This is a genomic window from Actinomycetospora sp. TBRC 11914 (assembly GCF_012933465.1).
GTDB lineage: Bacteria > Actinomycetota > Actinomycetes > Mycobacteriales > Pseudonocardiaceae > Actinomycetospora.
The window spans coordinates 1-57,671 of the sequence record NZ_JABBND010000016.1; the positions used below are offsets into that span (position 1 = coordinate 1).

Sequence of the window (57,671 nt, forward strand, 5' to 3'; positions counted from 1 at the left end):
CCGAGCTGGCCGCGCTGCTCGCCCGCCTCGGTGAGCTCGCCGACAGCGTCGATGCGGTGCCGGATCCGGTACGGATCGATCGGATCGCGCTGCTCGAACAGACCCGGGCGGCGCTGGCCGCCGCGCAGCACACCGAGATGGTCGCCTTCGCCGGTTCCCAGGTCGCCGCGCATGAGGCCGAGATCGCCGCGGGCCGGCTGGACCCGCGCAAGCTCGGCACCGGGATCGCCGACCAGATCGCGCTGGCCGCGCACGTGTCGCCGTGGCAGGGATCGCGGCGGCTGAGCATCGCCCGCGCCCTGGCCACCGACCTCCCCCAGACCCGGCGGCTGCTGGCCTCGGGGCGGATCAGCGAGGCGCTGGCCGAGAAGGTGGTCTCCGAGACCAGCCACCTCGACGCCGACGCCCGGCGACTGGTCGACAAGCAGCTCGCCGACGCCGGCCTGGACGAACAAGGGCTGCGCGAGGCCGAGGCAACGGTGAAAAGGACCGCCTACGAGGTGGACCGGGCCGGCTACACCCACCGCGGCCGCACCGCCCGGAAAGACCGCCGGGTCACGCTGCGCCCCGCCCCCGACACCATGGCAGTGCTCTCCGGGTTGCTGCCGGTCGAACAAGGCGTCGCCTGCCTGGCCGCGCTACGCCGCCACGCCGACTCGCTGGTCGCCACCGGCGACACCGACGGTCGCAGCCGCGACCAGGTCATGGCCGACACCCTCGTCGAACGCCTCACCGGACAAGCCCACGCCGAGGATGTGGACGTCGAGGTCGGGATCGTGCTGCCGCTCGACGCGCTGCTCGACCCCGACAGCGCCACCCCCGGCGAGCTGGTCGGGCACGGGCCCCTGCCGGCCGGGATCGTGCGCGACCTGCTGCGCGCCACCGGCGGGAAAAGGTGGTGGCGGCGGCTGTTCGCCCACCCCGCCCACGGCGGCCTGCTCGGCGGTGACCCCCAGAAGCGGCGCTTCGACGGGTTCCTCGCCCGGCTGATCGACCTCCGCGACGGCGGCCGCTGCCGCGACCCCTACTGCGACGCCCCGATACGGCACCACGACCACATCGTCCAGTCCCGCGCCGGCGGCCCCGCCAGCCTCGCCAACGGCCGCGGGGTCTGCGCCCGCGGCAACTACGTCCGCGAGATGCCCGGCTGGGACGTCGAGACCGTCCACGACGGGCACGGCGAGCACCCCCACACCGTGCGCACCACCACCCCGACCGGCCACACCTACACCAGCCGAGCCGGACCCTGAGAGATCGATCCCCGCGAGTACGCTCGCTGCCGTGCCTGCGAGCGGGACACGGATCGCGCTGATCGACTCCGGCCTCGGCATGCTGCCGACCGCGGGCTGGCTGCGGTACCTGCGCCCCGACGTGCACCTCGACCTGTTCATGGACCCCGCCGGGATGCCGTGGGGGGCCCGGGCGGGCGAGTGGATCGTCGACCGCGTGCTCGGCGCGGCCCGCCTGGCCATCGCCCGGGGCGCGGACGCGGTCGTCGTCCCCTGCAACACCGCGAGCGTCACCGCGCTGGTGCCGCTCCGGGCGGAGCTGGAGCCGGACCGACCCGTCGTCGGGACCGTGCCCGCGGTCAAGCCGGCCGCATCCGGCGGCGAGCCCTTCGGCATCTGGGCCACCGAGCGCACCAGCGCGAGCGCGTACCAGGCCGACCTCGTCGCGCTCTTCGCGACGCCGGGCCAGGCGACCGCGGTGCCCTGCCCCGGCCTCGCCGACGCCGTCGAGGCCGCGGACGCCGGGGCCGTCGCCGCGGCGGTCGGGGTCGGGGCGTCGCGTACTCCGGCCGACGCCCGCGGGATCGTGCTCGGCTGCACCCACTACCCGCTGGTCTCCGACGCCATCGCCGCCGCCCTCCCCGGCGTGCGGCTCTACGACAGCTCCCGCGCGGTGGCGGGCCAGGCGCTGCGGCGGCTCGGCCTCGACCCGGCCCCCGACGCCGACCCGGCCGGGCTCTCGGTCCTGCTCTCCGGGGACGAGGGGGACCTGCCGGCGACGGCCCGCGCGTACCCGGTCGGAGCGGCGCTCGCGACCGCCGGTCCGGTCGACGTCGCGCTGCTGCCGCCTCCCGTCCGTGACGACGCCCTGGCGGAGGCGGGCTCGTCCGTCCCCGGACTGTGAGGTCGTCGGCGACCGCTGGTGCAGACCTCCGTCGGAGGTCTTGGATTCGATCCATGACCGAGGGTTCGACCGCCACCGCCCCGTCGGACGACCACGCCGTGCGCACGGAGACCGAGGAGCGCCTCGTCGCGCGCTACACCGAGCACGGCGTCGCTCCCGACACGGTGCGCGGCGCGGTCAGGGAGGCGTGGGACCGGTTGGCCGGGGCCCGCGTCCGGACCTTCGTCCCGATCCTCGTCGAGCGCTCGGTGCGCCTGCGGCTCTCCGGCGCCTGAGACCACGCCCGGCGTTCATCGCCGGCTCCGTACGCTCGGGTGGGTGAGGCCTCCCCGCCGGGTGTCCCGGGTGCTCGTCGCCGCGGTCCTGCTCGTGGCGGCCCTGCTGCTCGCCGCGTGCGCCACCACCGGCGGCACCGGCCGCTCTCCCGGGGGCGCCTCCTCCGGCCCGACCGGCGACGGCGTGCTGTGGCGGTCGGGCTCCGCGGCCGCCACGCTGCTCGATACCTACCGCGACACGCCCTGGAACACCGAGGACGCCGACGACCCGAGAGTGGTCGACAGTCCGGACGTGCCGGGCCGCTCCGCCGTCGCGTACACCGTCCCCTCCGGGGGCACCCGCTCGGAGCTCGAGCCGGCCTACCGCAGCTTCCGCGAGGGCGACGAGTACTGGTTCGGGCTCGCGCTGTACCTCCCGGAGGACTTCCCCACCGACACCTCGGACTGGCAGGTCGTCGCGCAGTGGAAGAACTCGGGCGAGGGCAGCCCGCCGCTCTCGATCCAGGTCCACGACGGCCGGTTCGTGCTCGAGGGCGGGGACGGCATCGGGGAGCACTGGCAGACCGACCTCGGGTCGGCGAAGGCCGGAGCACGCACCGACCTCGTCCTGCGCGTCCACTTCTCGTCCGACCCCGACTCCGGCGCCGTCGACGTCGAGCAGGACGGGCACCAGGTGCTCTCGGACTACCACCCGCGCAGCGGCACCCTCTACCCGGACGACAAGTCGTACCTCAAGACCGGGCTGTACCGGTCCTCGGACATCGACCAGGACGGCACCGTGTACTACGACGACGTGGTCATCGCCTCCGACCGCGACGCCGCCGCCTCGCTCGCCAGCGCCTCCTGACGAGGCGTCAGCGGGTCAGGAACGCTTCGACCGCCAGCCAGATCCCGAAGGCGAAGAACAGCACGGCGGCACCGATCCGGACGGCCCGCTCCGGGAGACTGCGGCCGAGCAGGCGGCCCGCGAGGATCGCGAGCCCGTCGGCGACCACCATCCCGACCGTCGAACCGGCCCACACACCGACGACGCCGCCCCAGCCGTGGTACTGCGTGGCGAGGGTGATCGTCGCGAGCATCGTCTTGTCGCCCAGCTCGGCCAGGAAGAAGGCGACCGACGCGGCGAGGACCGCCGAGCTGCCCGTGCGCTGCGCCTTCTCCTGCTCGGCGGCGGTGAGGTCGTCCCCGCGCAGGGTCCACAGCCCGAACCCGAGGAACGCCACGGCCGCCGCGAGGCTGATCCAGAAGGTGGGGAGGGCGGCGCCGAGCAGGTAGCCGACCCCGACCGACACCGCGTGCACCACGGCCGTGGCGATCGAGATCCCGAGGAGGACCGGCAGCGCGCGGAAGCGCGTCGCGAAGGTCAGGGCCATCAGCTGGCTCTTGTCCCCGAGCTCCGCGACGAAGATGACGCCGAAGCTGACGGCCAGTGCGACCAGGAAGACGCCCACGAAGGTCCCTTCGCTCCCGCGGGCCGGCCGGTGAGGGCGGACGCCTCCCGGTGCGGCCCGCAAATGCTGCGGATCGGCACCGAAGGTCTCGCCCGCCACCGAACACCTCGGGTGGCCGCCGCGACCGGAGCACCACCCGGTCACCGGGCGGCGATCAGTGTGTCGACCGCGGCGTTGGGAGCTACTCCCCTTCGCTCTGGATCGACCGTAGCACGGGCGCCACCGGCCCCCGGCGCGGCGTGGATCACGTCGCTGCGCCGCTCGCCGAGCCGTCACGGCGTGTCCCCGCGACGACATGCCGCCACCCTCTCGGGCGATCTCGCCCCGGGCACCGGTCACCGAGCGGCCACGATCGGGCTACCCGTTGCGCTGGCGACGTGAGCCAGCACACGCCATGATCTGCCGCCACCGCCTCGATCGGAGCAATCGTTCGTCGGTCGGCGGCCGAACGGGGTACCTCGTGCCCTCGCACGACGGAGTGGACGCCCGAGAGGAGGCGTGATGCCGGGACCGACGACGCGTCCGGCGGCACGCACCGCCGCACCCACCACACCTCCCGCGCCCCCCGCGCCTGACGCCCCACCCGCGCCGGCCGGGCCCACCGAGGTCGGCGCCCACGGCCACGTCCCCGACGGCCCGCCCGCCGGACCGATCGCGATCGACGTGCGCACGCGGGTGTTCACCTGGATCACCGACCGCATGGGCGCCATCGCGATCAGCCGGATGAGCGCCGAGGACCTCGCCCGCGCGCGCAGCCGGCGGCTCTCCCACAACGTGGTGACCTCGCGGGTCTTCGGCCCGATGCCCGGGAACGTGTCGCTCACCGACCTGCGCATCGCCACCGACGGCGGCCCGCTGACGCTGCGCCTCTACCGGCCGCACCCCCCGCTGCCGGGCGCCCGCACGGACGACGACCGGCTCCCGATCGTGCTCAACTTCCACGGCGGCGGCGGGTCGCTCGGCAACCTGGACCAGTCCGACTGGCTCTGCGCCCACGTGGCGTCCCGGGTGGGCGCCCTCGTCGTCTCCGTGGACTACCGCCTCGCCCCGGAGCACCCGTACCCCGCCGCCCGCGACGACGGGTACGCCGCGCTGTGCTGGGCGGTGCGCCACGCCGACGCCCTCGGGGGCCGCGCCGACCGGGTCGCCGTCATGGGCGACAGCGCCGGCGGCAACCTCGCGGCGGTGCTCTGCCTGCTCGCGCGGGAGGGCGGGCCGGCCATCGACGCCCAGGTGCTGCTCTACCCCGTCGTCGACCTCGGGCTCGCCGCGCCGTCGACGACGGCGTACGAGCGGGGCCCCCTGCTCACCCGTGCCGACATGGACGTCTTCCGCGCGAACTACCTCGGCGCGGACGGCGACCCGAGCGACCCGTTCTGCTCCCCGCTGCTCGCTCCCGACCACCGCGACCTGCCTCCGGCACTGGTGATCACCGCCGGGGTCGACCCGCTGCACGACGACGGGGTGGCCTACGCCGGGCGCCTCCGCGACGCGGGTGTCCCGACGCGGCACTCCGACCACGCCCGGGCCGTGCACGGCTTCATCTGCTTCCCCGGCATGTGCCGGGCCGCCGGCGAGGCGCTCGAGGAGATCTGCGACGAGCTCTCGACGCGCCTCGCCTGACGGCCCGCCGCCTCAGGCCGACATGACCTCAGGCCGACATGAAGAGCCCGCCGTTGACCGAGTACACCTGCCCGGTGATATAGCCGGAGTCCGGGTCGGCGAGGAACTCGACGACCCGCGCCACCTCGTCCGGCTGGCCCAGCCGGCCGACCGGGACCTGGCCGACGATCTTCTCGAGCGCCGACTCCGGCACGCCCGCGACCATGTCGGTCTCGATGTAGCCCGGCGCCACGCAGTTCGCGGTGATGCCCTTCTTGGCCCCCTCCATCGCCAGCGACATCGTGAGCCCGAACAGGCCCGACTTCGTCGCCGCGTAGTTCGCCTGCCCGGCGTTGCCGCGCTCGCCGATCACCGAGGAGATCGAGACGATGCGCCCGCTCTGGCGCTCGCGCATGTGGTTGAACACCAGGTGGGACATGTAGAAGGTGCCGGAGAGGTTGACCTGGATGACCTTGTCCCAGTCCTCGACCTCCATCTTGTGGAGCATCTTGTCGGCGGTGATCCCCGCGTTGTTGACCAGGATGTCGATGCGCCCGTGCTGGTCGTAGACCTCCTGGACCACGCGCTCGCAGTCCTCGCGGCTGCCGATGTTGCCCTGGTGGATCGTCATGCCCGGGTACTTCTCGGCGAGCTCGGCGGCGCTGTCGCGACCGTTGGCGTACCCGACGGCGACCTTCGCGCCCCGGTTCGCGAGCCGCTCCGAGATCGCCTTCCCGATCCCGCGGGCCCCGCCCGTCACCACCGCCACCTGTCCGGTCATGTCCGCCATCGCCGGCCTCCCGTCGCTGTCGTGCGTCCGCTGGTCCACGGCTCTCCGTGCCGGTCCAGCGTGCCCACCGGTGGCAGGCATCACACCACTTCCGGCGACCTGCGACTCATCCGTGACGGAATCCGTCCAGATGGAGGGGCGCACGTCCCCGACGGGGCCACCCTCGTTGCGAACGATGCCAAGCAGACCTAGCGTTCGTCTCGCAGCCGGCGACGTCGCCGGGGCCCGGTCCCGGGCTCCCGGGCCCCGCAGCGCCGGGCTGCGCGAGGAGGGACCCATGACGGCCGAGGCACCCGCGCCCCACGCCGAGCAGGACGAGCACGACCCCGCAGGCACCCCCGAGGCGCCGAGCCTGGACCCGGTCGACCCCGCGGCCTACCTGCGCTCGTTCCGCGGCGAGACGCTGCGGAAGGCGGCGACCGCGCTCGCCGAGGGCGGCGCCTACGTCACCACCCGGGCACTCGCGCAGGCCGCGACCCCGCACCGCACCGTGTGGGACGCGACCCGCTGGTGGCGCCACGTCCTCGGGCGGCGCCGCCCGTCGTGGTCGACCGAGCACCGGGTGGTCTGGGAGACCCCGATCGCGCGGCTGCGCGACTTCACCGCCGGCGCCACCGACGACGTGGTGCCGACCCTCGTGCTGCCGCCCCAGGCGGGGCACGACTCGTGCATCGTCGACTTCGGGCCCACCCAGTCGCAGATGCAGGTCATCCGGGCCGCGGGCCTGACGCGGGCCCTCACCCTCGACTGGGTCGGCGCCACGCAGGCCACGAAGGGCACGACGGTCGAGGACTACGTGGCCGTGGTCGACCGCGCCGTCGACACCGCCCTCGAGGGCACCGCCCACACCACCGTCAACCTCGTCGGGGACTGCCAGGGCGGCTGGCTCTCGGCGATCTACGCGGCGCTGCACCCGGAGCGTGTCAACACGCTGACCCTTGCCGGGGCGCCCATCGACTTCCACGCCGGCGACACCGCCATCGGGGCGTCGTCGCGGGTGACCTCGCGCCGCTACGGGACCGTGCCCTACCGGGCCATGGTCGCCATGGGCCGGGGCAACATGCCCGGGCAGTTCGTGCTCAACGGCTTCATCGCGATGAGCCCGGACGCCGAGATCGCCAAGCACGTCGACCTGCTGCGCCACCTCGACGACCCGGCCGCCATCGCGCGCTACCAGGCGTTCGAGGACTGGTTCAAGCACACCCAGAACGTGCCGGGCACCTTCTACCTGTGGCTGGTCGAGCACCTCTTCGCCGGCAACGAGCTCATCACCGGTGACCTCGAGGTCGGTGGCCGCCGGGTGGACCTCGGCGCCCTGGAGTGCCCGCTCTTCCTGCTCGGCGGGGCGACCGACCACATCACGCCGCCGGTCCAGGTCTTCCGGGCCGCGGACGCCGTGTCGACCCCGGCGGAGCAGGTGTGGACCCGCACCGCGCCGGGCGGCCACCTCGGGCTGTTCATGGGCAACCAGGCCCTCCGCGAGGAGTGGCCGCCGATCATGGCCGAGGTCGCGCGCTTCTCCGGGGTCGCCGCGCAGGACGCCGCCTGACACCGGGACGGCCGGGTCTTCTGAACCGATCCGCGTGACCCGCACTGCAGGACGGGTGCTGGCGCGAACCCTTCGGTGGGCACCCTCACACGGGTAGGTTCGGGAGTCCGGCGTCCCCGGGACGCGCGGCGGGATCCAGCCGCGGCCCGCCCACATCGAGCACGGCCCGCCGTCGTGCCACGTTCGAGTCACGATCGCCCAGGAGGTCCACATGCCCGGCTCCGTCATCGTCTCCGGCGCCCGCACGCCGATCGGCAAGCTCTCCGGGGCCTATGCCGACCTCTCCGCGCAGCAGCTCGGGAGCACCGCGATCACGAAGGCCCTGGAGCAGGCCGGCATCTCCGGCGACCAGGTCGAGTACCTGATCATGGGCCAGGTCATCCAGGCCGGCGCCGGCCAGAACCCGGCCCGCAAGGCGGGTACCGACGCCGGCATCCCGATGTCGACGCCCTCGTTCACACTCAACAAGGTCTGCCTGTCCGGGCTCGACGCGATCGCGCTCGCCGACCAGATGATCCAGGCCGGCGACTACGACATCGTCGTCGCGGGCGGCATGGAGTCCATGACGGCGGCGCCCTACCTGCTGCCGAAGGCCCGCCGCGGCTACAAGTACGGCGGCGGCCAGATCATCGACGCCACCGAGCACGACGCCCTCACCGACGTCTACGACCACGAGTCCATGGGCGCCTCCACCGAGCGCTACTCCAAGGCGATCGGCCTGACCCGCCAGGCGATGGACGAGTTCGCCGCCCTCTCGCACCAGCGCGCCGCGGACGCGGCCAAGAACGGCCGGTTCGACGCCGAGCTCGCGCCGGTGTCCGTGCCGCAGCGCAAGGGCGACCCCGTCGTCGTCACCGAGGACGAGGGCGTCCGCGGCGACACCACCGCCGAGGGCCTCGGCAAGCTCCGCCCGGCGTTCGACAAGGACGGTGCCATCACCGCGGGCACGGCGTCGCAGATCTCCGACGGCGCCGCGGCCACCGTGGTGATGTCGGAGAAGAAGGCGAAGGAGCTGGGCCTCGAGGTGCTCGCCCGCATCGGGAACCACGGCTGGGTGGCCGGCCCCGACAACTCGCTGCTCTCGCAGCCGTCGCGGTCGATCCTCAAGGCGCTCGAGCGGGAGGGCCTCGACGCCAAGCAGCTCGACCTCATCGAGATCAACGAGGCGTTCGCGGCGGTCGCGCTGCAGTCGATGAACGAGCTCGGCGTCGACTCCGACCTCGTCAACGTCGACGGCGGCGCCATCTCGCTGGGCCACCCGGTCGGCGCGTCCGGCGCCCGCATCGCGATCCACCTGGCCCACGAGCTCAAGCGCCGCGGCGGCGGCGTCGGCGCGGCCGGCCTCTGCGGCGGCGGCGGCCAGGGCTCGGCACTGATCCTGCACGTCTGAGCGTCAGCGGTGTCGCACCGCAGACACTGAACGTCCGGAAAGCCACACCGTCACACGGGCGGCCATCCCCTCGGGGTGGCCGCCCGTGGGCGTTCCGGGGTCCGGATCTCGCGGCCGCTGGGTTGCGTAGTGGCGTGGGACACGTGGAATCCTGCGCATGGGCGCACGGAACACGACACGTACGGGAGGGCGAAGATGCCACAGGAAGTCCGGGGCGTGGTGTCCCGGGAGAAGGGCAAGCCGGTCACCGTCGAGACGATCGTGATCCCCGACCCGGGGCCGGGCGAGGCCGTGGTCGACATCCAGGCCTGCGGGGTCTGCCACACCGATCTGCACTACCGCGAGGGCAACATCGAGGACGCCTACCCCTTCCTGCTCGGCCACGAGGCCGCGGGGAAGGTCGAGGCGCTCGGTGAGGGGGTCGAGGGCCTCGAGGTCGGCGACTTCGTGATCCTCAACTGGCGCGCCGTCTGCGGGGTGTGTCGCGCCTGTCGCAAGGGCAAGCACCACCTCTGCTTCGACACGCACAACGCCGCACAGCCCATGACGCTCAAGGAGACCGGCGAGGAGCTCAAGCCGGCCCTGGGCATCGGCGCGTTCGCCGAGAAGACGCTCGTCCACTCCGGGCAGTGCACCAAGGTGAACCCCGACGTCGACCCGGCCGAGGCCGGGCTCATCGGCTGCGGCGTCATGGCGGGCACCGGCGCCGCGATCAACACCGGCAAGGTGGCGCGCGGCGAGACGGTCGCGGTGATCGGCTGCGGCGGCGTCGGTGACGCCGCCATCGCCGGCGCGGCCCTGGCCGGCGCGACGACGATCATCGCCGTCGACACCGAGGACCGGAAGCTGGAGTGGGCCAAGGGCTTCGGCGCCACCCACGGGATCAACGCCAAGAACACCGACCCGGTCCAGGGCATCCGCGACCTCACCGACGGCTTCGGCGCCGACGTCGTCATCGACGCCGTCGGCATCCCGGCCACCTGGAAGCAGGCCTTCGAGGCCCGCGACCTCGCCGGCCGCCTCGTGCTGGTGGGCGTGCCCTCGCCGGACATGAAGCTCGAGGCCGACTTCCAGCCGTTCTTCTCCCACGGCGGGTCGCTGTCCTCGTCCTGGTACGGCGACTGCCTGCCCAGCCGCGACTTCCCGATGCTCGTGGACCTCGCGCTGCAGGGACGGTTCCCGCTCGACAAGTTCGTCACCGAGCGGATCGCCCTCGACGGCGTCGAGCAGGCCTTCGACAAGATGCACCAGGGCGACGTCCTGCGTTCGGTGGTGGTCTTCTGATGGCGGACGACGGTCCGATCGAGAACGTCGTCACGTCGGGCAAGTTCGAGCTCGACGGCGGGTCGTGGGACGTCGACAACAACGTCTGGCTCCTCGGGGACTCCGACGAGGTCGTCGTCATCGACGCGGCGCACGACGCGCAGGCGATCCGCAAGGCCGTGGGTGACCGCAACGTCACCGCGATCCTGTGCACGCACTCGCACAACGACCACGTCAACGCGGCGCCCGCGCTCTCGGACGCCCTCGACGCGCCGATCCTGCTGCACCCCGACGACCGCGTGGTCTGGGACCTCACCCACTCCGACCGGGAGCCGGACGGGCAGCTCGAGGACGGCGAGACGTTCACCATCGCCGGGATCGACCTCACGCTGATCCACACCCCGGGCCACTCGCCGGGGTCGGTGTGCTTCTACGCGCCGGACCTCGGCACGGTCTTCACCGGCGACACGCTGTTCAACGGCGGGCCGGGGGCGACCGGGCGGTCGTACTCCGACTACGGCGTCATCCTCGACTCGATCGCGGCGAAGCTGTTCACGCTGCCCGACGAGACGGTGGTGCGGACCGGGCACGGCGACGGCACCAAGATCGGCGACGAGGCCCCGCACCTCGAGGAGTGGAAGGCGGCCAAGGAGTAGACGAGGCCCGCCCGGACCAGGACTTCCCGGCCGACCCGTACCCCGGGATCGCGCCGGGGTGGTCCTTCGTCCACGACGACGCGACCGCCCGCCGGCTGACCCCCGACCCGGGGGCGGCCGGCGGCTGGCGTGTCGGGGGCAGGGCGCACGAGGGCAGGGCGCTCGACGCCTGGCTCGCCGCGCGGGGCGCACCGCCGCTGGCCCGGCGCGTGCCGGTGCTCGCCTTCGGCTCCAACCGGTGCCCGTCGAAGATCACCTGGCTGCGCCGCGAGCTCGGGCTGGCCGGTCCCGTGGTGGTGCTGCGGGCCGCGGTGAGCGGGGTCGCGGCGGTCTGGGCCGCGGGCCGGCGGGCCCGGGACGGCGCGCGGCCGGCGACGCTCGCGGTCGTGCCCCCCGACGAGCCGCCCGAGGTCCACGGGGTGTGGCTCGCGACCCCGGAGCAGGTGGCGGTCCTCGACGTCTGCGAGGGCCGCGGCCGGCGCTACGCCCTGGCCCGGGTGCACGCCGCGCGGGTCCGCGGCACCGACGACGGCGTCGCGCTCGACCCGGTGCTCGCCTACTGGCCGGCCGACGCGATCCGCGCGCCGCTGCTCGTCGACGGCGCTCCCGTCCGCTGCCGGGACGTGGCGCAGGAGCGGGCGATCACGCTCGAGGGGGTGCCGGGCGACGTCGCCGACGGCGCCGCCACGGTGATCCCGTCCGGGAGCCCGGATCCCCGCGCGTGGCCGGCGCGCGTGTTCGTCTACGGCACCCTGCAGCCCGGGGCCTCCGCGTGGTGGCGGCTCGCCCCGGCCGCCCGGGAGACGTGGCCGGCCGTCGCGGCGGGACGGGTGCACGACACCGGGCGCGGCTACCCGGCGCTCGTCCGCGACGCCGGCGTGGGCGACGCCCTCGCGCCGGGCCACGTCGTCGAGCTCGCCGACCCGGTCGCCGCGCTCCCCGCGCTCGACGCCTACGAGGGGCCGGGCTACCGGCGCGAGCGCGTCGCCGTGTACCGGGCCGCGAACGCGGCCGACCGCTCGGCGGCCGCCCCGGCGACGGCGGCGTCGGGATCGTCGTCAGAGGCCGAGCTCTGCTGGGCGTGGATCTGGGACGGCCCGGCCGGCGACTGGCCCGTCGTCCACGGGTCGTGGCGGGGCTGACGCGCCACCTCCACCAGCGCGTGCCGCGGTCCCGTCGCCGACGCCGCCGCCGACACCGTGATCCGCCCGCCGACGGGCACGAGCTCGATGTGCTCGCGCCGCGGACGGGGCTCGGTGACGCTCTCGTCGGCCGTCGGCTCCCCGTCGTGGTCCGCGGCCGGGCGCGGCGAGGGCACGACCCGCGCCACCAGGGCGCCCCGCCGCGGACCCACCGGGCGCCCGGCGGGACCGGCGGGACCGGCGAGGGCCGCCCGCCGGCCGAGCGACGTGGCCCGGACCAGGAGCGCCACCCCGGCGACGAGCGCGATCACCGCGATCCCGAACGCCACCACCGCGAGCAGCGGCGAGTGCAGCGGCGGAGCCTGCGAGAGCGCGATCGGCGTCGCGGCGACGAGCAGCGCCACCGTGACCACGAGGACGACCAGCAGCCGCACCGCGTCCCACCCCCCATGCGCCCCTGGCCGGCGCGATCACCGGCACATGCTGCTCCGTCCGGCCGTGCCGGCGGAGCGTCCGTTCGGGGACGGTCACGTCACGATCGGGTGGCGCCGTCCCTCATGGACACGACGCCTCCGGGGCGGGCGAGTGACGCCGCTCGTCCGAGATCGCGATCCGTGGTCGCCGACGCCCGGAGCGTGATCACCCCGGGCCGCGGCGACCTCAGCTCTCGACCAGCTGGGAGCGGACGTCCGCCTTGAGCACCTTCCCGACGGTGGAGCGGGGCAGGTCGTCCCAGAACCAGACCTGCTTGGGAGCCTTGACGCTGCCGATCCGCTCCTTGGTGAACGCGATGAGGTCGTCGGGATCGGCGGAGGCGCCCGGCCGGAGCTGGACCGCGGCCACCACCCGCTCGCCCCACTTCTCGTCGGGCAGGCCGACCACGGCGCAGTCGGCGACCGCGTCGTGGGCCATCAGCGCCTGCTCGACCTCGGCCGAGTACACGTTGAACCCGCCGGTGATGACCATGTCCTTGGCGCGGTCGACGATGAACAGCCAGCCGTCGTCGTCGAGGTAGCCGACGTCGCCGGTGTGGTGCCACCCGTGGGCCGAGACCTCGGCGGTCGCCTCCGGGTCCTCGTGGTACCCGGCCATGACCAGCGAGCTGCGGATGACGATCTCGCCGCGCTCGCCCCGGCCGAGCAGGCTCCCGTCCTGCGCCATGATGGCCACGGTGACCAGCGGCGACGGGCGGCCCGCGGACGCGAACCGCTCGGTGGCGAGCGACCCGTCGGCGTGCCGGTGCTCGGCCGGGCCCATCGTCGAGATCATCATCGGTGCCTCGGACTGCCCGAACAGCTGCGCCATCGGCCCGATCCGCTCGCAGGCGTCCGCCAGCCGCGCCGTCGACATCGGGGCGGCGCCGTACCAGAAGCACTGCAGCGAGCGGAGGTCCGTCGTCGCCAGGTCGGGGTGGTCGAGGACCATGTAGATCAGCGTCGGCGGCAGGAACGTGTGGGTCACGCGGTGCCGTGCGACCAGCCCGAGGAACCCCCCGACGTCGGGCGCGGCCATGACGACGATCTCCCCGCCCTGGGCGAGGATCGGGAAGCAGAGCACCCCGGCCGCGTGCGTCAGCGGCGCGAGCGCGAGGTACACCGGCCGGCGCTCGAGCGGGTAGGCCATGAGCGTGACCGCGGTCATCGTCTCGAGGTTGCGGTCGGTCAGCTGCACGCCCTTGGGCCGGCCCGTGGTGCCGCCGGTGCCCACGAGCGCGACGACCTCGTCCCCGGCCCGGCCCTCGTCGACGACCACGTCGGACCAGGCGGGGTCCTCGGCGGCGGCCGCGAGCCACGCCTCGAGGCCCACGGCGCCCTCGACGGCCGGCTCGGGGTCGTCGAGGCACACCAGCGTGGTGAGCGCGGGCAGCTGCGGGGCGATCTCGGCGACGAGCGGGGCGAAGCTCGCCTGGAAGAGCAGCGCGGTGCAGCCGAAGAGCGCCAGCAGCTCCCGGTTCTCGCCGGCCGCGTTGCGGGGGTTGATCGGGCACCACACCGCCCCGGCGCGCGCGATCCCGAAGACGCAGGTGAACGACGTCGGGTGGTTCGCCGAGAGGATGCCGACCGGGTCCCCGGCGCCGACCCCGCCCCGGCGCAGCGCCCGCGCCACGTCGCGGGAGAGCGCGACGACCTCGTCGTAGGTCCGGGTCTCGCCGTCGAGGGTCAGACAGGGGGCGTCGCCGCCGAGCGACGCCCCCTTGTCCAGGTAGGACGCCAGGGACATCTACATCCCCATGCCGCCGTCGACGGGCAGGCCGGCCCCGTTGACGAAGCGGGAGGCGTCGGAGGCGAGGAAGACCACGGCGTCGGCGATGTCGGAGACCTCGCCGAGGCGTCCCGAGGGCGTCAGCTCGACGACGGCGCCCACGGCCTCCTCGGGGCTGCCGAACAGCCCCAGGCCGGCGGTCTCGACGGCGAGCTTCTGGCCCATCGCGGTGGGGATGAGGCCGGGGTAGACGCAGTTGACGCGCACGCCGTAGCCGAGCTTGCCGGACTCGGCCGCCGCGATCCGGGTGAGCCGGTCGACGCCGGACTTGGTCGCCGAGTAGGCGCCGATGGAGGGGAAGGCGATGGTCGCCGCGACCGAGGAGACGTTGATGACGGCGCCGCCCCCGCCCGCCGGGCCGCCCGGGCGCATCGCGCGGAACGCGTGCTTGATGCCGAGCATGGTGCCGATGAGGTTGACCTCGAGCAGCCGCCGGACGTCGTCGGGCTCGGTGTCGACGAGCAGCTGGGTCACCTCGAGGCCGGCGTTGTTGACCACGACGTCGAGGCCGCCGAGCTCGCTGATCACCTGGCCGATCGCGGTCTCCCAGCCGGCGTCGTCGGTGACATCGAGGGCGACGAAACCGGCCCCCACCGAGGCCGCCGTCTGCTCGCCGAGGTCCTTCGCGACGTCGGCGATGACCACCGAGGCGCCGGCCGCGGTCAGCGCGCGGGCCATGCCCTCGCCCAGCCCCTGGGCCCCGCCGGTGACCAGCACCTTCCGTCCGGTCAGATCGAACGCACCCACCCTCGCTCCTCCCCGCCGGACCCTCGCCGGGCCGGCACCTCGTCGTGCGACGCGGATCACAGTAGGGAGGGTCTTGGACAGTCGTCAAGAAAAACCCTGACGGGTGTCAAGGGATCCGGGTTAGCATCGTCGTCGTCTCGGCAGCCCTCGGGAGACCACCACGTGACCAGCACCGATGCGCGCGGACGCCGCCGGCCGGCCGACAAGTTCGAGGACCGGCGGCGCGAGCTCGCGGACGCCGCCCTCCAGACGCTCGCCACCCTCGGCTACGCCCGCACGAGCCTGCGGGAGATCGCGCAGAACTCCGACTTCAGCCACGGCGTGCTGCACTACTACTTCCGCGACAAGGTCGAGCTGATCACCTACTGCGTGCAGCGGTTCAAGACGCAGTGCGTCGAGCGCTACGACGCCGTCGCCACCCACGCGACGGCGGCCGACGCGCTCGCCCGCGACGCCGGGGACGGGCTCGCGGCGACGCTGGAGAGCGACGCGCTCATGCACCGGCTCTGGTACGACCTGCGGTCGCAATCGATGTTCGAGGAGTCGTTCCGGCTCGACGTGGGCGAGATCGACGCCGGGCTCGAGCGGATGATCTGGCGGATCGTCACCACCTACGCGCACCTGTCCGGCCGAGAGCCGGCGTGCACCAGCGCCACCGCCTACGCGGCCTTCGACGGCCTCTTCCAGCAGGCCCTGCTCCGCCACCTCGCCGCCGACCCGGAGGCCCTGGACGACCTGCGGGCCGGCACCCGGCTCCTGCTCGAGCGCCTGGTGTAGGCCTTCGGCCATGTGAATGGATTTCGTCGTGGGAGCGACGAAATCCACTCACAAGCCGCCAGGTCAGGGCCGCGGCGGGACCTGCTGGTGTGAATGGATTTCGTCGCTCCCACGACGAAATCCATTCACAAGCGCTCGAACCGGCGCAGCGCCTCCTGGCGCTCGGCCTTGTGGTCGACCATCGGGGCCGGGTAGTCCTCGGGCGGGTTCTCCAGCTTCCAGGGCTGGTGGACCTTCTTGCCCTCGAGCCCCTCGACGTCGGCGAGCTCGGGCACCCACCGGCGGACGTAGTCGCCCTGCGGGTCGAACCGCTCCCCCTGGGTCACGGGGTTGAACACGCGGAAGTACGGCGCGGCGTCGGTCCCGGTGCCCGCGGCCCACTGCCAGCCGTGCTGGTTGGAGGAGAGCTCGCCGTCGACGAGCAGGTCCATGAAGTGCCGCGCGCCCCACCACCACGGCAGGTGCAGGTCCTTGACGAGGAACGACGCGACGGCCATCCGCATCCGGTTGTGCATCCAGGCCTCGCCCCGCAACTGGCGCATCGCGGCGTCGATCGCCGGGAAGCCGGTCCGGCCCTCCTGCCACCGCGCGAACTTCTCGTCGGCCTGCTTCCCGGTGTCGAGCTCCATGCGGTCGAACTTCGGGTCGAAGTTCTCGCGGGCCGAGCGGGGCCAGTGCCAGAGCACGTGGGCGTAGAAGTCGCGGAAGCACAGCTCGTTGCGGAACGACGTCGCGCCCTTGCCGTCGCCGCGGGCGTCGGCGAGCAGCGTGCGGGGGTGCACGGTGCCGTACTTCAGGTGCACCGACATGCGCGAGGTGGCCGGTCGGTCGGGCCGGTTGCGCAGCTCGTCGTAGTCCTCGAGGTACTCGTCGACGAACGCGCCCCACTGGTCGTGGGCGGCCTGCTCGCCGGCCTCGGGGAGCTCGGCGTCGACCGCCTCGTCGTCGGGGATCTTCACCGCCCGGGGCCCGCCGTCCTTGTCCGACGGGTCCATCCAGGTCACGGTCTCCGCGTCGGTGTCGACGGGGGCCGCGTCGGCGACGCGCTTCGTCCACTCCCGGGAGAACGGGGTGAACACCTTGTAGGGCTCGCCGTCGGACTTGCTGATCGAGCCCGGCTCGGTGAGCCAGGGCGAGCCGGAGCGGACGAGCTCGACGCCCTTGTCGCCGAGCGCCTTCTCGACGGCCTCGTCGCGGCCCCGGCCGTAGGGGTTGTAGTCCGCGGCGGTGTGGACGCTCGAGGCCTTGACGGCCGCGGCGATGCGCGGCACGACGTCGGCCGGGTCGCCCCTGACCACCAGCAGCCTCCCCCCGAGCGACTCGTCGAGCGCGCGCAGGCAGCGGTAGAGGAACGTCCGGCGACGCGACCCGGAGGGACCGAGCAGCGCCGGGTCGAGCACGAACAGCGCGAGCGCGCGGTCGGCCCGGGCCGCGGCGTCACGCAGGATCGGTTGGTCGTGCACGCGCAGGTCGCGGCGGAACCAGACGACGGCGGTGGAGTCGGGTCGGGTGGAGTCCGCACCGGAGGCCATGCCCAGCAGGTACCCGCGCCCGCCGTCGTCACCCATCCCGGACCGCGCGAGGGGACCCCTCGGCCGTGTAGAGCGACGAAATCCTCCCCTCGCGCGCCGGCGACGGCGGCCGCGAGGGGAGGATCCGGTCGTTCTAGACGCACGAGGGTTCCCCTCGCGCCGGGGGGGGGTGGTGCTACGAGCGCTGGTCCATCGGGACGAAGTCGCGCTCCGACGGGCCGGTGTAGACCTGGCGCGGGCGCCCGATGCGGGTGTCCGGGTCCTCGATCATCTCGCGCCAGTGGGCGATCCAGCCCGGGAGGCGGCCGATGGCGAACAGGACCGTGAACATCTCGGTCGGGAAGCCCATGGCCTGGTAGATCAGGCCGGTGTAGAAGTCGACGTTCGGGTAGAGCTTGCGCTCCACGAAGTAGTCGTCGTTGAGGGCGTAGTCCTCGAGCTTCATCGCGATGTCGAGCAGCTCGTCACCGCCGCCGAGCTTCTCGATGATGCCGCGGGCGGTGTCGCGGACGATCGCCGCGCGCGGGTCGTAGTTCTTGTAGACCCGGTGCCCGAAGCCCATGAGGCGGACGCCGGGCTCCTTGTTCTTGACCTTCGCGACGAAGTCGTCGGTGTTGCCGTGGTTGTCGCGGATGCTCTCGAGCATCGAGAGCACCGCGGCGTTCGCGCCGCCGTGCAGCGGGCCGAACAGCGCGTTGATGCCCGCCGAGATCGACGCGAACAGGTTGGCCTGCGAGGAGCCGACCATGCGCACCGTCGACGTCGAGCAGTTCTGCTCGTGGTCGGCGTGCAGGATGAACAGCATGTCCAGCGCGCGGGCGACCTCGGGGTCGACCTCGTAGGGCTCGGCCGGCAGGCCGAACGTCATCCGCAGGAAGTTCTCCACCAGGTTCAGGTTGTTGTCCGGGTAGAGGAACGGCTGCCCGATGGAGTTCTTGTAGGCGTAGGCCGCGATCGTCGGGACCTTGGCGAGCAGGCGCACCGTCGAGAGGTCGACGTTCGGCTCGTCGAAGGGGTCCAGCGAGCGCTGGTAGAAGGTCGACAGCGCGGAGACCGCGGAGGACAGCACCGGCATCGGGTGCGCGTCCACGGGGAAGCCGTCGAAGAACTTCTTGAGGTCCTCGTGCAGCATGGTGTGCCGCTGGATCTGCTGGGTGAAGTCGTCGAGCTGCTTCTGGTTCGGCAGCTCGTCGTAGATCAGCAGGTAGCTGGTCTCGACGAAGGTGGAGCTCTTCGCCAGCTGCTCGATCGGATAACCGCGGTAGCGCAGGATCCCGGCGTCGCCGTCGATGTAGGTGATGTCGGAGCGACAGGACCCGGTGTTGACGAATCCGGGGTCGAGCGTGATCAGGCCGGTCTCGCCGAGCATCTTCCCGAGCTGGACACCGGAGGCACCCTCGGTGGCCTCGACGATCTCCATGGTGTGCTCGCCACCCGGGTAGGACAGGGTGGCGGTGCGCTTCTCGCCGTCGTCGGCCATGTCGTGCATCCCTCTTCACGCATCTCGTGCGGGAGGGCCACTCGGAGCGGGGGGAGGCGCCCGACCGGTCCCCGGCGGACGGTCGGTCACCCGGGATCGGGAGCGGCGTCCCCCCGAGGCGGAACTCCCGCGGGTGTGGGGCGTCGTACGCAGGGCGAACCGTAGCGCCCGGCGCTCGATCACCGCAGCACGGAGACCGGACACCGACGGAGTGGTCCCCGTCACGATTCAGCCCGACGCGCCCTCGCCGTCGAGCTCGGCCCGCGTCGGCGGCTCGGCACCGGCCCGCGAGACGGTCCAGCTCGCCACCCGGGCCGCGAACCCCAGGGCCGCCCGCCAGCCGTCGTCGTCGAGGGCGGCGAGGCGGTCGGCGGCGAGGAGGTCGTGGGCGTGCAGGTGCGCGAGCAGCGCGGAGTGCACCGAGTCGCCCGCCCCGATGGTGTCGACGACCGGTCGCGAGGTGTCGGCGGCGACGGCCACCGCGCCGCGGCGGGTGTGCGCGACGAGCCCCTCGGCGCCGCGGGTCACGACGACCGCGCCGGCGCCCGCCGCGATCAGGTCGGCCGGGGAGCGGCCCCACCAGGCGGCGTCCTCATCGGAGAGCTTGACCAGGCCCGCGCGGGCGGCGATCGCGTCCAGGCGGGCACGGACCACGTCGGGGTCGTCGACGAGCGCGGGCCGAATATTGGGGTCGAGGCTGACGAACACGCCGGCGTCCGCGGCCCGGCGGGCGAGCCCGGTGTACACCGAGGCGCCCGGCTCCAGCAGCAGCGACAGGGTCCCGACGGCGAGGGCGGCGGTGTCCGCCGGCAGCTCGCCCGGGTCGGCGACGAGGCGGTCCGCCGCGCCCGCCACGTGGAACGAGTACCGGGCGGCGCCCGAGCCGTCCAGCGTGACGACGGCGAGCGTGGAGGGCTCGTCCCCGCGCTGCACGAGCGCGACGTCGACGGCCGAGTCGCGGAGCCGGTCGAGCAGCGCGTCGCCGAACGCGTCGCGGGAGAGCCGGGTGAGCATCCTCGCGGGCGTCCCCAGCCGACCCAGGCCGATCGCGACGTTGTAGGGGCCGCCGCCCAGCCGCGGCGCGAGCGGCGCGAGCGGGCCCTGGTCGACCGGCACCAGGTCGACGAGGGCCTCGCCGCCCACCACGACCCGCCGGCGCGAGGCGGTCACAGCGCCTCCAGCCCCCACCGCACGGTCCACGTCGCCCCGGGCTGGAGCACGACGAGGTCGGTCCCCGAGTTCAGCGCGTCGGGCGGGCACGTCATCGGCTCGACCGCGACCGCCTTCCCGGGCCGGCCGAACGGGCTCTGCGGGGTGAAGGCCTGCACCCAGGCGACGTTGCGGTCGCCCCAGAGCCGGGTGCCGGTGCCGTCGGGGGCACGCAGCTCGGCGAGCACCCCCGCGACGCCGCCGCTCACCCCGAAGCAGGTGTCGAGGTCGAGCTCGGCCACCGGCCGGCCGCGGCGCAGCGACTCCGCCGGGGTGACCTCGCGGGCGGGGCCGGTCGGCACGAGGGCGTCGTCGACGTCGAGCACCGTCGCGGTGGCGACCGTGAGCGTGCACTCGTCGGAGGGGTGGTCCCCGGCGCGCAGGTAGGGGTGGGTGCCGACGCCGGCCGGGACGTCGCCGTCGCCGGTGTTCGTGACCGAGTGGGACACGGTGAGCGACCCGCGCTCGCCGTCCACCGCGTAGGTGGTCTCGACGTGCAGCGGCTGCGGCCAGCCGTGGGCGTCGGCGTCGGCCCCGCCGGGGACCTCGACCGTGAGGGTGACCGCGGCGTCGTCGTGGACGGTGACGGTCCACGGCCGGTGCCGCACCAGCCCGTGGATCGCGTGCCCCCGGGCCGGCTCGGTCACCTCGAGGTCGTGGGTCGCGCCGCGCCAGGTGAACCGGGCGCCCGCGGTGCGGTTCGGCCACGGCAGGAGCACGCAGCCCGCGCCCATCGGCGGGGAGGCGTCCTCGGCGTAGGTCTCGACGTGCTCGGCCCCGTCGACGGTGAAGGCGCGCAGCCCCGCCCCGACCTCGGTGACGACGGCGTGCGCCCGCCCCGAACGGATCTCGTACTGCTGCCCGGTGGGCGCCATGACCGCCGACCGTAGTACGCGCTTGCCTACGCGGCCGTCAGGGCCGCGTACCGACCGTCGGAGGACACCAGGTCGGCGTGGGTGCCGGACTCCACGACGCGGCCGTGGTCGAGCACCGCGATCCGGTCGGCCTCGCGGACCGTGGAGAGCCGGTGGGCGATCGTGATCGTGGTGCGGCCGTGGGCCAGCGTGTCGAAGGCCTCCTGGACGGCCCGCTCCGTGGCGGTGTCCAGGGCGCTCGTGGCCTCGTCGAGCACGAGGACCCGCGGGTCGCGCAGCAGGGTGCGCGCGATCGCGAGCCGCTGCCGCTCGCCGCCGGAGAACCGGTGCCCGCGGGGGCCCACGACGGTGTCGTACCCCTCGGGCAGGTCGGCGATCACGTGGTGGATCTGCGCGCCGCGGGCGGCCGCCTCGATCTCCGCGTCGGTCGCGTCCGGCTTGGCGTAGCGCAGGTTGTCGCGCACCGAGGCGTGCAGCAGGTAGGTGTCCTGGCTGACGACGCCGACGATGCGCGCGAGGTCGGCCAGCCGCAGGTCGCGCAGGTCGACGTCGTCGACGGTGATGCGCCCGGCGTCGGGGTCGTGCAGCCGCGCGACGAGCGAGCCCAGGGTCGACTTGCCCGAGCCGGTCTCGCCGACGACCGCGAGCGTCGAGCCCGCGGGGACGGTGAGGTCGACGTCGTGCAGCGCCTCCCGGTCGGCGCCGGGGTAGGCGAACGTCACGTGCGAGATCCGCAGGTCGCCCCGCGGGGCCGGGAGGTCGACCGGGTGCTCCGGCTCCTCGACGTCGATCGCGGTGTCCTGGTACTCGAAGATCCGCGCGAACAGCGCCAGCGACGCGGAGATCGACACCCCGACGTCGAGCAGCGAGGACAGCGGCCGGAACACCCCCGCCTGCAGCGAGGTGAACGCGACGAGCGTCCCGATCGACAGCGCGCCCGCCGTCCACGGCAGGCCGGCCCCCAGGTAGATCAGGGCGGGGATCGCGGCGAAGACGATGCTCATCGTCGCCATCCACCAGCGCCCGGCGAGCTGGCTGCGCAGCTCGAGGTCGGTCAGGCGCAGCGACGAGTCGGTGAACCGGGACACGAGCGCGTCGCCGGTCCCGAGGGTGCGGGCCAGCGTCACGCCGTCGATCGAGAGGCCCTCCTCGATGGTGACGTTCAGGTCGGCGAGCTCGCGCTGGCGCTCGGCGGTGAGCCGCCGGCGCACGCGCGCGACGCGGCGCGAGAGCAGGACCGAGGGCGGCAGCACGACCAGTGTGACCAGCGAGAGCTGCCAGGACAGCGCCACCATCGCGACGGCGCTCGCGACGACGGTGGTGACGTTCGCCGCGATCGAGGTCGCGGTCGAGGTGACGACGGTCTGCATGCCGCCGATGTCGTTGGTGATCCGCGACTGCACCTCGCCGGTGCGGGTGCGGGTGAAGAACCCCAGCGAGAGGCGCTGGAGGTGGGCGAACACGTCGGTGCGCAGCCGGTGCATGACGAGCTGGCCGACGCGGGTGGAGATCCAGGTCTGGACGACGCCGAACGCGGCCGTCACCGCGGCGACGGCGACCATGCCGGCCGCCAGCCAGACGAGCAGGCGGACGTCGCGGTGGGGCAGCGCGTCGTCGATGACGGCGCGGAGCAGGAACGGCGAGGCCATGCCGACGACGGACGACGCGACGATCACGGCGACGACGACGGCGAGGGAGTGGCGGTGGGGCGCGAAGAGGCGCGCGATCCGGCGCAGCGAGACCTGCTTGGCCTGCTCGCGGTTCCGGGCGCGCTCCTCGCGGCTGACTTCCGGAGTGCGGGGCAAGGGGCGCCTCCTGGGCACGTGGTGACGGAGGTTGCTGAGGCAACCTCATGATGAGGCTACAACACGAGTTCGCGCTACGCTGTTCCCGTGGAGCACGACGAGCCTGCCTCGGTGAGCGACCTGTTCTGGGCGGTCGCCCGGCGGCTGCGCCACGCCTCGCGGGAGTCGCTCGCGCCGTGGGAGGTCACGCCGTCCCAGCTGCGGGCACTCGGCACGCTGATGCGCCACGGCCCGGTCCGGCCGGGCACGCTCGCGGGCCACCTCGGCATCGCGCCGCGCTCGGCCACCGAGGTGGTCGACGCGCTCTCCGAGCGCGGGCTGGTCCGCCGGGAGACCGACCCCGACGACCGCCGGGCCACGCTCGTCGTCGTCACCGACCACGGCACCGAGGTGGCGCGGGCGATCCGGGGGGCCCGGGCCGCGGAGGCCGACCGCCTCTTCGCCGGGCTCGACGACGCCGACCGCGCCGAGCTCGAGCGCCTGCTCCGCCTGCTGCTGGCCGAGCCCGCGCCGGATCAGGACCGGCCGACCGACGCGTCCGCCTCGGCGTCCTCCCCCGCCACCGGCGCGCGGTAGCGCCAGAACGCGGGGAAGGCGAGCACCACGACGACCATCCCGACGATCACGGCGAGGCCCCCGAGGGTCGTCGTGGGTCCCGTCCCGATCGCGTCCGCGGCCCAGCCGTGCCAGAGGTCCGCGACCCGGGGACCGCCCGCGACGACCACCACGAAGACGCCCTGCATCCGGCCGCGCATCTCGTCGGTGGCGACGGTCTGGAGCATCGTCGAGCGGAACACCGAGCTGACCAGGTCCGCCGCGCCGGCCGCGGCGAGCAGCAGGACGGCCAGCCAGAGGACCGATGTCAGCCCGGACAGCGCGACCCCGAGGCCCCACAGGCCCACGGCGATCGTCACCGCCACGCCCTGGCGCGCGATGCCGTGCAACCGCCCGGAGAGCAGGCCGCCCAGCGCCGCCCCGCCCGCGATCGCCGCCGAGAGCAGGCCGTAGGCCGGGCCGCCGCCGTAGGTCTCGACCGCGGCCTGGGGGAACACCGCGCGGGGCATGCCGAAGCCCATCGCCACGAGGTCGGCGAGGAAGCTGACCAGCAGCACCTTCGACATGGCGGCGTAGCGGAAGCCGTCGACCACCGAGCGGAGCCCGGCGCTGCGCCGGATCGCGCGCGCCACCCCCCGGAACCCGCCCGGGTCGTCGTCGCCCACCGGGAGCCTCGGCAGCCGGTAGGCGGCCCAGATCGACGCGAAGAGGCAGACCGTGTCGACGAAGTAGAGGGCCCCGACGTCGACGAAGGCCAGCGCGACCCCGCCCACCAGCGGCCCGGCGAAGGCGCCGAGCTGCTGCACGGTGAACCACAGCGTGTTCGCCGCCGGGAGCTGGTCGACCGGCAGGATGCGCGGCAGGACGGCGGAGCGGGTCGGCTGGTTGACCGCGAGGCAGGCGGTCTGGACGGCGAAGATGACCAGGACGGTCCACGGGCCGCCGAGGTGCGTGACCGCCGTGATGCCGAGCAGCGCCGAGGTCACGGCGATCCCGACGCCCGAGACCACGAGCAGCATCCGCCGGTCGACCGCGTCGGCGATCGCCCCGCCCCAGAGCCCGAACACGATCAGCGGGACCAGCCCGAACAGCCCCGTCAGGCCGACCCAGGCCGACGACCCGGTGAGCTCGTAGAGCTGGAAGGGCACGGCGACGACCGTCAGCTGCGCGCCCACGACGGTGACCACGCCCGCCGTCCAGAGCCGCCGGAACGGCGGGGTCCGCAGCGGGGTCGTGTCGGCGAAGAGGCCGCGGCGCGATCGTTCGCTCACCCAAGGATCGTAGGCGCGGCGCGGGGGTGACCTCCGCGTGAGCCTTCCCTCGTCGTGGTCGCGCTCAGGGGGCCAGCCGCTCCACGACCCACGCCCCCCGGCGCTCGTCGAACCGGAAGCGCAGCCGGTCGTGCAGCCGCGAGGTGCGGCCCTGCCAGAACTCGACGTGGGTGGGGCGCACCCGCCAGCCGCCCCAGTGCGGCGGGGGCGGGATCTCCTCCTCGTCGGCGAACCGGGCCTCGGTGGCGGCGTAGAGGTCCTCCAGGGCGGTGCGGTCGCGCACCGTCGCCGACTGCGGCGACGCCCACGCCCCGAGCTGCGAGGTGCGCGGCCGGGTCCGCCAGTACTCCGCGGTCGCGTCGGCACCGAGCAGCTCGACCGGCCCGACGATCGTCGCCTGCCGCTGCAGCGCGTACCAGGGGAAGGTCAGCGAGGCCTGGCGGGTCTGACGCAGCTGGTGGGACTTCTCCGAGGTGTAGTTGGTGAAGAAGGTGACCCCGCGCTCGTCGATGTCCTTCGCGAGGACGGTGCGGGTGGTCACCCGGTGCTCGTCGTCGGAGGTCGCGAGCACCATCGCGTTCGGGTCGGGCAGCTCGGCCTCGCGGGCGTGCCGCAACCACGCGACGAGCTGCTCGTGCCAGGTCGGGGCCAGGTCGGCGACGTCGAGCTCGCCCGCCCGGTAGTCGACCCGCATGCCCGCCAGGTCGGCGTGCCCGCCCGGGACCGTCACTGGGTTCACCCGCTGTTCTCCTCGGTGTCCGGTGTGCGACAGAGCGCCACCGTAGGTACCGCGGGGGCGGATCGGACACCCCGTGACCCACGACACCCTCCGGATCGTCGAGGGTGACGTGGGCGACAGCAGCCCGGCGGGGCCCTTGGGAGGATGACGGGTGTGACGACGACGAGCGCTGAATCAGTGACGATCCCAGCCGACCTGCTGCCCGCCGACGGGCGCTTCGGCTGCGGCCCCTCGAAGGTGCGGCCCGAGCAGCTGCGCGCGGTGGCCGACGCGGCCGACGTCATGGGGACCTCGCACCGCCAGAAGCCGGTGCGCTCGCTGGTCGGGCGCGTGCGGGCGGGCCTGTCGGAGCTCTTCTCGCTGCCCGAGGGGTACGAGGTCGTCCTCGGCAACGGCGGGACCACGGCGTTCTGGGACGCGGCCGCCGTCGGGCTGATCCGCGAGCGGTCGCTGCACCTGACCTTCGGCGAGTTCTCCGCGAAGTTCGCCGGTGTGGCGACGGGCGCCCCGTTCCTCGCCGACCCGGTCGTCGTGTCCTCCGACCCGGGCACCGCGCCCGAGCCGCGCTCCGACGAGTCCGTCGACCTGATCGGCTGGGCCCACAACGAGACCTCGACCGGCGTCGCGCTGCCGGTCGCCCGCCCCGCGGGCAGCGACGGGAAGCTCGTGGCGATCGACGCGACCTCGGCCGCCGGCGGGCTGCCCGTCGACGTGTCGCAGTGCGACGTCTACTACTTCGCCCCGCAGAAGAACTTCGCCTCCGACGGCGGGCTGTGGATCGCGCTGATGTCGCCGGACGCGCTCGCCCGCGTCGACGAGATCGCCGCGACGGACCGCTGGATCCCGGAGTTCCTCTCGCTGCCGACCGCGATCGACAACTCGCGCAAGGACCAGACCTACAACACGCCCGCCGTCGCGACCCTGATCATGCTCGCCGACCAGATCGAGTGGATGAACGCCCAGGGCGGCCTGTCCTGGACCACCTCGCGGACCAAGGAGTCCTCGGACCGGCTGTACGCGTGGGCGGAGAAGACGCCCTACACGACGCCGTTCGTCGCCGAGCCCGCCCACCGCTCGCAGGTCGTCGGCACCGTCGACTTCACCGACGACGTGGACGCCGCGACCGTCGCGAAGGTGCTGCGCGCCCACGGCGTCGTCGACACCGAGCCCTACCGCAAGCTCGGCCGCAACCAGCTGCGGGTCGGCATGTTCCCCGCCGTCGACCCTGACGACGTCACCAAGCTCACCGAGTGCATCGACCACGTGGTGGGCGCGCTGTCGTGAGGGGCGGGCGGCGTCCCCGCACGGGTGGGCGCTCACGTGGGGTCAGCCACCTCCCGGCGCGCCTCCCTCTTCCGGGGTGGCCGCTCGCCTAGCGTCGTCGTGCGAGGCGGCGCGCCCGGGCAGGGCCGCGGCGCCGAGCAGCGCGGCGACGGGGAGGCCGACCATGCGAGAGCTCCGGGTGGTGGGCCTCGGCGAAGAGACGTCGACGGTGGTCCTCGAGGACCCGATCCGTCACGAGCGCTTCGTCGTGCCCTCCGACGAGCGGCTGCGGGCCGCGGCGAGGGGCGACGTGCGCCGGCTGGGCCAGATGGAGATCGCGACGACGAGCCCGCTGCGCCCGCGCGACATCCAGGCGCGGATCCGGGCCGGGGAGTCGGTCGCCGACGTGGCCGCCGGGGCGGGGGTCCCGGCGGCCCACGTCGAGCGGTTCGCCTACCCGGTGCTGCTCGAGCGGTCCCGGGTGGCCGAGATGGCCGGGCGGGGCCACCCGCTCGGCGAGGGCGGCGCGCCCGACCCCCGCTCGCTCCTCGAGATCCTCACGGTGACCTTCGCCGGCCGCGGACAGGACCTCGGCGACGGCTCCTGGGACGCCTGGAAGGGCGAGGACGGCGCCTGGATCGTGTCGCTCGCGTGGCGCACGGGCCACTCCGACCACCTCGCGCACTGGACCTTCACGCCCGGGTCGTCGGGTGGTGCCGTCGCCCCGCGCGACGAGCCGGCGCGCGAACTGCTGGGCCTCGAGCCGGCCTCCGGCCCGCGGCGGGCCGACGGCTCGGCCGCCCGCCCCGCCGCGCCCGACGAGGCGCCGGCGGCCCCGGAGGAGGACGAGGAGCTCGGCCAGGGCGCACTGGCGGTCGGCGGCGGCACCGCGCGGCCCCGGTCGGGCGGCGCGCGGTCGGGCGGCGCCCCGCGGGGCGGCCGCGGCGCGCACACGGTCCCGGACCCACGCACGCCCGACCAGCACGCCTCCGGCGACCGCGCCGGGGCCGCCCGGGACAGCGACCGGCCCGCCGGCGCCGAGAAGCGTCCGGACAAGCGGCCGACCGAGCCGCGCCGCACCGAGGCACGGGCGCCGGAGCGGCGGGCCCGCGACACCGGACGCGCCACGGCCCCGCGGCACCGCGGCGAAGCGACCCGCCCGGAGCCCACGCGGCCGGAGTCGTCCCGCTCCGAGTCGTCCCGCTCCGAATCGTCCCGCTCCGAATCGTCGCGCTCCGAGTCCGCGCGCCCCGACCCCGGCCGCGACGACGGCGGCGGGGACGACCCGGACCGCGCCCGGACCAAGGGCCGCGGCCGCAACCACCCGATCGTCCCGTCCTGGGAGGACGTCCTGCTCGGGGTGCGCTCGCCCCGCTCCTGAGCGCCGCACCGCCTGAGCGAACGGCGCCTTCCTGGCGTCACACGCGAGGAATGTGCCATTGCTGCCAGGTGGCGAGCCCGGCCGCGATGGGTGAACGGCGCCGTCCTCGCGTCCGACGCCAGGAATGTGCCATTGCTGCCACGGACCGGCCGGCGCCTACCCCGCCGGCACCCCCCGCACGGCCACCACGAGCAGCGGCAGCACCGCCACGCCCATCCCGGCGAAGGCGCCCCACACCGCCCACCGCCACGTCGGCACCCGGCGGTTCAGCCACAGGGCGGGCACCAGCCCGGCGACCACCACGAGGTCGATCAGCAGGCCCACGAGGCCCAGGCCGGCCACCATCGGCAGCGCCAGCGTGAGGTTCAGCAGGAGCACCAGGCCCGCGACGAGGGCGGCCAGCGTCAGGCCCGTCGCCCACGGCGTGGGCTCGCCGAAGACGGTGGAGGCCCGCCCGCGCCCACGCCGCCCCCGGCGGGGCAGCGTGACCTCCGGCACCCGGGTGACCGCGCTGACCGCCCGCAGCGGGATGCGGAACCCGGTGACCGGGTCGCAGTAGTCCACGGAGCGCCCCAGGGCCACCGAGACCCGCGCCGCGAGGTGCCGGCCGGTGCGGCTCACCCGCACCGCCTCGCCCGCGCGCGGTCCGGCCCCCGAGCGCGCGACGGCCTCCGCCGCGCGGGCCCACTCGTCGAGCAGCTCGACGAGCTCCACCGGCAGGTCGGCGCCGGGCGCGTAGGCACCCCAGCCGACGTCGGCCCCGTCGTCGTGCCCCACGGCGTGGCCGCCGACCAGCGCCCGCCCCCGCTGCGCCGCGACCTCGAGGACCGTCACGGGGCCCCACCGGGGCCGACGGCGTGGAAGGCGACGGCGGCCGCCGTCGCGACGTTGAGCGAGTCCACCCCCGGGGCCATCGGGATGCCGACGCGGTGGTGGGCGAGCGCGAGGGCCTCGTCGGTCAGGCCGGGCCCCTCGGCGCCGAGCAGCAGGGCCACCCGCGGCGTGCCCGCGAGCGCCTGCGGGGGCGCCTCCCCGGCGGGGGTGAGGGCCGCGAGCACGAACCCGGCCCGCCGCAGCGCGCCGACGAGCGCGGGCCACGTGCCGCCCGCGAACGGCACGCGCAGCACGTGCCCCATCGACACGCGCACGCTGCGCCGGTAGAGCGGGTCGGCGCACCCCGGAGCGAGCAGGACCGCGTCGACGCCGAGCGCGGCCGCGTTGCGGAAGAGCGCGCCCAGGTTCTCGTGGTCGTTGACGGCCTCGAGGACCGCCACCCGGCGGGCGTGCGCGAGCAGGGGGTCGAGGTCGGGGGCCGGGGTCCGGTCGGCGCTGGCGAGGACCCCGCGGTTGAGGTGGAAGCCGACGACCGACGCCATGGTCCCGGCGTCGGTGACGAACGCCGGGACGTCGAGGCCCGCGAGCTCACCGGCGAGCTCGTCGATGCGCCGGGCGACGCCGAGGAGGGCCCGCGGCGGGTAGGGGGAGTCGAGCAGGCGCCGCACCACGACGGTGCCCTCGGCCAGGACGAGCCCGCGGCCGCCGGGCCGGTCCGGGCGGCGGTCGGCGCGCGCGAGGTCGCGGAAGTCCTCCAGGCGGGCCCGGTCGGCTCCCCCGGCGGCCGGCCCGGCCAGCTCGACGATCCGCACCACGCTCCGCATCGTTCCAGACCCGATCCCGCCGGCCGGGCGACACCGGGACGTGCGGGTCGACGACGACGGGTGTGCCGGGGGCGCGCGGGGGGCATGCCCTGCGGACGAGCACCGCCGGGGCGCGGTGCGCGGGGTGTGCGACGGCGACCCGGCAGCGTCGGGCCCTGACGACACGGGCACCGGCTGCCAGGATGGGGTCGCGGAGCCCGACCGACGGACGGGTGCAGCCGCGGGGCACGGGAGGACAGACGTGAGCGAGATGCGGGTGGTCGGCGTTCTGGCCGTCGACGACGCGGCAACGCAACCGGCGTCGGAGACGAACCGGCACCCCGTGGTGCTCCTGCAGGAGACCCAGGGCAAGCGCTGCCTGCAGATCTGGATCGGGCTGGCCGAGGCCGAGGCCATCGCGCTGGAGCAGCAGGGCCGCCTCCCGGAGCGCCCCCTGACCCACGTCCTCATCGCGGACGTCGTGTCCGCCCTCGGGCGGACCCTCGAGCGCATCGAGATCACCGAGGTGCGCGGCGGCACGTTCTACGCCGACCTGGTCTTCGACCGGGGCCTGCGGGTGTCGGCGCGGCCCAGCGACTCGATCGCGATCGCGCTGCACGTCGACGTGCCGATCCACGCGACCGAGGCGGTCCTCGCCGAGGCCGGGGTCCTGGTCGACGACGACGAGTCGGGCGAGGAGGGCTCGGCGAGCGTGCCCGACGAGGAGGAGGTCGACCGGTTCCGGGCGTTCCTCGACAACGTCTCGCCGGAGGACTTCGGCCGGGGCGCCTGACCCGGCCCGCGACGGTTCCGACGCCCGTCACGTGCGACCACTGCGTCTGCACATGCGCCCAGCGGTCGGCTTGATCAACTGGCTCCGCTGAACGGACGCTATGACGAGGCGAACGGTCGTCGCCCCTGGTGTGTGACACACGGCTGTGTCACCGTGAACCAGGTCGTCGGGGGTAACTGAACGCGTCCCCGCCCTACGGCGTTCCGCCGTCAGGTGCGGGTCGAGGAGAGGGAGCCGGGCACTGATGGGTCCGACCGCCGTACCGACCAGCTCGGCGCACGTTCCGGACGATCCGTCGGGCCTGCGGCCCGAGGGCGGCGCGGCCTTCCTCGTCGGCAGCCCACCCTGTCCCCGCCGGAGCTCGGGGGGCGGGAACCGGCTCTGATGGGCCGGGTCGTCTCCCGCACCGACCTCTCCGCTCGCGAGCCGTACCGCACCAAGGTCCACCGCAACCTCGAGGCCCTGCGGCGGATGGTCGCGGAGGGCCGGTTCGCCGCCGACGAGCTGCGCACCGGGGTGGAGCTCGAGCTGGCCCTCGTCGACGAGGGCATGGAGCCGGCGATGCTCAACCACGCCGTGCTCGACCGCTCCGCCTCGGACCTGCTCACCACGGAGCTGGGCCGCTGGAACCTCGAGATCAACCTGCCGCCGCGCACGCTGCCCGGGACGGCCGCCTGCCGCCTCGAGGACGACGTCGTCTCCTCCATCGCGTGCGCGCGCCGCTCGGCGGCCGTCGTCGGGGCCACCCCGGTGACCATCGGCATCCTGCCCACCCTCGGCGCCGAGCACCTCGCCTCCGACAAGCTCACCGACGACCCCCGCTACGACCTGCTCAACCGGCAGATGGTCGACGCGCGCGGGGAGCCGTTCCGGCTCGACATCGCCGCCCCGAGCGGCTCGCGTGACGAGCGCCTCGTCCTCGACGTCGACTCCATCGCCCCCGAGGCGGCCTGCACCTCGCTGCAGCTGCACCTGCAGCTCACCCCGGAGACGTTCCCGGCGCACTGGAACGCCGCGCAGGCGATCGCGGGGGCGCAGGTGGCGCTCGCCGCGAACTCGCCGTTCCTGCTCGGCCACCGGCTCTGGGCCGAGACCCGGGTGCCGCTGTTCGAGCAGGCCGTCGACGTGCGCCCCGTGGAGCTGCGCAACCAGGGCGTCCGCCCGCGGGTGTGGTTCGGCGACCGGTGGGCGTCCTCGGTCACCGACCTGTTCGAGGAGAACGTCCGCTACTTCCCGGCCCTGCTGCCGATGGTCGACGAGGAGGATCCCCTCGCCGAGCTCGAGGCCGGGTCGGCCCCGCAGCTGCACGAGCTGCGGCTGCACTCCGGCACGGTCTGGCGCTGGAACCGTCCGGTGTACGACGTGGCCGACGGCGTGGCGCACCTCCGCCTGGAGAACCGCGTGCTCCCCGCCGGCCCGAGCGCGATCGACGCCGTCGCCAACGCGCTCTTCTTCTACGGCCTGGTCCGCGCGCTCGTCACCCTCGAGCACCCGCCCTGGCGCTCGATGACCTTCGACGCCGCGTACGGCAACTTCGTGGCGGGGGCCCAGCACGGGATGGACGCCCAGCTCTTCTGGCCGGGGATGGGCACCGTCGGGGTCGACCGGCTCGTGCTCGACCGGCTCCTCCCCCTCGCCCGCGAGGGCCTGCGGGCGTGGGACGTCGAGCCGTCGGTCGCCGAGCGCTACCTCTCGGTCATCGAGGCCCGGTGCCGCACCGGGTGCACCGGCGCGTCGTGGCAGACCCAGACCGTGGCGGCCCTGGAGAAGGACGGCTGCCCCCGGCCGGTCGCGCTGCGCCGGATGCTGGACCGCTACATCTCCCACATGGCCGGCAACCAGCCGGTGCACTCGTGGCCGGTGACCTCGGACGCCGCGGGGGTGACCGCCGTCGGGGCGTGACCGACGCCCACCGGCCGGGAGGTCGGGCGGGAAGGGTCAGGCGGCGGCCGCGGGCGCGCGGCGGCGCGCCTGCCACGCGAGCAGGCCACCGGCCACGGCGACCGTCGCCGCGGTGGCGATGCCCCCGATGACCAGCGGGGCACGCCCGCCGAGGACCTCCGCGAGCCAGCCCAGCACCGGCCCGCCGAGCGGGGTCCCGCCGAGCAGCACGAGCATGTAGATGCCCATGACGCGCCCGCGCATGTTCTCGCCGACGCCGAGCTGCACGGCCGCGTTGGCCGCCGTCGTGAACACCAGCTGCCCCAGGCCCGTCGGCACGAGCAGGATCGCGGTGAGCAGGTAGGTCGGCATGAGGCCGGTGAAGAGCTCGGCCACGCCGAAGAACAGCCCCGCGAGCAGGACCGTCCGCAGCCGCGGCCGCCCGACCCGGCGCGCCGCCACGAAGGTCCCGGCCAGGCAGCCCACCGCGAGCGCGGAGGTGAGCAGCCCGTAGGACTCGGCGCCGCGCCCGAAGACGCTGCGCGCGGTGATGGCGAGCGTCATGAAGAAGTTGATGCCGAAGGTGGACACGAAGAAGACCACTGTGAGCAGCAGGATGAGGTCGGGGCGGTGGCGGACCTCGCGCAGGCCCTCGAGCACGGCGCCGAGCGCCCGCCCGGGGCGCTTCTCGTAGGCGAACATGTCGGCCGGGCGCATGAGCGCGAGCCCGGTCAGGACCGCCACGAACGTCGCGGCGTTGACCAGGAACACCCAGCCGGTGCCGATCGCCGCGATCATCAGCCCGGCGACGGCGGGCCCGACGATGCGGGCGGTGTTGAACGTCATCGAGTTCAGCGCCACGGCGTTGGTGAGCGCGCCCGGCCCCACCATCTCGCCGGCGAAGGACTGCCGCACCGGGGCGTCGACGGCCGAGAAGCAGCCGTTGAGGAAGCACAGCACGTAGACGATCGCGAGCGTCGCGGTGCCGGTGACGTCGAGCAGGCCGAGGGTGAGCGCGCAGAGGCCCATCCCGATCTGCACCACGATGAGCAGGCGGCGCTTGTCGTAGCGGTCGGCGAAGGCGCCGCCGAAGAGCGAGAGCAGCAGGGTCGGCCCGAACTGCAGGGCCGCCGCCACGCCGAGCGCGACCGGGCTGCCGCCGGAGAGGTTGAGGACCAGCCAGTCCTGCGCCACCCGCTGCATCCAGGTGCCCACGAGGGACACGACCTGCCCGGCGGCGAAGAGCCGGTAGTTGCGGATGCGCAACGAGGCGAACATCGCGGTCCCGACGGTCACCTCGTCCTCACATGAATTGAGCTTACCCAACTATCTCCCGGGAGGGTCGGCCACGGCGGGGCGCGACCCGCGCCGCCGCCGGGCACCCGCGTCACCTCACGGCTTGGTGTCCTCGAGCGCGAACCCGACCTTGAGCGTGACCTGGTAGTGGCCGATCTCGCCGTTCTCCACGTGCCCGCGGATCTCGGAGACCTCGAACCACCCGATCTGGCGCAGCGTCGCGGCGGCCCGCTTGATGGCTCCCTGGATCGCGTCGTCCACGCTGGTCTCGGACGTGCCGACGATCTCGGTCTTCCGGTAGATGTTGTCCGCCACTGGGCCTCCTCGCTCCGGTGCGCACGCGGCTGCGTGCTCCTGCCGAACCGGTACCCGTTGGCCCCCGGACATCCACACGGGCACCGTGACGACGACCGCCGTCACACGGGCGCGGCGCTGCCGTCCCGAGCCGGGAAGGAGGAACCGTGCCGGAATCCGTCGACGACGAGGCGTCCCCGCGGCGCCCCGATCCCGCCCAGGGGTTCCCGCGGCCGCTCTGGCGCGCCCTCGACCGCATCCCGGTCCCGCCGCCGTTCAGTGCACGGACCTGGCGCAGCCCGCTGCGGGGCCCGTGGCTGACCTCGGTGTTCGGCGCCGTGCTGCTCGTGGGCATGACCGTCGTCATCGTCACCGGGCTGATGTCCTTCGACACCTACGCGCCCTGGTTCGGGCAGGCGGCCCCGGCCGACGTCGGGCCGTTCCACCTCCCCTACTACGACCAGCCGACCTCGCCGTCGTGGCTCTACCGCCTCACGCAGGGGCTGCACGTCGGCGGCGGGCTGGTGCTGGTCCCGGTGGTGCTGGCGAAGTTGTGGTCGGTGGTGCCCAAGCTGTTCGCCTGGCCGCCGGTGCGCTCGCTCGCCCAGCTGCTCGAGCGCGTCTCGCTGCTCGCCCTGGTGGGCGGGGTGCTGTTCGAGATGGTCACCGGCGTCATGAACATCCAGTACGACTACGGGTTCGGCTTCAGCTTCTACACCGGGCACTACTGGGGCGCCTGGGTGTTCATCGCGGGCTTCGTCGTGCACGTACTGCTGAAGTTCCCGACGATGCTGCGGGCGCTGCGCGCGGGAGCCGTCGGGCGGTGGCTGCACGACTCGGCGGCGCAGACCCGGCCCGAGACCGACGACCACGGCACCGGCCTGGTCGCGGTCGCGCCGTCGCCGCCGTCGATGAGCCGCCGGACGCTGGTCGCGGTGGTGGCGGGCGGGTCCGGGCTCATGGCGCTGCACGCCGTCGGGAACACCGTCGACGCCCTGCGGCCGCTGGCGTTCCTCTCACCCCGCGGGCAGTCGTACGGCAGCCCGGACGGTGTCGTGGGCCCCACCGACTTCCAGGTCAACCGGACGGCCTTCGGCGCCGGCATCCGTCCCGACATCGCGGACTCCTGGGCGTTGCGGCTCTCCGGCGGCCGGGCGCCCGTGGTGCTCACCCGGGCCGACCTCGAGGCGATGGGACTGGCGACGGAGACGCTGCCGATCGCGTGCGTGGAGGGCTGGTCGACCACACGGACCTGGACCGGGGTGCGGCTGCGCGACCTCGCGGCGCGGGCGGGGGTCCCCTCGCCGTCGACGGCGGTGGTGCAGTCGCTGGAGGCCGCCGGGCCGTTCGCGCGGGTGGTGCTGCAGGGCTCGCAGGTCCTCGCGCCGCGGTCGCTGCTCGCGCTGCGCGTCGGCGGGGCGGACCTCTCGCTCGACCACGGCTTCCCGGCGCGCGTGATCGTCCCGGCGCTGCCGGGCGTGCACAACACCAAGTGGGTCGGCGCGATCGAGTTCCGGCGATGACGCGGGCCTGGCGGGCGTTCACCCGCTCCTACGGCGCGAACCCGCTGCACCTGCTCGCGCTGCTGGGGTCGTTCGCGCTGGTCGGCGGGGTGCTCTACCACGTCGTGGACGACCCGGACGCCGAGCTCATCGGGATCTGGTTCCTCGGCGCGGTGATCGCGCACGACCTCGTGCTCTACCCGCTCTACGCGCTGGCCGACCGGGGCCTCGCCGCCGGCCGGTGGGCCCGGCGCCGGGTGACCGGGCGGCCGCCGCGGGTGCCGGGCACCAACCACGTCCGGATCCCGGCCATGGGCTCGTTGCTGCTGCTCGGCGTGTTCTGGCCGACCGTCGGCGGGGCCGCCGAGCCCGTGCTCCGCTTCGCCGCGGGGCTGGACACCGCCCCGTTCCTCGACCGTTGGCTGCTCGCGACGGCGGCGCTCTTCCTCGGCTCGGCCGTGGTCTACGCGGTCCGGCTGGGCCGGGCGGCGCGCCGGCCCGTGGGCACGGACCCGCCACCCGGGACGGATCCGCACCCACGCACCGAGGGCTCCTAGGCCTGCGCCAGCTCGCGCTCCGGCAGCGCCGCCTCCATCTCGCGCACGAGCGGCAGGACCTCGCGACCGAACTGCTCGATGTCCTCCTTGACGTGCAGGAAGCACAGCAGGGAGAGGTCGACGCCGAGCTTCTTGTACTCGATCAGCCGCTCGGCGATCTGCTCCGGCGTGCCGATCAGCTTGGTCTTGAAGCCGTCGTTGTACTGGACGAGGTCCTCCCACGAGGACTCCGCCCACATGCCCTTGCCGTCGGACGCCGAGGCGCCGGCCTGCTGGACGGCCTGGCGGAAGCCCTCGACCTGCTCGACGTTCGCCTTGTCGACGATCTCGCGCAGGACGTCCTGGGCCTCCTTCTCGGTGTCACGGATGATCATGAAGCCGTTCAGGCCGAACTTCACCGAGCGGTCGTTCTCCTTGGCCGACGCGTTGACGTCGGCCAGCTGCTCGACGACGCCGTCGTAGTCCTTGCCGTTGGAGAAGTAGAAGTCCGACACCCGGCCGGCCATCTGCCGGGCCGCGGTCGAGTTGCCGCCCTGAAAGATCTCCGGGTGGGGGCGCTCCGGGGTGTTCAGCGGCTTGGGCTTCAGCGTGTAGTCGTGGAAGCGGTAGAAGTCGCCGAGGAACGTGAAGTCGTCGGACTCCCAGATCCCCTTCAGGCACCGGATGAACTCCTCGGTGCGCCGGTAGCGCTCGTCGTGCTCGAGCCACGGCTCGCCGAAGGCCTGGAACTCGCCCTTGAACCAGCCGGAGACGACGTTCGTCGCGAACCGGCCGTTCGTGAGGTGGTCGGCGGTGGCGCCGAAGTTGGCGAACACCCCGGGGTGCCACATGCCGGGGTGCACCGCGGCCATGACCTTGAGCCGCTCGGTCGCCATCATGATCGCGAGGGAGAGCGACGTGGACTCGTGCTGGTACTCGGCCGAGTAGCTCGCCATGTACCGAACCTGCGACAAGGCGTACTCGAAGCCGTTGTTCTCGGCCGCGATCGCGGTCTCGCGGTTGTAGTCCCAGTTCCAGTCGGTGCGCTGCTCGATGCCGCTGGTCACCAGGCCCCCGGAGACGTTGGGGACCCAGTAGGCGAACTTCAGGGGGTCGGAGGGGGTGCCGACGGACACGGTGGGGCCTCCTCGAGGCAGGGGTGGGCCGCGCCCGGCGGACAGGCCGGGGCGGAGCGGGCTGGCGGAGTGGGGGCGTGGGTCAGGGCCGACACGCCTGGGTCGCGAGACGTCCGAAGTCGACGTGCCTGCGGCGCGTCAGCGGAATCCCGGCGAAACCCATCGGGCGCAACCGTTGTGGGCGCCCCCGCGCGTGTCAACCGGTGCGCCGGTCCGCTCACACCCGGGTTTGGGCGGCTCGGGGCTCATCCCCCGAGCGCGGCCCGCAGCGGCCCGACCGCGAAGTACGCGAGGAACGCGACCGCGACGACCCACATCAGGGGGTGGATCGTGCGCGCCCGCCCGGTCGCCGAGTGCAGCACCACCCAGGTGATGAACCCGGCCCCGATCCCGTTGGCGATCGAGTACGTGAACGGCATGACGACGACGGTCAGGAACACCGGCAGCGCGACCGGGAAGTCCGACCACTCGATCTCCGAGATGCCGCCCATCATCAGCGCACCGACGACGACGAGCGCCGGCGCGGCCGCCTCGACCGGCACCACCTGGTAGAGCGGCGTGAAGAACATCGCGGCCAGGAACAGGACGCCGGTGACGACGTTCGCGAGCCCGGTGCGCGCGCCCGAGGCGATCCCCGACGCCGACTCGACGAAGACCGTGTTCGAGCTCGACGACGCCGCGCCCCCGGCCACCGCGCCGACGCCCTCGACCACCAGCGCCCGCCCGATGTTCGGCAGCCGGCTGCGCTCGTCGAGCAGGCCCGCCTGCCGCCCGAGCCCGGTCATCGTGCCCATCGCGTCGAAGAAATTGGCGAGCACGAGGGTGAACACCAGCAGCGTCACCGCGATCGCGGGGAGCCGGGTGAAGGCGCCGAACGAGACGTCGCCGACCAGGGAGAGGTCGGGCAGCGACACGATCGACGACGGCAGGCCCGGGTAGCCGAGGTCCCAGCCGCGCGGGTTGGTCCCGTTCGACGGCCCGGCGTGCACGATCGCCTCGACGACGACCGCGATCACCGTGGTCGCGACGACGCCGATGAGGATGCCGGCCCGCGTCCCGCGGGCGACGAGGACGCCGGTGATCAGCAGGCCGACGCAGAACACCGCGGTCGGCCAGCTCGCGATCGAGCCGTCGATGCCCAGCCCCACCGGCACCGTCGTGTTCGCCGCGTCGGGGATGCGGCGCACGAACCCGGCGTCGACGAGCCCGATGAGCGCGATGAACGCCCCGATCCCCGCCGCGATCGCGATCTTGAGCGGGTCCGGGATCGCGGCGAAGACCGCGGTCCGGAACCCGGTGAGCCCGAGCACCACGATGATCAGACCCTCGACGACGACGAGGCCCATCGCCTCCGGCCAGCTCATCTGCGGGGCGAGCGTGACCGCGACCAGGGTGTTGATGCCCAGGCCGGTGGCCAGCGCGAAGGGGAAGTTCGCGACGAGCCCGAAGAGGATCGTCATCACCCCGGCGACCAGCGCGGTGACGGCCGCGACCTGCGGCACCGACAGCGTCGCCCCGAGCACGTCGCGCTTGGCCGCCGGGCCCGCGCCGTCCATGCTGCCGAGGATCAGCGGGTTGAGCACGACGATGTAGGCCATCGTCACGAACGTGACGACGCCGCCGCGCACCTCGCTGCCCACGGTGGTGCCGCGCTCGTCGAGTCGGAAGAATCGCCGGAACACGGCGCGGAGGGTAGGGATGCGACGCTCCGCGCGCGCGGTGGGCGGGATCGTTAGGGTCCCGGCGTGTCCCTCCCCGACCCCGACGACGGGTGGCAGCCGCCGCCGCTGCCCCGCCGGCTCACCGACGCGGTGCCGGTGATCCTCACCGGCTCGGCGGTGTGGCTCGTGGCGCTCGTCGTGCTCGGCGTGCTCGCGCTGACCGGAACGCGGCCGGCGGACGTGTGGCTCTGGGCCTGCGTGGTCGGTGTCGGGCTCGGCGCGCTCGGCCTGGGGGTCCTCGCGCTGCAACGCCGGGCCGTCGCCCGGGGCGCCCGTGGCGCCCAGAAGCTTTAGGGGGCCCGGAAGCTCTGGGGAGCCAGCGCCCAGGCGGCCAGCAGGCCGCGCACCGGGTCGTCGGTGTGCACCCCGGCGTCGTCCACCCACACCCCGGGGAAGACCACGCGGGGCGGGGCGGTGCGGTCGTCGTCGGCCACCGCCACCCGGAGGCGCTCGTGCACCACGACCTGCCCCGCCGGCAGCGCCCGCCCGACCGCGGCCGCCCAGGCCGCGGCGGCGGGCAGGTCGGCCCACGCGGTCACGACACCGGGTGAGCGGACCTCGCCGTGGTGCCCGGCGGCCGTCGTGGGCAGGTCGAGCAGGTCGGCGAGGGCCGGGGCGCCGCCCACGGCCACGGGGACCACGTCCTCGGGGTCCAGGGCGGCGAGCAGCCACGGCCGGTCGAGCACGGCGGGCGCGGCGCCGCGGTCGGGGTCGGCGTCCACCACGCGCCCGCGGGCCGTGCGCACCCGCGTCGGCGGCTCGACGTCGGCGACCACCACCCGGCGCGCGTCGACCGCCTCGGCGAGCGCGGTGTGCGCGGCGAGCACCCCCGCCGCCGGCACCGGGCGCGCGGGGTCGGCGAGCCGGGCGAGCAGGTCGGTGGCGTCCCGGGCGTCGGCCACCCGCAGGTCGGTGCGGACCCCGACCGCGGCCAGGAACCCCGCGTCGAGCGCCGCGGCGGGCGCCGGGTCGAAGAGCGCGGCGAGGGCGGCCGCGGCACCGGGGTCCTCGTCGGCGGTCTTCGGGAGGCCGGCGTCTTCGGGCAGCCGCCAGTGCCCGGGCTCGTGCCCGGCGAGGCGCCCGTGGTGCGCGAGCCACCACGCCGTGTACGGGACCGGTTCGCCGGGCAGGGCGACCAGCGCCGAGCGCACCGCCCGGTCGCCGGCCAGCAGCGTCCACGCGGCGTCCCACCGGTCGTCCGCGACGAGGTCGAGGTCCCGGACGGCGACCATCGCGCTCGGCGGCCCGGCCGGTTCGTCGTGCCCCGGGCCCCAGCCCGCGGCCGGGTCGACCTCCTCGGCCCACCACGTCTCCTCGTCGTCGAGGTCGTGGTCGGGACCGGCGGGCGAGTCGTCGCGGACCAGGCCGAACCCGTCGAGCACCCCGGCCGCCAGCACCGCGGCGCGCCCGTGCTCGGCGACGGCGGCCTCGGCGAGCACCCCGACCGGCGAGTCGTCGCCCAGCACCGCCCGCAGCGCCCCGTCGGGCAGCACCAGCTCGTCGGCGCGGCGGTGACCACCCTCGGCGTCGGGCAGCGCGAGCGCCCCCCACTCCGGGCCGGCCTCCTCCCCCACCTCGGCGAGCAGGCGCAGCACGAGCCGGGCGAGCCCGTCGACGTCGAGCCCGGCCTCGGCGTCGTCGACCGAGCGGGCCACGCCCTCGACGAGATCCGGTTCCGCGAGCAGGGTCGCGGCGTCGGCCCGCCGGGCGCCGAGGGTCTCCAGCAGCGGGTGCACCGCGGCCGGGTCGACGAGCCGGACCCCGGGGAGCGCGTCGGTGGCCACGGCGTCTCCGAGGTCGGGTTCGGGCAGCAGCGTCCCGCGGGGTCCCGGCACGAGCCGGCCGTCGGCGAGCGGCACCGGGAGCGCCGCGAGCTCCTCGCGTGCGGCCGCGACCGACGGGGTCGCGGCCAGCGCCTCGTAGAGCGCGTGCCACCACGACGGCGGGCGGCGCAGCCCGGCGAGCCGGTCGGCGAGCGCGGCGGGGCCGAGGCGGGTGACGCCCAGCGCGGCGAGCGCCGGCGCGTCCCGCGGCCCCCCGACGACGGCGGCCGCGAGGTCCCCCACCGCCCCGGCCAGCGCCGCGAGCAGGGCGTCGGCCGGGTCGGCGCCGGTGTCGAGGACGACGGCGTGCGCGGGGACGAGGTCGGGTCCCTCGACGGCGGGCAGCCACGGCTCCCGGCGCAGCGCCTCGGTGACCGCGTCGCGCAGGAGCGCGTCGACCTCGGAGGCGGGGAGCGCCGCGGCGGGGACCAGGGCGGTGCGCCTGTCCGGCGGCAGCGCCGCGACGAGGGCGGGGTAGGCCGCGGCGGCGGCGCGGAGCACGTGGGTACTCACGGCACCGGCGCGGACGCGCCGCCGGTCGGGGTCCAGGGGGACGGTGACGACGAGGCGCGCCGGCAGCGTCGTCGTCTCCTCGGTCGGGGTCGGCGCGTGCAGGACGTCGGCCCGGGCGGGTCCGGTGGGCCGGGCGGGTCCGGTGGGCTGGGCGGGGACGAGCCACAGCCCGGACCAGCGGGTGCGCGTCCGGTCCTCGACGGCGAGGCCGGGCCGCCCGTCGTCGTCGAGGATCTCCGGCGGCAGCTCGCCGCCGATCGGCAGCGTCGTCCAGGTCGCCGTGGTCCCGCCCGGCCCCCGCAGCGTGACGGTCGTCGTGCCGCCCGGGCCCGTCTCCGTCCCGCGCCGCACCGTCTCGCCGGCCACGTCCACGCCCGCCAGCCACGGCAGCGCGAGCAGCAGGTCGGGGGCGTCGGCGAGCGCCCGGTCGAGCAGCTCGCTGGCCGGTCGGTCCACCGCGACCCGCACCTCGGTGTCGACGCCGTCGGGCAGCGGGTCGGCCAGGTCGGCGGGGTCGGCCGGCCACACCAGCCGCAGCGCGGGGACCTCGCCGCCGCGGCGCGCCAGCTCCGCGGCGACCGGACCGCCGAGCGCCGTCACCGCCTCGCGGGTCCGCGGGCGGGAGAACGCGACCCCGGCCAGGCCGCCGTCGGCGTCCCGCGTGACGAGCCGGGGCGCGTCACCGAGGGCGAGCACCGCCGCGAACCCCACCCCGAAGCGCCCGACGGTGCCCCCGTCGCGCTTCGCGGAGGCGCGCAGCGAGGCGAGCGCGGCGACCCCGTCGGGGTCCAGCGGGGCGCCCCCGTTCCCGACCCGCAGCTCCGCCGTCCCGTCGGGCCCGGTCACCACCCGCAGCCGCAGGACGGTCGGGCGGCCGGCGCGGGCCGCGGCGTCGGCGGCGTTCTGGGCGAGCTCGACGAGCCACCGGTCGCGGTAGCCGCCGCGGGTCAGGTCCTCCTCGGCGTTCGCGTCCTCGCGGAACCGGGCGGGCGAGGCCGCCCAGGCGTCGAGGACCGCCTCGCGGATCACCGCGGTGCGGAACGGGTCCTGGGGCACGGTCGTCCCGTCCCGCGCGGCGTCGGGCGGCTCAGGACCCGTCGGGGTCCGCGCCCACCGCGACCGGCTCCGCCGGGGCGTCCATGTCCACGCCGTCGTCGTAGACGAGCTCCGCGACCGTGACGACCGACCCGGTGTCGATCTGCAGCTCGGAGTGCCCGCCGCACCCGTACTCGGCGTGCACCACGTGCCCGTCGGCCGGGACGTTGCCGTTGCCGCAGACGCCGAAGGCACCGCGCAGCGACCCGGCCAGCGAGAGGTAGAAGCCGCAGGTGCCGCAGTGCGCCGACGCGGCCCGGGCCATCTCGGCGGTGGGGCCGAAGTCGCCGTCGGACCAGCGGGCGGCCGCGTCGAACCGGCCCTCCGGGCTCATGACGCGGGGGCGCCCGAAGCCGAGCTCGTCGGCGACGCCGCGGACCTGCTCGGGGTCCTCGGCCTCGTCCACCGGGTCGACGTCGTCGTCGAGCGCGGCGTGGGCCGGGACGAGCCGGTCGTCGTCGGAGTCGACGGGCAGCAGGTCGCCCGGCGCGAGGTCCTCGGCGCGGACGCGCTCGTTCCACGGGACCCACTCGGGGGCGACGACGGCGCCCGCGCCCGGCAGCAGCGCGACCTCCCCGACGGTGACGGGGGCCTCCGGGTCCTCGTCCGCGGTCATCACGGTGACCGCCCACGTCCAGCCGCGGTAGCCGGGCTTGGCGGCCGCGAGGTAGTGGGTGGCCGCGGTGACGGGGGCGTCGCCCACGGCGTCCCCGCCGTCCTCGGCGTGGACGGTGAGCGCCTCGCCGACCTGGTCGGCCTCGCCGTCGGCGGCCTCGACCGCCGCGGCGCGCGCGACGTCCACCGCCGCGGCGAGGCGCGGCGGGACGGGCCGTTCGCTGTCGTGCTGCAGGTCGGGGCCGGTGGTGGGTTCGGCGAGGTCGTGCACGGGCCCGATTGTGCCGGACGCCGCGCGGTGCCCCCAGGGCCCGGGCGCGCAGGGGTCGCCCCGGGGCGCCGAGCGGGTCCGGGCGTGCCGCTGTGGCCGGCCGGACCGACGCGTGACGCACACACCCCACCGGCGCCGACATCATCCGCACTCCGGCCAACCGACGCGCCACGCACACACCCCGCCGACGCGGTCATCCGCGCTCTGGCGAACCGACGCGGCACGCACACACCCCGCCCACGCCGACCCCGTGTCGTGGGCGGTCGGGCGGATCAGGGCACGTCCGGGCGAGCCGGGCACGGGGCAGCGCGAAGATCACGGAGCCCCTGCACGTCGATCGGATCTCCCGATGGAGTGCAGCGACTCCTTGATCTTGCCCGCTCGGTGCGCGCACCGACCGCGGCAGGCGCCCCGAGTGCGTCGGGCGCAGGTCCCTCCGCAGCCCTGCCCCTCGCGCCGAGTGTGTGCGCCACGCGCAGGTCCGTGCCGGACCGTCGACCCGTCCGGCTCGCTGTGTGCGCCACGCGCCGGTCCCTGCCGAACCGTCATTGCCGAGCCTTCGGCGCCCTGCGTCCTGTTCGTGTGCGCCACGCGCAGGTCGGTGCCGGACCGTCGACCCGTCCGGCCCCGTGTGTGCGCCACGCGCAGGTCCGTGCGGAACCGTCGGCGCCTCGCCCGCGAGTGTGTGCGCCCCGCGCAGGTCGGTGCCGAACCCGTCACCCCGTCCGGCCCTGTGTGTGCACCGCGCGCAGGTCCCCGGAACCGTCACCGCGTCCCGGCCGTCCGTGTGCGCCACGCGTCGACCTCACGGACACGCGTGGGAACCTTCGCCGCGTGCGGGCGAGGGCGGTGCTGCTGGCGGTGCTCCTCGTCGCGGCGCTGGGGTCCTGCTCCTGGGAGCCGCTGCCGGCGGCCCCGGTCGGCGCGCTCGCCGACCCCCCGCCCGGCGTCGCACGGCTGCACGTCCAGGTGCTCGGCACCGTCCCCCACGACCCGGCCGCGTTCACCGAGGGCCTGGAGCTCGACGGCCGCACGCTCTGGGAGGGCACCGGTCTCACCGGCGCCTCGCAGCTGCGGGCGACCGACCCGGCCACCGGCGCCGTCGAGCGGGCGGTGGACCTGCCGTCGTCGCAGTTCGGCGAGGGGGTGACCGTCCTGCCCGACCGGATCTGGCAGCTGACCTGGAAGGACGGCGTGGTCTACGAGCGCGACCCCGCGACGCTGGCGGTCCGGCGCACCCTGCCCTACGACCGCGAGGGCTGGGGCATGTGCCACACCGCGACCGACGTGGTCACCAGCGACGGCGGCCCCGACCTCGTGCTGCGCGACCCGACGACGTTCGCCGCCCGCCGCACCGTCCCCGTGACCCTCGGCGGGACGCCGCTCGACCAGCTCAACGAGCTCGACTGCGGCGACGGCCGCACGGTCTGGGCCAACGTGTGGAAGACCGACGACCTCGTCGGGATCGACCTCGCGAGCGGCCGGGTCACCGCGGTGGTCGACGCCGCCGCGCTGCGCCCGCCGTCGACGACGGCCGACCCCGACGCGGTGCTCAACGGCGTCACCGCGATCCCGGGTGCCCCCGACGAGTTCCTGCTCACCGGCAAGCGCTGGCCGACGACGTTCCGCGTCCGGTTCGTGGCCGGCTGAGACCCGCGAGGGGACGATCCGGCCGCTCTATCCGGACGAGGGTTCCCCTCGCGCCGGGACCGCGTGCTCGGCCAGCAGTTCGAGCACGTGCCGGTAGGTCTGCCCCGTCGCGCGGCTCATCCCCATCTCGCAGGTCCGGTTGCAGCTCGCGTACTCCTCGGTGGGGTGCGCCGCGACGTCGGCGGCCTCCTCGCGGGTGGCCGAGTCGGTCAGCTCGGGGTGCAGCATCCCCCGGTCGCCGGCGTAGCCGCAGCAGCCCCAGCCGGTCGGCACCACCACCTCGTCGGCCACCGCCTCGGCCACCGTGCGCAGGTCCTCGTCGAGACCCAGGTGGGTGGTCGAGCAGGTCGGGTGCAGCGTCAGCGACGCCGCCTTCGTCGGCACCGCCAGCGACGGCAGGATCTCCCGCACGGTGAACGCGACCGCGTCCGAGATCCGCAGCCGGGCGATGCGCTCGTCGTCGGGCAGCAGGTGGGCGAGGCCCTCCAGACCGTGGGTGCACGACGACGCGTCGACGACGACGGGCAGCGCCCCCTGCTGGGTCGAGGCCCACAGCGCGTCGACCACCCGCGCGGCCATCGCCGCGCCGCCCGCGGTGAACCCCTTGGACTCCCAGGGCGTGCCGCAGCAGAGCCCCTCGATGCCCTCGGGCACCGCGACCGCGATGTCGGCGGCCGCACAGAGCCGCAGGAACGCGTGCGCGGAGCCGGCACCGGACTCGGGCGCGAACACCTGGTGCAGGCACGTCGGGAAGAAGACCACCCGCGGGTCCGGCGGGTAGACCGCCGCGGGCCGGGTGTCCCCACCGGAGGGCACGTCGCGCGACCAGAGCGGCACCAGGTCCTCGGGCAGCACCCGCCGGGCGGCCGCCGACGCCGCCGCGGCCAGCCCGGGCACCGTCGCTGCCGCCCGCAGCGCCACGCGTGCCGTCCCCGACACCCCGCCCCAGTGCTCGGCGACCGCCTTCCCCGCCGCCTGCGCCCGCGGGCCGTGGCGCTCGGCGCGCAGCCGCTTCATGAGGTCGCCGGTGTTGATCCGCACCGGGCAGGCGGTGGCGCACATGCCGTCGGCGGCGCAGGTGTCGACGGCGTCGTAGGGGTAGTCGGCGGCGATCGCCGCGGCGACCGCCGGGTCCTTCGCGGCGGCGCGGCGCAGCACGATGCGCTGCCGCGGCGTCGTCGTGACGTGCCGCGAGGGGCACACCGGCTCGCAGTAGCCGCACTCCACGCAGGAGTCGACCTCCGGATCCACCGTGGGCACCGTCTTGAGGTCGCGCAGGTGGGCGTCGGGCCGGTCGGACAGGATGATCCCCGGGTTGAGCAGGCCCGTCGGGTCGGCGAGCGACTTCAGCTCGCGCATCACGTCGTAGAGCTCGTCGCCGTACTGCCGGCGCACGAACGGCGTCATGATCCGTCCGGTGCCGTGCTCGGCCTTGAGCGTCCCGTCCTGGCCGAGGACGAGGTCGACCATGTCGTCGGTGAAGCGGCGGTAGCGCTCGAGCGAGGCCTCGTCGTCGAAGCGCTCGTTGACCAGGAAGTGGACGTTGCCGTCCTTCGCGTGCCCGAAGATCACCGAGCCCTCGTAGCCGTGCCGGTCGAAGAGGTCGGTGAGCCCGTCGCAGGTCGAGGGCAGCGTGCGCACCGGCACGGACACGTCCTCGAGCAGCGCGGTCGTGCCGGAGGGCCGGGCGGCGGCGACGGCGGTGTAGAGCCCCTTGCGCAGCGCCCACAGCGACGCCCGGGCCGCCGGCTCGCGGGTCAGCCCGGCGTCGCGGGTCAGCGGGAGCCCGGCGAGGACCGGCTCGGCCGCGGCCTGCACCTCGTCGAGCTCGGCCGCGGTCGCGGTCTGGAACTCCACGAGGAGCCCGGCGTGCCCGTCGACGTGCAGCGAGCGCACCGAGTCCGGGGCCCGCGGGTCGGACTGCGCGACGACGAGGGCCCGCGCGTCGAGCAGCTCCAGGGTCTTCGCGCCCGCCTCGAGCAGCGGCGGCAGCGCGTCGGTGGCGTCGGCGGTGTCCGCGAAGACCAGCATCGCCGTGGCGGCCTGCGGCAGGACCGGCAGCGTCGCGAACACGGCCTCGGCGACGAACCCCAGCGTCCCCTCCGAGCCCACCAGCAGGTGGGTGAGCAGGTCGATCGGGCGGGTGTGGTCGAGGAAGGAGTTGAGCCCGTAGCCCATGGTGTTCTTCATCGAGAACAGGTGGCGCAGCCGCTCGACCGACGCCGGGTTCCCCCGCACCCGCTCGCGCAGCCGGTCCAGACCCTCGTGGAGGGCCGGCTCGCGGTGGCGCAGCTCGTCGTCGGCGTCGGGCCGGGCGGAGTCGATGACGGTGCCCGAGGGAAGCACGAACGTCATCGACCGGAGCGTCGCGTAGGTGTTGAACTCGGTCCCGCACGCCATGCCCGACGAGTTGTTCGCGACGACGCCGCCGATGGTGCACGCCGCCGAGCTCGCGGGGTCGGGTCCGATCTTGCGGCCGTACGGGGCGAGGCGGGCGTTGACCTGCGACACGGCCAGGCCGGGCTGGACCCGCACCGCGGCGCCGTCGTCGAGCACCTCGATCCCGCGGAAGTGCTCGCGGGTGTCGACGAGCACGCCGTCGGTCACGCCCTGCCCGGACAGCGACGTGCCCCCGGAGCGGAACGTGAGCGCGAGCCGGTCGCGGGTCGCCAGGCGCAGCAGGTTCGCGACCTCCCGCGCGTCGGCGGGCAGCACCACGGCCTTCGGGTGGAGCAGGTAGTGCGACGCGTCGTTGGCGTGCGCGGCCAGGTCGATCGGGCGGTGCCGGACACGTCCCGGGTCGGCGACCGCCCCACGGAGCGCCTCGACGAGCCGCGGGTCGGCGGCGACACGCCCGCTGCTCGGGGAGGGCTCGGCGGTGTGGGGGCGGGGCGTGGTGGCCGTCACCCTGCCAGCCTGACACCTCGGGCGGCCGGCCGACGAGCGTCCGCCCGGTCGGACGGGCCGCTCACACCCGCCGTGAGACGCTGGGGCCATGCGGCCCCGCACCGGTCCCGACGACCGGCGCTGGTGGGAGGACGGCCCCGACGGCGGGCACGGCCGCCGGGCCGGCCCGCCCGGGCCGCCCGGCCCGCCGCCCCGATATCCGGCGCGGCCCCTGCAGCCACCGCCGACCCGTGTCGAGCGCGCCGGGCCGCCCGGGTGGCACGTCCCGCCGCAGGGCCCGCCCGGACGCTCCCCCGGTGCCCCTCCCGGTACGGGGCGCCGCCGCCCGCCGCGTCGCCTGCGCCTGCCGGGCACCGGAGGCGTCATCGGGGCGCTGGTCGTGGCGGGGATCGCGATCGTCGTGCTCTACCCCGAGGTGCTCGGGCTCGACGACCACGCCCCGTTCGCGCAGGTCGTGGCGGTGCGCCCGCAGCTGGCCGTCCTCGCCGTCGCCGTCGCCGCGCTCGGCGCCCTCGGGGCGTGGACCCGCCGGTCGGGGCCGGACGCGCTCCTCGTCGCCCTCGCGCTGGGACTGGTGGGGGTCGTCGCGCTGGTCGACGTCGGGGCGCGGGCGACGGGCTCGGCCCCGGCGGTCGGCTCCGGCACCTCGGATTCCGCCGACGGGGGCAGCCTCGTCGTCCTGTCGCTGAACACCTACAAGGGCCAGGCCGACCCCGACGCGCTGGCCGACCTCGTGCGGAGCCGCTCGCCCGACCTCGTCGCCCTGCCCGAGGCGCGCGGCGACCTGCGCCGCCGGCTCGCGTCCCGTCTCGACGACGACCAGGGCGGGTCGGGCTACCGCTCGTACTCCGCCGACGACGTCGACGACGCCAGCGGCATGACGGTGTTCGTCCGCTCCTCGCTCGGCCGCCCGACGGTCACCCAGGACCGGTCGGGGACCTACCCCTCGATCGTCGTGGACCTGCCGCGGTCCGCCCCGGGCGTGGCCTCCGGCCTGCGGTTCGTCGCCGTCCACCCCCGCTCGCCCCGGCCGGGCGGCACCGGGAGCTGGGCCCGGGACGTGTCCGGGCTGTCCCGCTGGTGCGCGGCCGGGCGCCCGACGGTCGTGGCCGGGGACATGAACTCCACCGAGGACCACCGCGTGTTCGCCGAGGCGACCGCGCGCTGCACGGACGCGGGGTCGGCCACCGGCGACGGCGTGACCGGGACCTGGCCGTCCTGGCTCCCGGGCATCCTCGGGGCGCAGATCGACCACGTGCTCACCGCCGGCGGCCCGCGCCCCACCGCGTTCGAGGTCGTGCCGGCGGCCGGGACCGACCACCGCGCGATCCTCGCCCGGATCGGCGAGGGCTGAGGTCGGGGTCAGCGCACCGTGCGCGGCGCCGGCGTGGCCGGCACCCCGTACGGGCGCGCGGCCGGCGTGACCGACCGGCCCGGGGACGGGTCGGCGACCCGCCCGTTCCGGCCGACGGTCCGCTGCGCGGGCACCGGACTGTTCGCCGGACGCCGGGCGACCCGCGGCAGGCGGGGCTCGACCTCGGGCTCACGCACCCGCCGCGCGCTCTCCTCGACCGCGTCCCGCGCCCCGGCACGCACCTGACCGAGGAGGTCGTGCATCGCCAGGGACATCGACCGCGGCAGCAACGGTGACCCGGCCACCCGCGCCAGCGGTTCGAGACCCGACGCGGCCTCCCGCAGGAGCGCGCTCACGGCGGCGTCGTCGGTCGGTGGGGCGGCGACGATCTGCGCCCCCAGCACGGTCTGCCACTGGCGGACCCGCTCGCTGAACGCCCCGGACAGCCGTTCCAGGAGCCGCGCCTCGACGTAGGACCCCATGCCCCCGTCGATGGGCGGCAGCCCGGCGGTGTCCCGGTTCTCCCCGCGGCGGAACGCCTCGATCCAGGCGACCCACATCGCGTACCCGCCGCGGCTCCCCGCATCGGGCTCCCTGCGTCCGGCGACACCCCTCGCGTCGGTCCGTTCGCTCTGCACGACCCCACCTCCTGCCACCGGCCCGTCGCCGGCGTCGACACGACGGCTGGGCCACGGCGCCCCGTTCGCTGCCGTGGTCGTCGCTCGGTCGTCGGTCGTTGTTTCCCTACGGTCGAGTAGGGAGCCCGCCGTACCCCCATCGGACGAGCGTCTCCCCCTTCGGCCCCGGCCCGGTCGGGTGAACGGGCGGGGCGAGCGCGGGCGACGGAGTGGCCACGCCGCCCGCGCGCCCTCGTCAGGCGCGGACGACGAGGGTGTGTGCCGCCATGTCCCCGAGGCGCTGCCTCTTCTCGGACGTGACCATGATGATGAGCCCGACGAGCCCGGCGGCGATGCCGTCGACGATGAACAGCAGCCAGCGGATCACGTTCTGGCCGAGCGTCGGCTCGCCGCCGTCCTCCTCGCGGATGATCCGCAGCCCGAGGAACTTCATCCCCGGCGTCTGGCCGCCGTGCGTGGTGGGCCACCACGCGTAGACGACGAACCCGGCGCCGAGCGCGACGACCCAGGCGAAGAACCACAGGATCGCGCCGACCACCGCGAGCACGCCCGTGTAGTCCACCGCGGTGAGCACCATGGCCAGGACCATGAGGACGATCAGCGGAACCACGGTGAGGAGCGCGTCGATGATGTACTGCCCCACCCGCGGGCCGACGACGTCGACCGAGCCCGGCTGGTCGGACGCGAGCCGGGGGGCGGGTGCCGGGGCGTACCCCGGGGCGCCGCCGGGGGGCGGGCCGTACGCGTACGCGCCGCCCGGGGGCGGCGCATACCCCGGCGGCGGCCCGTAGCCGCCGTGACCCGGCACCGGGCCGGCGCCGAGCGGCGGAGCCGCGTAACCGCCCGTGGCGGCGGCGGGCGCTCCGGCCACCGGACCGGCGGCCGCTGCTGGCTGCGAGGAGTAGTCGTGCGGCCCCCTGAAGGGTGCCGCTCCCCCCTGTCCGTCCGCCGGCCCGGGGCCGTACGGAGCGTTCTGTCCACTCATGGGCGGAAGCATGCCAGCAGAGAGTGACACGAGGGAGGTCTCTTTCGAGAACAGCGCCTCCGTGTCACCCGATCGGCTCTACGACGTGAGCGGACGGCGATGACGTGGCAACGTCCACCCTGTTGCCACGTCCGGCTCCCCCGGCCGGAGCATGACACCACGCGCTCCCGAACGTTTGAGTGGTCGATGGATGCGCAGCAGGCGAGCCGGCTCGGGGGTGGAGGCCGGCACGGAGGCGGGTGGGTGACGCCTCAGCCGGAGGGAGGGACGCCCGTGCACCGCACTCCGCACTCGGGCGAGCCCGCCTCGCTGCCCCTGCCCGCCCCCCGGCCGTCCACCGACGGTGCCGCGGGGTCGGGGTGCATCGGCCCGGCGTGGATCGTGCGCGAGGTGACCCACGTGCCCGGCGTCCTGCGGCTCGCGGCGGGGCGGCTCTGCTTCACCTCCAGCCGCGGCCCGGTCTTCGACCTCGACCTGGGCGCGCTGCGCGACACCTCGGGCGCCGACCTCGCGGTCGACCGCCGCCGCGGCTTCCGGGTCACGGTCGGCGGCGAGCGGCTCCACGTGCACGTCGTGCGCCCGCTCGGGGCGGTCGACCCCGGCGCCGCGTTCGTCGACGCGGTGGCCCGCGCCGCGGACCTCCCCGCCACCCGCGGTGACGCCGCGGCCGCCGACACCTGGCGCACGGCGCTGCTCAGCGGGACGGACGACCCCCCGCGTCGGCCGGGGGGACGCTTCGCAGGCCGAGCTCGGCGAGGATCCGCAGGATCAGCGCCACGCACATGACGACGTCGGCGGTCTCGGCCGCCGGCTCCTGACCGGCGGCACCCGCCGCGCAGGCGACCCGCCGGGCCGCCTCGCCCAGCCCGGCCACCAGGTCCGCCGCCGCCCGCAGGACCGTGGCCGCGTCCTCCGCGGGCGCGGGACCCGGCCGGTCCAGCGCCTCGGCCAGGGCGGTCACGCCCGCGGCGAGCCGTCCGACGGCCTCGGCCGTCGGCGGCTCGGTCGACCGGCCGGCGCGGCCCCGGGCGCTGCAGGCGAGGGCGAGGACCTCGAGGGCACGACCGGGGAGTGCCTCCCAGGCGCTCCCGTCGACCCCGACCGGTCCGTCGTCCACGGGCTCCTCCGCTCGTCGGCGCGGCGGGCCGCCGCGCACGGTCCCCTCATCGCCCGGGACGGCGCGGATGTTGCACGGCGCCGCGGCCGCGGGCGGTGACGTGGACGACCTGGACCACCCCGGCGACACGGCGCTCAGCTGCCGGAGCCTCCGGGGGCGGACGCCAGGTCGTCGTCGCGCGACGCCCCGGAGCCGGCGGGAGGGGCACCGCCCGCGGGGTCGTTCTCGGCGCGGGGCGCCGGCGGGCCGCCGGGACCGGTGAACCCCGGACCGGGTGGGCGCGGGGTGCCGACCGGGGGTGAGGGCGGGCCGGGGGCCGGGCGGGGCCGGGCGGCAGCGGGCCGTCCGGGGCCGGGAGGCGGGAAGGGCGGCCGCACCGGCGGTGGGACGAGCAGGTCGAGGAAGGTGCGGACGCACTCGTCGATCACCCGCGCCGTCTCCGCGTGCGCCTCCGGACCGCCGGAGACCGGGTCGGGGACCGCGTCCTCCTCGACCGACACCGCCGGCACCGTGCCGCGGGTGGCCCGGGCGAGCGCCACGAGGGCCCGCGCCCGCTCCACGGGGGGCCGGGGCAGCGTCATGAGCTGCTCGGGGTCGGCCGAGCGCAGGAGCCGCGCGAACTCGCGCAGGGTGAACGTGGTCGGCAGCGCCCGGGGGACGTCGCCGAGCACCGTCGACCGGTGCTCCCGCGTCATCGTGAGGACGAGGTCGGCGAGGAGGACGTCGCGGTCGGGCAGCTGGCGAGCCGCGAACGCGGCGACGTCGGGGTGGTCGCGGCGGGTGCGCAGCTGCGCGCGCGAGTCCTCGTGCATGCCGTGGCCGCGGACGGCCGAGACCCCGGCGCTGTGCACGGCGAAGGCGTGGGCCCACGGCCCGAGGCGGGCCCCGAGCAGGAACCGCGTGTGGAACTGCGCGAACGGCGAGCGGCAGATGTTCCCGGTGCACACGTAGAGCAGCCGGAACACCTCCGGCGACCCTCCCGTGCCCACGCTCATACCCCGATCGTCCCAGCTCCGTGCACCGGATGCGAGTCCGAGCGCCGGAGGTGTGCGCCGCGGGCCGCCGGTCAGTCCGTCCGGCCCTCCTGGCGGGCCCGCTCCATGACCTCGAGGTCGGCGACGACCCCGACCACCCGCAGCGTCGTGGCGACCGAGTCCACCGCCGCCGCGGGACCGTGGCGCTCCTCGGAGTCGAGGCGCTCGAGCAGCGCCGCGGCGCGCTCCTGCAGCCCCTTCGCGGCCTCGGACGTGGCCTGCAGGACCTCGACGTCGAGGCCCTCGTCCGCCGACCACCCGGCCTCCGGCACGCCGTCGGTGGCCCAGGCCGCGATGCGGCACAGCACCTGGTGGGCGTCGTCCTCGCGGTCGCCCTCCACCGTGTCGAGCTCCTCGGCGAGCGCGTCGACCGCGGCGACGAGGTCCTTCGCCGGGGCGTCGGGGTCGGCGTGCAGCGCGGGAGGGGGCACGACGCCCTCGGCGCTGCGCGGCGCGGGCACCGACACCGACGGGGGATCGAGACGAGCCCGGGCCTCCCGCACCCGCTCCGCCAGCGCGGCGTGCGGGGCCACGGTGTCGCCCTCGGGCGCCACGGTGTCGCCCTCGGGCTCGCGGGTGGCCACGTTGCCGGTCACGGACTCTCCTCGTCGACGCGGACGGTGCACGCCGCGCGCGGCGCGGCGACCGGTGCTCCCCGATCGCGGACGCGCGCACGACGACTGGGCCTCCGCCCCGTCGGACGCCCGTCACCCGAGAGGGTAATGGGCACCACGGACCTCAGCTGTCGCAACACGGACCAACGCGCTGGTCCGAGTGCAGCACTACTCAGGGGTTCAGCGCCGAATCGCCGGGCGCAGCGGCACACCGGCGGGCGGCGAGGCCGGCGCCCGGCCCGGGCCGGGCGGGTGCGGGGCGTTCCGGGCGTCCTCCGCGCCGCGGGGAGCCGGCGGACCCAGGGGCGGCCGACCGGCCGGCGCGAGGGCCTCCCGGGGGAGGGGTCCGCTCTGCGCCGGCACCGCACCCTCCGGGGGCGTACGCGGGACCCGGGCGCGGGGGCCGCCCGCCCCGGGTCCCGGCGGCACCGGTGCCGGCTCCGCATCCGGCGTGGCGGTCCGGCTGCGCTCGCGCTCCCGACGCTCCCGACGCGACTCCGAGACGGTGCCCGCGCCGGTCCGCGTGATGAGGGCGCGGCGGGTCTGGGCGGTCGTCGGGCCGCGGAGCCGGCTGGCGATCATCGCGATGGCGAAGGCGACGCCGTTGAGCGTCCCGAGGCCGAGCATCCCGACCTCGAGGACCTCCTCGCTGGTGACCCGGTTGCTCGGGTCGACCTGCTCGAGCGCGCCGCCGTAGGGCCGGGGTCCGGGGTCGCCGCCGGTCTGGGCCGAGGCCGTCCCGCCGAGCAGCGCGACGAGCAGCGCCGTCGCGATCGCGAGCACCGCCGCCACCCCGAGCCCGGCGACGACGCGGCCGCCGACCCGCGGACGGCGCACCCCTCCCGCGCCGGTCCCCGCCATCGCGTCGTGACCGACCATGTCCCCCGCCTCCCGGTTGCCCGATCCCTGCCGGGGGATCGCGCGGGCGCGACACCGTCGTTACCTCGTGGCCATCCGCGACACGACATCGTGACCTCATCGTGACCTGGAGCACGGCGGCAGGGCGACGGCGCACCCGGGGTGTCGCATCGGCTGCTCCGGTCGGGGTCTGGCACAGTTCGGGCGCGAGTGAGGTCGACGTCGAACAGAAGGACGGTGGACGTCGTGGGCGACTACAGGACCGTGACCGTCGGGACCGACGGTTCGTCGTCGGCCCGGAAGGCCGTCGTGCGGGCCGCCGAGGTCGCCGCCGACTCCGGCGCCCGCCTGATGATCATCTGTGCGTACGAGACCCGCGACGCCACCTCGGACCGCAACCAGGCCGAGGCGGAACGGGCCCTCGGCGACGAGGCGTACAAGATCATCGGCGCGAGCCCGGCCGAGGAGACGCTCCGCGCCGCCCGCGACGAGGCGATGCGCACCGGCGTCACGCAGGTCGACACGGTCGCCGTCCAGGGCGACCCGACCGACGCGATCCTCGAGAAGTCCCAGCTCTACAAGTCCGACCTGGTCGTCGTCGGGAACAAGGGCCTCGCGAGCTTCGCCGGACGCCTGCTGGGGTCCGTGCCGCAGGGGGTCTCGCGCCGGTCGAAGTCGGACGTCCTCATCGTCCACACGGTGTAGCCGCCCCCGCGTACCCCCGGCCACCGCCGGGAGCGGGTCAGCGCGGGGGGACGTCGCAGGCCGGGGCGTCGGGGTGCCGGGACACGAGGTCCTCGAGGCGCACCGAGGTGAGCTCGACGGCGATCGCGTGCTCGAGGCAGCGCCGCACCGCGCGGTCGCGCGGCCGGGCCCGCGCCTCGGCGAGCCGGCGGGCGAGGCGTTCCGACCCGGTCAGCAGCGGGGTGATCGTCAGGCGCGCCCGCCCGAGGTCGACGCGGCAGCGCCCCGCGACCGAGTCCCCCTCGCCGACGACGCGGACGTCGCAGTCGAGGTCGCCCACCCCCGGCCCCGGCTCCTCCCGGCAGACCGCGGCGCGGAACACCGCGTTCGTCACGCGGTCGCCCGGGGCCGCGACGAGCTGGTCGAGGACGGCGCGCCCGCCGCGGTCGGCGAGCACCGCGTCGAGCGCGCGCACGTCGAACACCAGCCGGCGCACCCGGAAGTCGCCGGGCCGGGCCACCGTCAGGAGCTCGTCCACGGTGTTCGCGCACGGTCCACCGGGCCGTGCGGCGAGGTGCACCGACGCCACGGCCGGCCCGCGGTCGTTGCGGGGGTCGATCCCCCGCACCGAGACCTCCGGCGCCTGGGCCTCCCCCTCGCCCGCGCAGCCGTGCTCGAGGAACTCCACGGCCGGGAGGGTGTCCGGCGCGGGGACCCGCCGAGGCGCGGGCACCCGGTCGGCGGTCGGCACGGAGCCGAACCGGCGGGGTGCGAGGACGGCGAGCGGATTGCGCATGGATCACCGGACCTTGGACGTGAGCGGGGTCACGTCAGTCTGCCAGAGTGAGCCTCGTCATGTGGATCGTTCCGGTGACGGATGATCTGCGGGCGGTCACCCGGTGGCCGGCGTGACGACCACGCCGCCCAGCAGCCCGCTCCCGGCGCCCACCCCGAGGTAGGCGTCGACGACGCTCGGCGCCGCCCCGGGCGAGGGGTTGCGGTCCCGGCCGGTGTGGGCGTCGACCACGACGGGCCCGTTGACGGTCGTGCCGTAGACCGCGCCGTGCCAGGCGGTCGTCACCTGCGGCGCGACCCGTCCGGCGGCCGGCAGCGACCAGAGGGGCGTGGCCGAGTCGGCGTCCAGGGCGACGGTGCGGTTGGCGCCCGAGCAGACGGTCACGTCGGCCTCGTCCCACACGCACCGGGGGGCGGTGGAGGCGGTGCCCAGGTCGACGTCCCCGCGCGGGGTCCCGTCCGCCGCGAGCACCGTCAGGAAGGCCTGCGCGTTCCCGGCCCGCCGGCCCCCGACGGTGACCGCCGAGGGCCCCGCCCGCGTCACGGTGAGCGCGGTGGCACCGTCGTCGGCGACGAAGCGGCGGGCGCCGGTGAGGACGTCCAGGCCGACCACCGAGGACGGGCTGTAGCCCGAGCCGCCGCCCGCCGGGACCGCGGCGCCGACCACCGTCGCGCCCTGCGACCCGGGCGGCACGACGGCGCCGGGCAGCGGCTCCCCGTCCGGCGCCCGGCCGTCGAGCACCGCCCCGGCCGCGACGCCGTCGGCCACCCAGAGGACGCGCCGGGTGTCCAGGTCGACGGCCAGCGAGGCGCGGTGGGTGCTCGTGGTGGCGCTGAGCACGGCGACGCGGTGCCCGTCGCCCGCCGCCGCGACCCCGACGACGGCGGTCTTCACCGACCGCTGGCCCTCCACCCACGGCAACGGCGCGGCGGCGGTCCAGGCGACCGTGGGGTCCTCGGTCGCGGTGCGGGTGACGGCCAGGAGCTCGAGGGCCAGCCCGGGCGGGGTGGTGCCCGAGCCGGGCACGGTGGTCGCGGAGGCGGCGAGCACGAGCCCCGCGCCGGGCACGGGTGCGGGCGCGCCGGAGACCCATCGGCCCCGGGGCAACGGGATCGCGGTGGTCGAGGCCGACGAGTCGGCCCGCTGCACGCCCCCGGAGTCGGCGAGCCAGACGGTGGTGCCGTCCAGCGCGACGGGGAGCTGGGGCACGGCCCCGTAGACGCCGGTCAGGGTGCTCGACGAGCCGCGCAGCAACGTGCCCGACGGCGGGCCGAACGCCGTCGGGGGGTCGTGGGCCGGCGGTGGCGCGGGTGCGGCGTCACCGCCGGAGCAGCCGGCGAGCAGCGCGGCGACCACGACGAGGAGGCCGACCACGCGGAACGGGCTCGCCACCGGGGCAGCGTCGCACCCCGCGGTGCGCTCCGGCCGGGTGACCCCGACTCAGCGCTCGGTGATCGTGGACCGCTGCGCGGGCGCCGGGTCGGCGAGCGCGTCGGGCGCGGTGCGGGGGTCGATGACCGGCAGCGGGCCGGTGGCCTGGGCGAGCCGGCGCTGCGCACGCTGGATGCGGGCGGCGAGCTCGGCGTCCTCCTGCGCGCGCCGACGGAGCTGCTTGCGCTCCGTACGGCTCAACCGGGGCATCGCGTCCTCGCGTCTGCCACGTCCCCACAGCGCCACGGCGCCCTCGCTCTCGCCCGTGTTCCGGGATCCGTCCCGGACCCCGGGGCCGCACCCCCTGATCACGGCCCGTCGCGATTCTGGGCCCGGCGCGCCG

The 57,671-nt window shown here is 75.4% G+C and carries 52 protein-coding genes; 23 read left to right on the top strand and 29 right to left on the bottom strand.

Going from position 1 to position 57,671, the window contains the following annotated elements; genetic code table 11:
• From HH311_RS21960 to HH311_RS21975, 4 genes are all read left to right on the top strand, one after another.
• A partial coding sequence (locus HH311_RS21960) for a DUF222 domain-containing protein (RefSeq protein ID WP_169185837.1) occupies window positions 1-1,250 on the top strand: 1,250 nt, incomplete at its 5' end.
• Between the two features lie 31 nt (window positions 1,251-1,281).
• Window positions 1,282-2,133, top strand: coding sequence for an aspartate/glutamate racemase family protein (locus tag HH311_RS21965; RefSeq protein WP_312030317.1), 852 nt, complete (start codon window positions 1,282-1,284; stop codon window positions 2,131-2,133).
• Window positions 2,134-2,186: 53 nt separating this feature from the next.
• Window positions 2,187-2,408 carry a three-helix bundle dimerization domain-containing protein gene (locus HH311_RS21970; protein ID WP_169185838.1) on the top strand — a complete coding sequence of 74 codons (222 nt, stop codon included), beginning with the start codon at window positions 2,187-2,189 and terminating at the stop codon, window positions 2,406-2,408.
• Between the two features lie 43 nt (window positions 2,409-2,451).
• Window positions 2,452-3,255, top strand: coding sequence for a polysaccharide lyase (locus tag HH311_RS21975; protein WP_169185839.1), 804 nt, complete (start codon window positions 2,452-2,454; stop codon window positions 3,253-3,255).
• A 7-nt stretch (window positions 3,256-3,262) separates the two neighbouring features.
• Here HH311_RS21975 and HH311_RS21980 read toward each other — a convergent pair whose 3' ends face one another.
• Window positions 3,263-3,859 carry a TMEM165/GDT1 family protein gene (locus HH311_RS21980; protein WP_169185840.1) on the bottom strand — a complete coding sequence of 199 codons (597 nt, stop codon included), beginning with the start codon at window positions 3,857-3,859 and terminating at the stop codon, window positions 3,263-3,265.
• 501 nt (window positions 3,860-4,360) lie between these two features.
• Here HH311_RS21980 and HH311_RS21985 point away from each other — a divergent pair.
• Window positions 4,361-5,482, top strand: a complete 1,122-nt coding sequence (locus tag HH311_RS21985) for an alpha/beta hydrolase (protein ID WP_169185841.1) — start codon at window positions 4,361-4,363, stop codon at window positions 5,480-5,482.
• A 28-nt stretch (window positions 5,483-5,510) separates the two neighbouring features.
• On the opposite strand, the gene HH311_RS21990 is transcribed toward HH311_RS21985, so the two are convergent.
• Window positions 5,511-6,242 (bottom strand): beta-ketoacyl-ACP reductase, encoded by a 732-nt coding sequence (locus HH311_RS21990; protein WP_248292911.1) that lies wholly within the window; start codon window positions 6,240-6,242, stop codon window positions 5,511-5,513.
• A gap of 286 nt (window positions 6,243-6,528) precedes the next feature.
• Here HH311_RS21990 and HH311_RS21995 point away from each other — a divergent pair, with 286 nt between their 5' ends.
• The 5 genes from HH311_RS21995 (at window position 6,529) to HH311_RS33500 (ending at window position 12,251) form a co-directional block, all read left to right on the top strand.
• Complete coding sequence (locus HH311_RS21995; RefSeq protein ID WP_169185843.1) at window positions 6,529-7,800, top strand: alpha/beta fold hydrolase; 1,272 nt, start codon at window positions 6,529-6,531, stop codon at window positions 7,798-7,800.
• Window positions 7,801-8,011: 211 nt separating this feature from the next.
• Window positions 8,012-9,190: an acetyl-CoA C-acetyltransferase gene (locus HH311_RS22000; protein WP_169185844.1), complete on the top strand. Its 1,179-nt coding sequence runs from the start codon at window positions 8,012-8,014 to the stop codon at window positions 9,188-9,190.
• A 195-nt stretch (window positions 9,191-9,385) separates the two neighbouring features.
• On the top strand, window positions 9,386-10,474 hold the full coding sequence (locus HH311_RS22005; RefSeq protein WP_169185845.1) for an S-(hydroxymethyl)mycothiol dehydrogenase: 1,089 nt from the start codon (window positions 9,386-9,388) through the stop codon (window positions 10,472-10,474).
• Complete coding sequence (locus HH311_RS22010; protein WP_169185846.1) at window positions 10,474-11,109, top strand: MBL fold metallo-hydrolase; 636 nt, start codon at window positions 10,474-10,476, stop codon at window positions 11,107-11,109. The genes HH311_RS22005 and HH311_RS22010 overlap by 1 nt, the downstream gene beginning before the upstream one ends.
• Window positions 11,088-12,251, top strand: a complete 1,164-nt coding sequence (locus HH311_RS33500) for a gamma-glutamylcyclotransferase family protein (protein WP_169185847.1) — start codon at window positions 11,088-11,090, stop codon at window positions 12,249-12,251. The genes HH311_RS22010 and HH311_RS33500 overlap by 22 nt, the downstream gene beginning before the upstream one ends.
• Window positions 12,252-12,911: 660 nt before the next feature.
• On the opposite strand, the gene HH311_RS22020 is transcribed toward HH311_RS33500, so the two are convergent.
• The gene (locus HH311_RS22020) at window positions 12,912-14,471 is read right to left on the bottom strand and encodes a long-chain fatty acid--CoA ligase (RefSeq protein ID WP_169185848.1); all 1,560 of its coding nucleotides are present in this window, start codon (window positions 14,469-14,471) and stop codon (window positions 12,912-12,914) included.
• A complete protein-coding gene (locus HH311_RS22025) occupies window positions 14,472-15,260 on the bottom strand; it encodes an SDR family oxidoreductase (protein ID WP_169185849.1) in 789 nt (262 codons plus the stop codon). It abuts the gene before it with no gap.
• Between the two features lie 162 nt (window positions 15,261-15,422).
• Between HH311_RS22025 and HH311_RS22030 the strand changes: the two genes are divergently transcribed.
• A complete protein-coding gene (locus HH311_RS22030) occupies window positions 15,423-16,037 on the top strand; it encodes a TetR/AcrR family transcriptional regulator (protein ID WP_169185850.1) in 615 nt (204 codons plus the stop codon).
• A gap of 125 nt (window positions 16,038-16,162) precedes the next feature.
• Here the strand turns inward: HH311_RS22030 and HH311_RS22035 are convergent, their stop codons facing one another.
• The 5 genes from HH311_RS22035 to HH311_RS22055 all read right to left on the bottom strand — a co-directional run bounded on the left by HH311_RS22035 (window position 16,163) and on the right by HH311_RS22055 (window position 22,938).
• Window positions 16,163-17,569 carry a deoxyribodipyrimidine photo-lyase gene (locus HH311_RS22035; RefSeq protein WP_169185966.1) on the bottom strand — a complete coding sequence of 469 codons (1,407 nt, stop codon included), beginning with the start codon at window positions 17,567-17,569 and terminating at the stop codon, window positions 16,163-16,165.
• 175 nt (window positions 17,570-17,744) lie between these two features.
• Window positions 17,745-19,049, bottom strand: coding sequence for a citrate synthase (locus tag HH311_RS22040; RefSeq protein ID WP_169185851.1), 1,305 nt, complete (start codon window positions 19,047-19,049; stop codon window positions 17,745-17,747).
• Between the two features lie 228 nt (window positions 19,050-19,277).
• Window positions 19,278-20,219 (bottom strand): carbohydrate kinase, encoded by a 942-nt coding sequence (locus HH311_RS22045; protein ID WP_169185852.1) that lies wholly within the window; start codon window positions 20,217-20,219, stop codon window positions 19,278-19,280.
• Window positions 20,216-21,133: an aldose 1-epimerase family protein gene (locus tag HH311_RS22050; protein WP_169185853.1), complete on the bottom strand. Its 918-nt coding sequence runs from the start codon at window positions 21,131-21,133 to the stop codon at window positions 20,216-20,218. The genes HH311_RS22045 and HH311_RS22050 overlap by 4 nt, the downstream gene beginning before the upstream one ends.
• A 26-nt stretch (window positions 21,134-21,159) precedes the next feature.
• Complete coding sequence (locus HH311_RS22055; protein ID WP_169185854.1) at window positions 21,160-22,938, bottom strand: ABC transporter ATP-binding protein; 1,779 nt, start codon at window positions 22,936-22,938, stop codon at window positions 21,160-21,162.
• 87 nt (window positions 22,939-23,025) lie between these two features.
• Here HH311_RS22055 and HH311_RS22060 point away from each other — a divergent pair, with 87 nt between their 5' ends.
• Window positions 23,026-23,514, top strand: a complete 489-nt coding sequence (locus HH311_RS22060) for a MarR family winged helix-turn-helix transcriptional regulator (protein WP_169185855.1) — start codon at window positions 23,026-23,028, stop codon at window positions 23,512-23,514.
• On the opposite strand, the gene HH311_RS22065 is transcribed toward HH311_RS22060, so the two are convergent.
• The gene (locus HH311_RS22065; RefSeq protein WP_169185856.1) at window positions 23,454-24,764 is read right to left on the bottom strand and encodes an MFS transporter; all 1,311 of its coding nucleotides are present in this window, start codon (window positions 24,762-24,764) and stop codon (window positions 23,454-23,456) included. The genes HH311_RS22060 and HH311_RS22065 overlap by 61 nt on opposite strands.
• 64 nt (window positions 24,765-24,828) lie before the next feature.
• The gene (gene pdxH / locus HH311_RS22070) at window positions 24,829-25,458 is read right to left on the bottom strand and encodes a pyridoxamine 5'-phosphate oxidase (protein ID WP_169185967.1); all 630 of its coding nucleotides are present in this window, start codon (window positions 25,456-25,458) and stop codon (window positions 24,829-24,831) included.
• 189 nt (window positions 25,459-25,647) lie between these two features.
• On the opposite strand from pdxH, the gene serC reads away from it, so the two are divergent.
• Together serC and sepH are read left to right on the top strand one after the other, a co-directional pair.
• Window positions 25,648-26,787, top strand: a complete 1,140-nt coding sequence (gene serC, locus HH311_RS22075) for a phosphoserine transaminase (protein ID WP_169185857.1) — start codon at window positions 25,648-25,650, stop codon at window positions 26,785-26,787.
• A gap of 163 nt (window positions 26,788-26,950) precedes the next feature.
• Window positions 26,951-28,147, top strand: coding sequence for a septation protein SepH (gene sepH / locus HH311_RS22080; protein ID WP_169185858.1), 1,197 nt, complete (start codon window positions 26,951-26,953; stop codon window positions 28,145-28,147).
• A 156-nt stretch (window positions 28,148-28,303) separates the two neighbouring features.
• Here sepH and HH311_RS33505 read toward each other — a convergent pair whose 3' ends face one another.
• Together HH311_RS33505 and HH311_RS22090 are read right to left on the bottom strand one after the other, a co-directional pair.
• Window positions 28,304-28,981, bottom strand: a complete 678-nt coding sequence (locus tag HH311_RS33505) for a DUF2537 domain-containing protein (protein ID WP_169185859.1) — start codon at window positions 28,979-28,981, stop codon at window positions 28,304-28,306.
• On the bottom strand, window positions 28,978-29,805 hold the full coding sequence (locus tag HH311_RS22090) for an RNA methyltransferase (RefSeq protein WP_169185860.1): 828 nt from the start codon (window positions 29,803-29,805) through the stop codon (window positions 28,978-28,980). The genes HH311_RS33505 and HH311_RS22090 overlap by 4 nt, the downstream gene beginning before the upstream one ends.
• Window positions 29,806-30,046: 241 nt before the next feature.
• Between HH311_RS22090 and HH311_RS22095 the strand changes: the two genes are divergently transcribed.
• Both HH311_RS22095 and HH311_RS22100 read left to right on the top strand, forming a co-directional pair.
• The gene (locus HH311_RS22095; protein WP_169185861.1) at window positions 30,047-30,577 is read left to right on the top strand and encodes a bifunctional nuclease family protein; all 531 of its coding nucleotides are present in this window, start codon (window positions 30,047-30,049) and stop codon (window positions 30,575-30,577) included.
• Between the two features lie 384 nt (window positions 30,578-30,961).
• On the top strand, window positions 30,962-32,479 hold the full coding sequence (locus tag HH311_RS22100; RefSeq protein WP_169185862.1) for a glutamate--cysteine ligase: 1,518 nt from the start codon (window positions 30,962-30,964) through the stop codon (window positions 32,477-32,479).
• A 36-nt stretch (window positions 32,480-32,515) separates the two neighbouring features.
• Here the strand turns inward: HH311_RS22100 and HH311_RS22105 are convergent, their stop codons facing one another.
• Both HH311_RS22105 and HH311_RS22110 read right to left on the bottom strand, forming a co-directional pair.
• A complete protein-coding gene (locus tag HH311_RS22105; RefSeq protein ID WP_169185863.1) occupies window positions 32,516-33,754 on the bottom strand; it encodes an MFS transporter in 1,239 nt (412 codons plus the stop codon).
• A gap of 96 nt (window positions 33,755-33,850) precedes the next feature.
• Complete coding sequence (locus HH311_RS22110; RefSeq protein WP_169185864.1) at window positions 33,851-34,069, bottom strand: dodecin; 219 nt, start codon at window positions 34,067-34,069, stop codon at window positions 33,851-33,853.
• 146 nt (window positions 34,070-34,215) lie between these two features.
• On the opposite strand from HH311_RS22110, the gene HH311_RS22115 reads away from it, so the two are divergent.
• Window positions 34,216-35,571, top strand: coding sequence for a molybdopterin-dependent oxidoreductase (locus HH311_RS22115; protein ID WP_169185865.1), 1,356 nt, complete (start codon window positions 34,216-34,218; stop codon window positions 35,569-35,571).
• Window positions 35,568-36,107 carry a hypothetical protein gene (locus HH311_RS22120; RefSeq protein WP_169185866.1) on the top strand — a complete coding sequence of 180 codons (540 nt, stop codon included), beginning with the start codon at window positions 35,568-35,570 and terminating at the stop codon, window positions 36,105-36,107. The genes HH311_RS22115 and HH311_RS22120 overlap by 4 nt, the downstream gene beginning before the upstream one ends.
• On the opposite strand, the gene sfnG is transcribed toward HH311_RS22120, so the two are convergent.
• Both sfnG and HH311_RS22130 read right to left on the bottom strand, forming a co-directional pair.
• Window positions 36,104-37,222 carry a dimethylsulfone monooxygenase SfnG gene (gene sfnG, locus HH311_RS22125; protein ID WP_169185867.1) on the bottom strand — a complete coding sequence of 373 codons (1,119 nt, stop codon included), beginning with the start codon at window positions 37,220-37,222 and terminating at the stop codon, window positions 36,104-36,106. The two genes, HH311_RS22120 and sfnG, sit on opposite strands and share 4 nt — an antisense overlap.
• A 245-nt stretch (window positions 37,223-37,467) precedes the next feature.
• Entirely contained in the window at window positions 37,468-38,904 is a 1,437-nt protein-coding gene (locus HH311_RS22130) for an NCS2 family permease (protein ID WP_312030318.1), read from the bottom strand.
• A 63-nt stretch (window positions 38,905-38,967) separates the two neighbouring features.
• Between HH311_RS22130 and HH311_RS22135 the strand changes: the two genes are divergently transcribed.
• Window positions 38,968-39,237, top strand: a complete 270-nt coding sequence (locus tag HH311_RS22135) for a DUF2530 domain-containing protein (RefSeq protein WP_169185969.1) — start codon at window positions 38,968-38,970, stop codon at window positions 39,235-39,237.
• On the opposite strand, the gene HH311_RS22140 is transcribed toward HH311_RS22135, so the two are convergent.
• A complete protein-coding gene (locus HH311_RS22140; protein ID WP_169185868.1) occupies window positions 39,234-42,335 on the bottom strand; it encodes a sacsin N-terminal ATP-binding-like domain-containing protein in 3,102 nt (1,033 codons plus the stop codon). The genes HH311_RS22135 and HH311_RS22140 overlap by 4 nt on opposite strands.
• A 31-nt stretch (window positions 42,336-42,366) precedes the next feature.
• The gene (locus tag HH311_RS22145) at window positions 42,367-43,260 is read right to left on the bottom strand and encodes a DUF3027 domain-containing protein (RefSeq protein ID WP_312030319.1); all 894 of its coding nucleotides are present in this window, start codon (window positions 43,258-43,260) and stop codon (window positions 42,367-42,369) included.
• Window positions 43,261-44,094: 834 nt separating this feature from the next.
• Between HH311_RS22145 and HH311_RS22150 the strand changes: the two genes are divergently transcribed.
• On the top strand, window positions 44,095-44,910 hold the full coding sequence (locus HH311_RS22150) for a glutaminyl-peptide cyclotransferase (RefSeq protein ID WP_312030320.1): 816 nt from the start codon (window positions 44,095-44,097) through the stop codon (window positions 44,908-44,910).
• A gap of 27 nt (window positions 44,911-44,937) precedes the next feature.
• On the opposite strand, the gene HH311_RS22155 is transcribed toward HH311_RS22150, so the two are convergent.
• Window positions 44,938-47,817, bottom strand: coding sequence for an FAD-binding and (Fe-S)-binding domain-containing protein (locus HH311_RS22155; protein WP_312030321.1), 2,880 nt, complete (start codon window positions 47,815-47,817; stop codon window positions 44,938-44,940).
• Between the two features lie 88 nt (window positions 47,818-47,905).
• On the opposite strand from HH311_RS22155, the gene HH311_RS32805 reads away from it, so the two are divergent.
• Complete coding sequence (locus tag HH311_RS32805; protein WP_169185869.1) at window positions 47,906-49,171, top strand: endonuclease/exonuclease/phosphatase family protein; 1,266 nt, start codon at window positions 47,906-47,908, stop codon at window positions 49,169-49,171.
• A gap of 8 nt (window positions 49,172-49,179) precedes the next feature.
• Here the strand turns inward: HH311_RS32805 and HH311_RS22165 are convergent, their stop codons facing one another.
• Both HH311_RS22165 and HH311_RS22170 read right to left on the bottom strand, forming a co-directional pair.
• Window positions 49,180-49,809, bottom strand: coding sequence for a hypothetical protein (locus HH311_RS22165; protein WP_169185870.1), 630 nt, complete (start codon window positions 49,807-49,809; stop codon window positions 49,180-49,182).
• Between the two features lie 235 nt (window positions 49,810-50,044).
• On the bottom strand, window positions 50,045-50,680 hold the full coding sequence (locus HH311_RS22170) for an RDD family protein (protein ID WP_169185871.1): 636 nt from the start codon (window positions 50,678-50,680) through the stop codon (window positions 50,045-50,047).
• Window positions 50,681-51,067: 387 nt separating this feature from the next.
• Here HH311_RS22170 and HH311_RS22175 point away from each other — a divergent pair, with 387 nt between their 5' ends.
• Window positions 51,068-51,580 (top strand): hypothetical protein, encoded by a 513-nt coding sequence (locus HH311_RS22175; RefSeq protein ID WP_169185872.1) that lies wholly within the window; start codon window positions 51,068-51,070, stop codon window positions 51,578-51,580.
• On the opposite strand, the gene HH311_RS22180 is transcribed toward HH311_RS22175, so the two are convergent.
• The 4 genes from HH311_RS22180 to HH311_RS22195 form a co-directional block, all read right to left on the bottom strand.
• A complete protein-coding gene (locus HH311_RS22180) occupies window positions 51,489-51,911 on the bottom strand; it encodes a hypothetical protein (protein ID WP_169185873.1) in 423 nt (140 codons plus the stop codon). The two genes, HH311_RS22175 and HH311_RS22180, sit on opposite strands and share 92 nt — an antisense overlap.
• A 134-nt stretch (window positions 51,912-52,045) precedes the next feature.
• Complete coding sequence (locus tag HH311_RS22185; protein WP_169185874.1) at window positions 52,046-52,906, bottom strand: hypothetical protein; 861 nt, start codon at window positions 52,904-52,906, stop codon at window positions 52,046-52,048.
• A gap of 71 nt (window positions 52,907-52,977) precedes the next feature.
• Window positions 52,978-53,541 (bottom strand): hypothetical protein, encoded by a 564-nt coding sequence (locus HH311_RS22190; protein ID WP_169185875.1) that lies wholly within the window; start codon window positions 53,539-53,541, stop codon window positions 52,978-52,980.
• A gap of 198 nt (window positions 53,542-53,739) precedes the next feature.
• On the bottom strand, window positions 53,740-54,438 hold the full coding sequence (locus HH311_RS22195; protein WP_169185876.1) for a hypothetical protein: 699 nt from the start codon (window positions 54,436-54,438) through the stop codon (window positions 53,740-53,742).
• Between the two features lie 225 nt (window positions 54,439-54,663).
• Here HH311_RS22195 and HH311_RS22200 point away from each other — a divergent pair, with 225 nt between their 5' ends.
• Window positions 54,664-55,122 (top strand): universal stress protein, encoded by a 459-nt coding sequence (locus HH311_RS22200; RefSeq protein WP_169185877.1) that lies wholly within the window; start codon window positions 54,664-54,666, stop codon window positions 55,120-55,122.
• 37 nt (window positions 55,123-55,159) lie between these two features.
• Here HH311_RS22200 and HH311_RS22205 read toward each other — a convergent pair whose 3' ends face one another.
• From HH311_RS22205 to HH311_RS22215, 3 genes are all read right to left on the bottom strand, one after another.
• Window positions 55,160-55,897: a hypothetical protein gene (locus HH311_RS22205; protein WP_169185878.1), complete on the bottom strand. Its 738-nt coding sequence runs from the start codon at window positions 55,895-55,897 to the stop codon at window positions 55,160-55,162.
• A gap of 96 nt (window positions 55,898-55,993) precedes the next feature.
• Window positions 55,994-57,289, bottom strand: coding sequence for a hypothetical protein (locus HH311_RS22210; RefSeq protein WP_169185879.1), 1,296 nt, complete (start codon window positions 57,287-57,289; stop codon window positions 55,994-55,996).
• A 48-nt stretch (window positions 57,290-57,337) separates the two neighbouring features.
• Window positions 57,338-57,529, bottom strand: a complete 192-nt coding sequence (locus HH311_RS22215; RefSeq protein ID WP_169185880.1) for a hypothetical protein — start codon at window positions 57,527-57,529, stop codon at window positions 57,338-57,340.
• Window positions 57,530-57,671: the final 142 nt, after the last annotated feature.

Coding starts and splice junctions, on each gene's coding strand:
- HH311_RS22035 (WP_169185966.1), bottom strand. CDS start 17,569: ATGGCCTCCGGTGCGGACTCCACCCGACCCGACTCCACCGCCGTCGTC.
- HH311_RS22020 (WP_169185848.1), bottom strand. CDS start 14,471: ATGTCCCTGGCGTCCTACCTGGACAAGGGGGCGTCGCTCGGCGGCGAC.
- serC (WP_169185857.1), top strand. CDS start 25,648: ATGACGGGTGTGACGACGACGAGCGCTGAATCAGTGACGATCCCAGCC.
- HH311_RS22120 (WP_169185866.1), top strand. CDS start 35,568: ATGACGCGGGCCTGGCGGGCGTTCACCCGCTCCTACGGCGCGAACCCG.
- HH311_RS32805 (WP_169185869.1), top strand. CDS start 47,906: ATGCGGCCCCGCACCGGTCCCGACGACCGGCGCTGGTGGGAGGACGGC.
- HH311_RS21970 (WP_169185838.1), top strand. CDS start 2,187: ATGACCGAGGGTTCGACCGCCACCGCCCCGTCGGACGACCACGCCGTG.
- HH311_RS21995 (WP_169185843.1), top strand. CDS start 6,529: ATGACGGCCGAGGCACCCGCGCCCCACGCCGAGCAGGACGAGCACGAC.
- HH311_RS22005 (WP_169185845.1), top strand. CDS start 9,386: ATGCCACAGGAAGTCCGGGGCGTGGTGTCCCGGGAGAAGGGCAAGCCG.
- HH311_RS22185 (WP_169185874.1), bottom strand. CDS start 52,906: ATGAGCGTGGGCACGGGAGGGTCGCCGGAGGTGTTCCGGCTGCTCTAC.
- HH311_RS22195 (WP_169185876.1), bottom strand. CDS start 54,438: ATGGTCGGTCACGACGCGATGGCGGGGACCGGCGCGGGAGGGGTGCGC.
- HH311_RS21985 (WP_169185841.1), top strand. CDS start 4,361: ATGCCGGGACCGACGACGCGTCCGGCGGCACGCACCGCCGCACCCACC.
- HH311_RS21990 (WP_248292911.1), bottom strand. CDS start 6,242: ATGACCGGACAGGTGGCGGTGGTGACGGGCGGGGCCCGCGGGATCGGG.
- pdxH (WP_169185967.1), bottom strand. CDS start 25,458: ATGCGGGTCGACTACCGGGCGGGCGAGCTCGACGTCGCCGACCTGGCC.
- HH311_RS22010 (WP_169185846.1), top strand. CDS start 10,474: ATGGCGGACGACGGTCCGATCGAGAACGTCGTCACGTCGGGCAAGTTC.
- sepH (WP_169185858.1), top strand. CDS start 26,951: ATGCGAGAGCTCCGGGTGGTGGGCCTCGGCGAAGAGACGTCGACGGTG.
- HH311_RS22090 (WP_169185860.1), bottom strand. CDS start 29,805: ATGCGGAGCGTGGTGCGGATCGTCGAGCTGGCCGGGCCGGCCGCCGGG.
- HH311_RS22050 (WP_169185853.1), bottom strand. CDS start 21,133: ATGGCGCCCACCGGGCAGCAGTACGAGATCCGTTCGGGGCGGGCGCAC.
- HH311_RS22000 (WP_169185844.1), top strand. CDS start 8,012: ATGCCCGGCTCCGTCATCGTCTCCGGCGCCCGCACGCCGATCGGCAAG.
- HH311_RS22100 (WP_169185862.1), top strand. CDS start 30,962: ATGGGCCGGGTCGTCTCCCGCACCGACCTCTCCGCTCGCGAGCCGTAC.
- HH311_RS22205 (WP_169185878.1), bottom strand. CDS start 55,897: ATGCGCAATCCGCTCGCCGTCCTCGCACCCCGCCGGTTCGGCTCCGTG.
- HH311_RS22040 (WP_169185851.1), bottom strand. CDS start 19,049: ATGGCCGACGACGGCGAGAAGCGCACCGCCACCCTGTCCTACCCGGGT.